We start from the raw sequence: 56424 nt of genomic DNA, 5'->3' as shown, positions 1-56424 counted from the left end.
CCGAGGGCGACGAGCGCGTCATCAAGCTCGCGGTGCTGGCGGTTGGCGGCCAGGGCGGCGGCGTGCTGGCCGACTGGATCACCGACGTCGCCGAGCGCAACGGCTACGTCGCGCAATCGACCTCGGTCGCCGGCGTCGCCCAGCGCACCGGCGCCACCATCTACTATGTCGAGATGGCCCGCGACACCGGCCGCTTGCCCGTCTTCGCGCTGTCGCCCTCGCAAGGGGACGTCGACATCCTGATCGCGGCGGAACTGATGGAGGCCGGCCGCGCCATCATCCGCGGTTTCGTCACGCCCGAACGCACCACGCTGATCGCCTCGTCGCACCGCATCGCCGCGGTGTCGGAAAAGATCGAACCGGGCGACGGCCGGGCCTCGTCTTCCAAGGTGCATGCGACGGCGGAGGCCGCATCGAAACGTTTCATCGCCTTCGACATGGAAAAGATCGCCGCCGACAACGGCTCGATGATCTCGGCCAGCCTGCTCGGCGCGCTGGCCGGGTCCGATGCGCTGCCGTTCACCCGCGAGAGCTACGAGCAGGCGATCGGTGCCGGCGGCCGTGGTGCGAAGGCCAGCCTCGCCGCTTTCGGCGCCGCGTTTGATCGCGCGCGCGGCACGGCTGCACCGACGCCAAAGACAACAGAGCCAGCGATTGTCGAATCTGCCCTGGGCGCAGGGCATGTGAGTGGTCCGCAAAACCTGCTGCAAGGCTGGCAGGCCCTGGCCGCCCGTATCGATGCGATGCCCGTGGCGGTGCGCGACATGGCGCTGCGCGGCTTGCGAAAAGTGGTCGACTATCAGGACATCGCCTACGGGCGCAACTATCTCGACCGACTCGACAAGGCCATCGCGCTGGACGGGCCGGATCGCGGATATGACTTGTCCATCGCTGCCGCAAAGCATCTGGCGAACGCCCTATGCTACGACGACATGATCCGCGTCGCCGATCTGAAGACGCGCTCGACGCGTGACAAGCGCGTGCGCCGCGAGGTCGGCGTCAAGGACGGCTCGATCCTGCAGGTGACTGAATATTTCCATCCACGCATCGAGGAATTCTGCGGCACTTTGCCGGCAAGCCTCGGCAGCTATATCGAGAACCGGCCGAAGCTTGCCGCCTTTCTCGATCGCCGCATCAACCATGGCCGCCGCATCCGCACCGACAGCTTTGCCGGCTTTGCAGCACTTTGGTTCATCGGCGGCCTGCGCCGGTGGCGCCGCAGCCTGCTGCGCCACAAGGTGGAAGCCGCACATATCGAGCGCTGGTACGCGTTGGCGCTTGGCTACGTGCCGGCCGACTACGCGCTGGCCGTCGAAATCCTCAATTGCCGGCGGCTGATCAAGGGCTACAGCGACACCCATGTTCGCGCCCAGTCGAAATTCGACCGGGTGCTGTCGGCGCTCGATCTGGTCAAGGGCCGCGCGGATGCCGCCGACTGGATCCGCCGTCTGCGCGAGATGGCGCTGAAGGACGAGAAAGGCGATATGCTCGATGGCGCGCTGAAGACGGTGGAGTCGCTGGGGCCGGATCCGGTCGACTGAGTTCTTCGAGCAGGTGGCGTTCGCAGATGGAGCAGCCCTGAATCGACACGCCGGCGCAGATGCGCATCCGCCTCGGCCGATTTCAGGCGATGAGGTCCCGCATAGGTCTCACCGCGGCGGAATCGGGAAAGACCTTGTCGCCAAGCACCGCGGCCGAAAGGCCGAACTGATCGGCGAGCAGCCCCTTCAGCACCGCCCTGACATCGCTGGTCGGCGCCAGATCGCGTTGTTCGTAAAGCTGAGCCGGCTTCAATCCCGGCCAGTCGGCGATGACGCGACCACCCTTGATCGCGCCGCCAGCCAGCAACACCACGGTGCCGGTGCCATGATCAGTGCCGACGGTGCCGTTGATTTGGGCGGTGCGTCCGAACTCGGTGATGGCGACGATCGCCGTGTCCTTCCAGCGCGCGCCCAGGCCCTTCTCGAATTCTTCGAAGGCGCCGTCGAGGCCGCCGAGCAAGGTGGCGAGCCGGCCGGTCGCACCGCCCTCGTTGACATGCGTGTCCCAGCCATCGAAGGCAAGGGCTGCAACGCGCGGCCCGTCATCGGCCGCGATCAGCTTGGCGGCGCCCTGTGCTGCCTGCCGCATCCCCGCCGCACTGTCGAGACCACCCTTCGGCTTCATTGTCTTGCCCATCTTGTCGTCCAGGGCCATCTTGTCAGCATCGAGCCCCTTTTGCAGGGCTACCGCGAGAACTGGGTCGCGGTGCTGGTAGAGATCGAGAACGCGCGCAGCGAGCCCCTCGCTGGGCGCCGGCAGCGATTGCGGCGCCCAGCCGAGCACCGGTGCCCCCCCACGGATCACCAGCGGCGTCGATGGCCCGACGGCCAGCCCGCCAAGCGTTGCCACACGGTCGCCCGGCGGCAGGTTCTCGATCGCCCGATTGAGCCAGCCGGTGGCGACGTGGCCAGGGCCGGCAAAACCGCTTTCCAGCACGTCCTGGCCGTCGAAATGCGAGCGCTCGCGATAGCCGGTCGCGGCCGCATGCACGACCGCCGCCTGGTTGTTCCTGAACAGCCGCGCAAACACCGGCATCGCCGGATTGAGAACGAAGAAGCCGTCCAGTGGCAGTGCCGCATGCGGACCAGCCAGCGACAGGGCGATATCGCCATGCAGGCCGGCATAGTCGGGATCGCCGACCGGACCGACCGCAGACAGGCCGTCAAGCGCGCCCCGCAGCACGATGACGATCAGACGCGGATCGCGATTGTCGGCGGCGCGGGCAAAGCGGGGCATGTGGGCCCAGGCAAACAGTGCACCGCCGGTCATCAACATGGCGCGGCGGGACGGATCGGGGACTTCGCACAGCAGGCTCATGACATCGTCTCCACGGGAGCTATCGTCGCTGGAATGATCTGCGCTGGAATTATCGTCGTTGGAATTCCGGAGCCATCAGCAGCAGCGCCAGCCCTTGCTGCTTGGATTCGGCCCGGGCGATCGCTTGTCTCGTCTCCGGCGAGGCGGCAGGGCCGATCAGCGCATCGAGCATGTCGCCGGGATTGCCGATCTCCTTGACCTGCCGTGCTGCCTGCCAGGCGATGTCGAGGCGGATCTTCATGCCCTCCGCCGACGCCCAGCCGTCGGCGCCGTCGGAAAAGCCGTTCGGTCCCGGCGGCTGCCAGAGCGGCTCGCCCAGCGCGCTGAGCCAACCGAGCGACTGGCTGGGATCGTTCGCCGGGCCGGGGCCGGCCGCCCTTCGGATGGCGGCAAAATAGTCGAAGGGCGAGCGCATCTTCGCCAACGGCATCGACCACGCCTCCGGCATGTCGACGAGGGCGCCCGCCAGCGCCCGCAGATTGCCGTCCGTCTTGGTGAAGACCTTGGCGAGGCGGGCGATTGTGCCCGGCGGGGGCGTATCGGCGATGAAATGGCGCGCCAGTTTGGTGGCGATGTGCTGCGCCGTTGCAGGATGACGGGCGATATCGTTGAGCGCCGCCTCGGCCTGTCCCATGCCGCCGGCAGGATAGGTCTTGCCGAGCAGCACCGCATCACCCGGCTCATGTGCGTTTGCGTTGAAGACGGAACTGCCGGGTTCGCCCAACCGACCTTCGCGACCGGCCATCGTCCAGCCGGTGAGGATGCGGGCGAAGCTGGTGACGTCGGCTTGGGCATAGCCGCTGCCGACGCCGAGCGTGTGCAATTCCAGGATTTCACGAGCGAGGTTTTCATTGAGCCCGCGCTTGCGGTTCTTGCCCGCACGCGAGTCCGGGCCGACCGACTGCTGGTTATCGAGAAAGAACAGCATCGCCGGATGATGTTCCACCGCCAGCAGCATGTCGGCGAAGCGGCCGAGCACGAAAGGGCGGATGGCTTCCCGCTCGAAGGCGCCGGCGCTGGCCCGAACGATATTGTCCTTTGCCACCGAGACACAGAAATGGTTCGACCAGAAACAGACAAGCCGTTCGACGAAGCCGGCCTTGGCCCGAATGGCCTTGTCGAAACGCGCCTGTGCTTCCGCCCGGAACAACGTCGCCTCGACCGGCGGCACGGGGGATTTGTCGGGTCGCGCGGGCTCCGGCATAGCTTGGGCGGCCATGGGTTGGACCGGCGTGATCTGGGCGGGCACCGCTTGGGTGCTCGCCGTCGCTGGCTGCGCTGCCGCGGCGGCCATGCGGTCGAGTTTGCGCTGGAAATTTGCCGCCATGCTGGCCTGGATGGCGGGCGTGCTGCCCAGCAAGCCGGCATAGGCGGGATCGTCAAGCGAGATCATGGCGATGTCGGCTTGCCGCAGCTCCGTCTTGAGATAGCCGCGCGGGTCGCCGGCAAGCATCACGCGGTCGCCGGGTCTTGCGCCGAGCCCGAAGCGGTTGAACACGACGAGTGCCGGATCTGGCGGCAAGGAGTTGGAGCCCGGGACAGCCAAGTCAGCCCTCCATTGCTGGAGCCTCATGCGTCTGGCGCATGAGGCCCGTTCGAGCCGTTTTCGTGCCTATTCAACCAGGGTCGGGGAGGTCGGCATGGAGTGGCCGGCCCCGCGCAATCCTACCAGTGATGCCGGCGGTGCCAGACATGGTGCCGATGCCAGGCGTAGAACGCCGGGCCATGCCGATAGTAGCGAGGGTAGACCACCACGCGGTTGGGCACGCAGCGTCCCCAGGGATTGGGATGCCAGCCCGGTCCACAGCCCCCGGCCACATGCTCGACCAGCGCCGGCGCGGCCGCTCGATCAAGCGGCGCCATTGGCATCGCCGAGGATGCCGCGACCGTCGCAACCGTTCCGGTCACGGCAAGAGCGGCGGTGAGCGCGTATTTTGTCAGATGATTCATGGTCATACTCCGAAAGTTTCCAAGGTTGAAAACCTGTTCGCACCACACGGTCCGGCAGGTCCTGCCCTTCTCCTGTTAAACGGCGCCTTCGGCGTTTTCCGTCGGTCGTCACGGCGATTTTTTTGGCACCGCCGACGATTGCTGTCCGGCACGTCTTGTGAGCCCTTCCGCCAGCACGCTGCGACCCTCGGCGGAACTTACCGCCGCGAACTCGACGATGCGCTGCTCCAGCCGCTTGCGCATGGTGACGTCGGCATTGCGGGCCCGCTCCAGCGCCGCCGACAGGGCCGTCGTGTCCAGAACCGGCTGTTGCAGCAGGTCTGCTGCTTCGCGCCTGGCTTGCTGGCCATCGAGAATGACCTGACGGGAGTCACGGCGAACGTCGCGCAACGCTTTGCGGAATACCGTGCGATCCTGCTCGGGAAGCCGGCCACCGGCCGCCTCCAGTGAGTAGCCCTGGCCTGACTTGCCGCTTCTTATCCAGACGGCGCCGCCGGCCAGTGCTCCGGCCAGGAAAACATTGAGCACCACCGACGCGATGACGAGGTTTCGGCTCATGTTCATAGGTCCTCCTCGATCGTGTCGCGGTCGGGACCGGCATCGCCGAACGCGGTCGCATTGGCATCCAGCACATAGTGATCCGGCTGGACCTCTGGCGTGACGATGCTCACCAGGGCCAATCCTGCCACGGCGCCGGCCAGACCAATGCCGGCAAGCCCAAGCCCCAGCCACCAGAACCGCTGACGCCGGCGTTGGACGAGGTGCCGGCCGGCGGCCTGCAGGATGGCGCCGTGCAGGATCTTGCCCGGGGCCTCGATGCGATAGCTGTCAAGCAGACCGTCGAGTGTCCCGGCATGACGCAGGATGGCCTGGCCAGCCTCGCTTGCGGCAAAGACCGAGCCAGCCATCCGTTCGGCCTCCGGCCATCGCCGCAAGTCACCGCCATAGGCAGCCGCCAGGGCGGCAAAGCGCTTGGCATCCATCGCCGGCTCGTTCCTGGACCCTTCAGCCATGGTCTTCCCCTTGCCCATCGGTGCTGCTTGCCCGGTTCTCATTCATCGGCGCCATCCCTGGCCAGGATGGTCTGCAGCGACCGCCGGCCGCGCGAAAGCAGGCTCTCCAGAGCGTCGACACTGATCTGCAGGGTCGCCGCCGCCTCGATGTTTGACATCTCCTGGTAGTAGACCAGGATGATCGCTTCCCGCTGGCGCGGCGCTATGCCTTGCAACGCCTGTTCGACCCGAAGCGCGTCCTCTTGCGGATGGGCATCGGGAAGTGTCGAGGGGTCGACCATTTCCGGCAGGTCGTCGGTCACCCATTCGCGCCTGCGGCGCAGCCGGTCGTAGCAGAGGTTCAACGTCACCCGATGGATCCAGCTGTCGAAGCGCGCATTGCCGCGCCGCCAGCTCGAGGCATGGCGCCAAATGCGTAGAAAGGTCTCCTGCGCGACATCCTCGGCCTCCGCCGCATCGCCGAGCATGCGCACGGCTAGCGCCAGGATGCGCGGCAGTTTTCGCGCGACCAGGGTCTGCACGGCTGCCGGATCGCCGGCGCCGACACGGCGAACCAGATCCTCGTCCGGATCGGCGCTCATCAGCCGGCGCACTCCCGATGTTCATCGCGCGTCATTGCCTCTTGGTCATTGCCTCTTGGTCATTGCCCCGGCTTGGGAGCGGTTTTATGGCCCGGCAGTTCGTCGGCCGTCAGCACGCCGTCGGCATTCTTGTCCAGCCTGGCAAAGCGCTTGGCGAAGAATGCATCGAGTTCGGCGCGGTCGATGAAGCCGTCATGGTTGGAATCGATCCGAGCGAAGGATTTGGCGGGATCGCCCTTGACGTTGCGTTTCGCCTGAAAGGCTTCCCATTCCAGCAGGCTGATCTTGCCGTCGCCGTCCGTGTCCGCCGCCATGATCGCCTTCTCCCGCCGCTTCTGGAACTTGGCCAGCGTGATGTCGGACCTGGCTGCCGGGGCAACCGGTGCGGCGGTCGGCGGTGTAGAGGCGGGCGGCTGCGTCGCTGTCTGGGCGAGAGCCGCAACTGTCTGCAAACTCAAGGCAACAACGATTATCGAACGGCTGATCATGCCTGGCGTCTCCGGGTTGGGCGTCGCCGACGGCCTGTGCCGCCGTCACGCTTCAACCGTTAAACGCCGCGACGAGAGAAATCCGTCGGTCGCGAATGCCGATCCGTTCGCGCGGTGGGACGAGCCCACTTGCGGGGGCCAGCGGCCGCAATGACGCCGTAGACAAACGCCGCGCCAGCCGCCCCTCTCGCCGCCGAGTCGCTAGTCTGATTGGTCAGCCGCGACCAACTGGTCTGGCTTGAAACCGGCATGTTGCGGGGTCCACACGTCGCCCTCACGGTTGAACCAATGGCACATAAATATGCCTGAGGCCGCGCCGTCGCTTATTGTCATCCTGGGGCCTCCAGATTTCAGCTTGACGACGTCTCCGGTCTTGAAATTGTTGGACATTTTTGACCTCCCATGCTGAGGTCATGAGTTTCACACCAAACCAGGGTCGCGACAATGGCGGATATGCTTCGCCGGCGCCGCGATCCCCTGCTCCAGCAGAGCGCCCCGTATCCCTCAGTGTATCGAATCGTTCTTCTGTGGATCGGCCTCCCAAGCTTAACCTTTTTACAAATATTTGGCCGCTACTTCGACAGCGATGGCCTCGTGGCGGAGCGGCTACGCTGGAGACGGCAAATCTCTGAAGCCTCGGTTCGATCCCGAGGCGAGGCCTCCAACCTCACCAAGATGGAACCGTTCGCCCAATTTCCCCTGGCGCCAATCGGTCGGCACTGAAAAAGGTTGCGAGCGGACGAAGTCCGTTGCTTCACGCTGGCGGGCCTGAAAGCTTCTTGATGGGGGTGGTACATTGGAGGGCAGCCGAATAATCTCTGGGCTATCCATTTGAACTTGTTGAAACTTTACTGGAAAATATGGTGCCGCTTAGGTGACTCGAACACCTGACCCCATCATTACGAATGATGTGCTCTACCAACTGAGCTAAAGCGGCCCGGGAGGCTGAGACCTCCAAGATGGGCTGGGTGATAGACTCAACCGGCCGCGAATTCAAGATGCGACTTGGCAATTCCTGCGAGGGTGTCGTGCCGACGTCGGAAGCCGGCCGCATCGGCCCTGCGCGTGAAAATCGATGAAACAGGCTGATTTCGTTGCCGGAACAGCGCCGCAATGGACTTTGCACACCCTGACGAGGCAGAATGCGCCGCTCGCCCGTTGATTGATTGGTCGCCTGCGGCTAACGATCATGGCAAGGTTGGGCAAACGTGCAGAGGGACCCGCTTGGACGCGATCGAAAAAGCGATCCGGAACGCCCTGGTGAAAGGCAATGCCGAGGACCGCGCGTTCCGCGAAAGGGTCTATCGATCGGCTTTTGCCGCGCTCGACCGCGCGCTCCAGGCCAATCCTGACGTGACCGTGGAAGTCGCCATCAAGCGCCGCAAGTCGATCCAGGCGAAAATCACCGAAATCGAATCCGAGTACCTGCCGGCAGTGCCGGATGTCGGCCCGCAGGGCGATGCACCGGCGGTCGAGCTTGGTGCCGACACCGCCCCTGCGGCCGAGACCGGCCAATCGGTGTCATCACCCGCCGTCGTCGTCGACGCCCCCGTGCCATCGGTGGTCGACGCGCCCATGCCATCCGCCTCTGATGCGCCGCTCTCGCGTGTGCTGCCGGTCGTTCCCGACATCATGCCGGACGCTACCCTTCCCGGCGCGCCGGCCATCGACATGTCGGCTCCGGCGTCGGCCGGCGCAGCGACGGAAGTCGCGCCCGACCGCGATGAACGGCGCATAAGGGGGCGTCGCCTGCCGCTGACCGCCATCTTCCTGACCGTGACGCTGCTTGCCGCTGTCGGCATCGGCCTGTTTTTCGCCGTGCAGACCGGCGTGTTCAAGACGCAGGCGCAGCTCGATACCGCCCCGCCCGAAGCGGCGCCGACCGTAGAAGGCGACGATTTCACGCCGGCCGAAGGCGGCCCGGCAAAGCCCGGCGCCGCGGACCAGTCGCGCGACTGGATCAACGTGTTTTCGCCGACCGACGCGTCGCATGTCAGCGCCCCGTCGGATGCCAAGGCCGAGGTGATGAAGGACGATACCGGATCGTTCCTGCGCATCCGGTCAGGCGCCTCCGGTTCGGCGATCAGCTTCGACGTCGGGCAAGGCGTGCTGGAGAAGCTCGCCGGCAAACATGCCGTGTTTGACATCATTGCCCGCTCCGAAGAGGGCAAGGAGACGCAGATTTCCGTCGACTGCAATTTCGGCGAACTGGGCGACTGCGGCCGCAAGCGCTACGCGGTCGGCCAACAGCAGAACGAATATCTGTTCGACGTGCAGTTTCCCGACAAGCACCCGGGCTCGGCCGGCACGATCGCCATCAATTCCGACTTCGACAAGCAGGGCAAGGCCGCGGACATCTACGAAATCCGGGTCTCGGTAGAGAAGTAAGCCTCATAGCTTGACTTACATCACCGGTTTGGGACTGCGTAGATCACCCCAGGCCGGCGCCGATTCCAACGCGGTGAAGTCGCCCGTCGCAATTTCCTGACATATGGTCATCAGCGCTCCACCGACTGCGCGGGCAAGCGAGCCACCGACGCTTATCCGCCGCACACCCGCCTGCGCTATCTGGTCAAAGGTCAATCCGGAGGCACCTTGGCCGAGCACATGATTTACCGGAGCGCCGACCGAGCGGCAAAGCTTCTTGAGAGAGGCCAGATCTGGCACGCCGGGTGCATAGAGAACCTCGGCGCCAAGAGACTCGAAGACCTTGAGACGGCGAATTGCCTCATCGAGATCATATGCTCCTTTGCCGAGGCCATCGGCGCGGGCCGTCAACACGATGTTGTATCTTCGCGCAGCGTCAGCCGCGGCAGCTATCCGCGCGACGGCGGTATCAAAATCGCGTATCGGCAAATCGGAATTCGGCTGCCTGTCCTCGATAGAAAACCCCGCCAGTCCAACCTCCGCCGCGAGTCGAACGGTCTCGGCCACACCTTCGGGGCTGTCTTCGTAGCCGTCCTCCAGATCCGCGGTAACCGGAACATCGGTCGAGGCCGCTATCTCGGCAGCGTATGCCAAGCTCTCATCGCGACTGACCTCCAATGCTCCGTCTTTCCTGCCTTTGGAGAACGCATAGCCCGACGATGTCGTGGCGAGCGCTTTGAAGCCCAAGCCGACCATCATCCTGGCACCGGCTATGTCCCATGGATTGGGGATCACGAAGCAACCGGATTTGTGCAGAGCACGAAATCGGTCAACCTTGTCGGATCGGGAAATCACATGCTCTCCTGCCTGGAATGGGCGATCAAGCTTGGAGCATATGATCACAAAAGCAACCATTTTCCCGCCTGGGTTCAAGTCCGTTTTCTAGCCAGGCGGTCTTACGACCGGGGTCTAGCGATCGAGCAGCGCCCGCAGCGTCTCGATGCGGTCGGCCTCGTTGGCCGGCTTGTCCCAGCGCAACCGTGAAATACGGGGAAAGCGCATGGCGACGCCGGATTTGTGCCGGCTCGAGCGGTTGAGTCCTTCGAAGGCGACTTCCAGCACCAGGCCATTGTCGCGGTCGGCCCGCACCGAGCGGACCGGTCCGAAGCGCTCGACCGTGTTGTCGCGGACATACTTGTCGATCTGCTTCAGCTCTTCGTCGGTGAAACCGAAATAGGCCTTGCCGACCGGCACCAGTTCCTCCTCGCCTTCCCCGCCGGACCAGACGCCAAACGTGTAGTCTGAGTAGAAGCTCGAACGCTTGCCATGGCCGCGTTGGGCATACATCAGCACGGCATCCACCGTGTGCGGATCGCGTTTCCATTTGAACCACGGGCCTTTCGGCCGCCCGGCGACATAGGGTGAATCCCAGCGCTTCAGCATCACGCCTTCGATGATCGGATGCGGCGGCGCCCGGCGCAGTTCCTCCAGCGCCTGCCAGTCGGCGAAGTCGACGAATGGCGAAAGATCGAAACGGCTCGGGTCGAGCGTTCCGACAAAGGTTTCCAGGCGGCCGCGCCGCTCGCGAAACGGCAACGCGCGCAAATCCTCGCCGCCGATCTGCAGCACATCGTAGCAGCGCATGAAGGCTGGATATTGCTGCTGCATCTTCGGCGTCACCGTCTTGCGGTTCAGCCTCTGCTGCAGATCCGAGAACGTGCCCGTCGCCTGCCGGGGATCACCGACCAGCAGTTCGCCGTCCAGCGCTGCGGAAAAATGCATGGCCTCGGCGAGATCCGGAAAGGCGCCGGAGACATCGTCGCCAGTGCGTGAATAGAGCCGGCGGATACCGCCTTCGGCCACCGCCTGGACACGGATGCCGTCCCATTTCCATTCGGCCGCATAATCTGCGGGTTCGAGCTTTTCGAGATCGCCGTCGCCGACCGGGTTCGACAGCATCACGGGACGAAACAACGCCATCGCTGTGTTCTTGGGCTTTTCGGCCTTGCCCTCCAGCCAGGCGAACAGTGCGGTGTAAGGCGGCGACAGACCATGCCAAAGCTCCTCGATCTCGGTGACATCGACCTTGCCGAAATCCGCCAGCGCCTGTTTGGCCAGGCGCGCCGACACGCCGATGCGCAGGCCACCGGTGACCAGCTTGATGATGGCAAAGCGCGCTGAGATGCCGGCGCTGTCGAGCAGCCCAGCCAGCACCTTCGGTCCGTCGGAGCGGCTTGCCGCCTGCAGCCTGGCGACGACCTCGCCAAGCGTCGGCTCACGGTTCGGGATGTTCCCGGGCGTCTGCGGCCAGACCAGTGACACCGTCTCGGCGAGATCGCCGACATAGTCGTAGGAATAGCCGAACAGCACCGGATCCATGCGCTCGGTGACCAGGGTGCGTAGCATCGCCGGCTTGACCGCGGCTATGGTGAGATCGCCGGTGATGGCAGCCAGCGCCAGGCCTCGATCGGGATCCTCGACGCCGCGGAAATAGTCGGTCAGCAGCGTCAGCTTGCCGTTGCGCGACGGCGTCAGCACCAGGCGATCGAGAAGTTCGGCGAAGCGGTTCATGCCATCAATCGCCCTCGTCCTCGTACCCCACCAGATGGAGCGGTCGCGCCGCGATGCCTTCGAGCTCGCACCAGCGCACCAGCGCTTCCTCGCGGCCATGCGTCACCCAGATCTCCTCGGCTCTGGTCTCCTTGATGGTGGCGGTTAGCTCGTCCCAGTCGGCATGGTCCGAGATGATCAGCGGCAGCTCGACGCCGCCTTGCTTGGCACGCTGGCGGATGCGCATCCAGCCCGAGGCAAAGCACGAGATCGGATCGGGAAAGCGCCGCGCCCAGCGGTCGGCGAAAGCCGAAGGCGGTCCGACCACGATGGCGCCCGCGAAATCTTGCCTGCCGTCCTCTACCGTTGCGGGTTCGAGCGTCCCGAGGTCGATGCCCTGGCTCTGGTAATAGTCGCTGAGCTTGGCAAGCGCGCCATGGATGTAGATCGGCCTGTCGTAGCCGGCGTCGCGCAACAGCCGCATCACCCGCTGCGCCTTGCCGAGCGCATAGGCACCGACCAGATGCGAGCGTTCGGGAAATTGCGCCGCCGATTTCAGCAGGCGGGCGATCTCCTCCATGTCGGGTGGATGGCGAAACACTGGCAGGCCGAAAGTCGCCTCGGTGATGAACACATCGCATTGGATGGGCTCGAATGGCGCACAGGTCGCGTCTTTCCGCCGCTTGTAGTCACCGGAAGCGACGATGCGCGTGCCCTGGTGCTCGACGGCTATCTGCGCCGAGCCAAGTACATGGCCGGCTGGATGGAAGCTGATGCTGACGCCGTTGATGACAATCGTCTCGCCGGGCAGTGCTGCCTGCGTCGTGTCGGCAAAATGCTCGCCATAGCGCAAGCCCATGATGTCGAGCGTCTGCTGTGTTGCCAGCACGGAACGGTGGCCGGAACGCGCGTGGTCGGAATGGCCATGCGTGATCAGCGCCCGGTTCACCGGCCGCACCGGGTCGATGAAGAAATCGCCCGGCGGGCAGTAGAGGCCCTCGGGCCGGGGATGAAGCAGGTCGCTGGCGCGCATGATCCCAAGATAGGATATAATTCCGCTGCGGGAAGCCTGTTGTAAGTGACTGCTGACTCCCGCATACAGCACCGTCGGCTCCATCCTCCGACAGGACCCCATCGCCATGAAACCGCTTCAGGCTTCGTCCGGCGACTTGAACGCCGATCGCCGCGCCGACTACGCCGAGATGCTTCACGCGGATGGCGATCATGCGGCAGCAGTGGAATTGCTGCTCGGCGCACTGGAACTGACGCCGCAATGGGCGATGGGCTGGTTTCGCCTCGGCGAAATGCAGCAGGCGGCGGGTGCTCCGGATCTGGCCGCCCAGGCATGGACGATGTCGCTGCAGCTCGATCCGACGGATCGTCAGGGTGCAGCCCTTAACCTGCAATTGATCGGCAAGGCGCCGCGAGCCGACGCGCTGCCCAGCGCCTTCGTCGAGACGCTGTTCGACCACTATGCCGTGAGCTTCGATGAATCGCTGGTCGACAGGCTGGGGTACCGGCTGCCCGAGTTGCTCGATCAGGCCATTCGAGCCGCCAGGCCGGGCCGCTTTCCGCTGGCGCTCGATCTCGGCTGCGGCACCGGGCTGATGGGGCAGAGGCTGCGGCCGATCGCGGATCGGCTGGAGGGATATGACATTTCGGCCAGGATGCTGCAGCAGGCGCGGGCCAAGGGCGTCTACGATGTCCTGGGCAAGGCCGATCTGCGGGATTTTTCCTATGCCGGCCCGAAAGCCGATCTGGTGACCGTCGCCGATGTCTTCATCTATGTCGGGGCGCTCGATAGCGTGGTGAAGACGATTGCCGGCTTGCTGGCCAGGGATGGCCTGTTCGCCTTTTCCGTCGAGAGCTTGACCGGCACTGGCGATTTTGTGTTGCAGCCGTCGCGCCGCTACGCACATTCGCAACGCTATGTGCGTGACGTCCTGGCTGCCAGCGAGTTTTCGATCCTGTCGCTGGAAACGACCGTGATCCGGCAGGATCGCTGGGAACCCGTCGACGGGTTGGTCGTTGTGGCAGGCAAGCCGCCGGCAGGTTGAGGAGGCTATCTTTCATCATCCCCGCAGGCATCCGTGCTGCGAAAAAGTCCGATTTGCATGCGCGACTGATATTTGCGATCTGGTCGCATCAAGGCGGGATATCAGGAGGAGCATAGTCGATGCGCTGGAACATGATTGTCTTGGCATCTTGCCTTGTGGCCGCCGGCTGCGCGGGCAGCTCAATGGCCGAGCGGCAGGACGCCGACATACAATCCTCCCTGCAGTATGACAGCGTGCCCTGCGACCAGCTGCTGTCGCAGCGCAACGGGCTGGCGCAGCAATATCATCTGTCGACGAAGGCCAAGCCGACCTTCTCCAATCCGGCAATGGGCTTCGGCCCGTTCACGCCGGACGTGCGCTCCAAGACCAAGCGCGACGCCGACAAGGCGACCGGCGAGATCGATGCCATGAACCGGTCGATTGATCGCCGCGACTGCGGCAAGCCAGACGAGCAGAAGAAGAAATTGGCGCTGCCTGGTTAGGTCTGGAGGCGATCAACGCGCATCGGCCTCAATCCAGAAGAACGCGGGCGCTCTATCCCTTTGTTTTGACGCAATTCCCAAGGGAAAGCGCTATGCACTTTTCCCGGGAAAACCGTTTCACACTTTTCCTGGAATTGCTCTAGTACCCGGCCTTGCGGTCCACCAAATTGTCGAGCTTTTCGCCGCGCTCGAAAGCGTCCATCTGGCGCAGCATGATCGGCACCAGGTGGACGGGGTCGGAGGTCGCCGCCGCGTGCGGCGTCACGAACACTTTCGGATGTCCCCACAGCGGACTGGTCTTGGGCAACGGTTCGACCTCGAACACATCGAGGCTCGCCTCCTTCAGAGTACCGTCATCCAGCGCCCGCATGATGTCGGCGTCCTTCTGCAGGCGGCCACGTCCGGCATTGATCAGCACCGAGCCGCCGAGGCCGTTGCGTTTCCTCAGCTCCTTCAGCACGCCGTAGTTGATGATGCCGTGAGTGTCTGGCGTCAGCGGCAAAAGCACGACCAGGATATCGGTCGCCTTGAGGAAGGGGATCAATCCGGCCTCGCCGGAATAGGTCGCAACACCTTTCATCGGCCGCTCGCTGCGTGACCAGCCATTGACGGCAAAGCCGAGCGACAAAAGCATCGAGGCCGCGGCGCGGCCGAGATTGCCGAGCCCCATGATGCCGACCGAAATATCACTGGCTGGCCGCTGCTGTGGTTCGTGCCAGATCTTCTTCGGCTGCTGCGACCGGTAGAGCAGGCCCTGGCGGTGATGGTCGAGGACCCGCCAGACGACATATTCGGTCATGTACTGGGTGAGGTTGTCGGCGACGACCTTGACGATTGGCACGTCGGGCAGGCCGGGATCGGCGAAGATGTGGTCAACGCCGGCGCCGATCGAGAAAATGGCGCGCAGATTGGGCAGCGACGCCAGAAGGTTCGGCTTCTGCTTCCACACCACCGCGTAGGTGATCGACGGGTCGCTGGCGCCGTCGGGCTCAAGCACCACCTCACGCTCGGCCGACAGCAGGTCGCGCCAGCGCTGCGGATGAAAGCCGGTGACGGCAAGCAGGATGCGGCCTTTTTCCATCGTGGTCTTCTAGTCCCTTTTTACGCAAATCACTCGCTGACGATGCCGACCGGCGCCGTTTCTATCTTGAAGGCGGCCGAGATCAGCGCCCGAGTATAGTCCGTTTGCGGATTTTCAAAAATCCGCTCGGAAGGCCCGGCTTCGACGATCCTGCCGTTGCGCATGACGATGACGTCATTGGCCAGCGCCCGGATGACCTTGAGGTCGTGGCTGATGAACAGATAGGCAAGGTCGTGCTTGGCCTGCAGGCTGCGCAAAAGGTCGACGACCTGCGCCTGCACGCTCATGTCGAGCGCCGATGTCGGCTCGTCGAGCATGACGAAACGCGGGTTGAGCACCATGGCGCGCGCAATAGCGACACGCTGGCGCTGGCCGCCGGAAAACTCGTGCGGGTAGCGGTTGCGTGTCGCAGGGTCTAACCCCACTTCCTTCAGCACATCGGCGACGCGCGCGTCGCGCTGGTCGGGCGACAGCTTCGGCTCGTGGATCTTCAGGCCCTCCTCGATGATCTCGGCGATCGACATGCGTGGGCTGAGCGAGCCGAACGGGTCCTGGAAGACGATCTGCAATTCGCGCCGCAACGGCCGCATGGCGTTGAAGGAGAGCTGGTTGATATCGCGCCCGTTGAACTGGATGCTTCCGGTCGACGAGATCATGCGCGCCAGCGCCAGGCCGAGCGTCGTCTTGCCCGAGCCGGATTCGCCGACCACGCCCAGCGTCTGGCCGGCGCGAACGGTGACATCGATGCCGTCGACCGCTTTCACATTGTCGACGGTGCGGCGGAAGAAGCCCTGCTTGATCGGAAACCAGACCTTGATGTCCTTGCCGGTCATGACAGGCTTGGCTGCGGCGTTGGCCGCCGGCGGCTTGCCTTTCGGTTCGGCGGCCAGGAGATGGCGCGTATAGGCGTGCTGCGGGTTGGCGAAGATCTCCTTGGTCGGCCCGGTCTCGACGATCTTGCCCTTGGTCATCACGCAGACCCGGTCGGCGATCTTGCGCACGATGCCGAGATCGTGGGTGATGAACAGCATCGACATGCCCTTGCGGCTCTTCAACTCCGCCAGCAGCTCGAGGATCTGCGCCTGCACGGTGACGTCGAGCGCCGTCGTAGGCTCGTCGGCGATCAGCAGTTCGGGTTCGTTGGCCAGCGCCATGGCGATCATCACGCGCTGGCGCTGGCCGCCGGACAGCTGGTGCGGATAGGCATCGAGGCGCTTTTGCGGGTCGCGGATGCCAACCTCGTTGAGCAAGGCCAGCGTGCGCGCCTTGGCCGGGCGATCAGCCATGCCCTGATGCAGCTTCAGGATCTCGACGATCTGCTGCTCGATCGTGTGCAGCGGATTGAGCGATGTCATCGGCTCCTGGAAGATCATGGTGATCTTGTTGCCGCGCACCTGCCGCAACTGCTTTTCGCTCACGGCAAGGAGGTCGGCGCCCTGGAACAGGATCTTTCCAGATGGGTGGCTGGCGCTGGGATAGGGCAACAGCTTCAGCACCGACAGCGCCGACACCGATTTCCCCGAGCCGGATTCGCCGACCAGTGCCACCGTCTCGCCCTTGGCGATGTCGAACGAGATGTGGTCGACCGCCATCGACGGCTGTCCGCCTTGCGCAAAGGCGACGCTGAGATCTCGCACGCTGAGCAGGGGAGTGTCGCTCATTTGAACGTCTTGCGCGGATCGAAGGCGTCGCGCGTCGCCTCACCGACGAAGACCAGCAGCGACAGCATCAGCGAGATAACAACGAAGCCCGAAATGCCGAGCCACGGCGCGTTGAGATTGCGTTGCGCCTGCTTCAACAGTTCGCCAAGCGAGGCCGAGCCAGGCGGCAGGCCGAAGCCGAGATAGTCGAGCGAGGTCAGCGTCGAGATCGAGCCGCTGAGCAGGAAGGGCATGAAGGTCAGTGTCGCCACCATGGCGTTGGGCAACAGGTGCCGGAACATGATGGTGCGGTTGGGCACGCCCAACGCGCGGGCCGCGTTGACATATTCGAAGTTGCGGGCGCGCAGGAATTCGGCCCGCACCACGCCGACCAGCGCCACCCAGGAGAACAACAGCATCAGGCCAAGCAGGATGAAGAAGCCCGGTGGCAGGATGGCGGCGACGATCAGCAGCAGATAGAGCACCGGGATCGCCGACCAGATTTCGATGAAGCGCTGGAACAGGAGATCGGTCCATCCGCCGAAATAGCCCTGCACCGCGCCGGCCGCGACGCCGATCAAGGCCGAGCCGGCGGTGAGGATCAGGCCGAACAGCACCGAAATGCGGAAGCCGTAGATGACGCGCGCCAGCACGTCCCGCGCCTGGTCGTCGGTGCCGAGCCAGTTCCAGTTGCCGACGATGCAGGCTGGGTCGGCTGCCCCTTGTGGATACTGGATGCAGCGCGCCTTGGCGTCATACTGCCAGGACGGCTTGGCAGGGGCTGCTTCCGGAATGGCGTTGTTGACGGTCTGGTAGGAGTAGCGCACCGGCGGCCAGATCATCCAGCCATTGGCGTTGATCTCGTCCTGGATGACCGGGTCGCGATAGTCGGTGACGGCATAGAAGCCGCCGAATTTCTCCTCGGGGTAGGCGACCAGCACCGGAAACAGGATCTCGCCCTTGTAGGAGGCGATGATCGGCTTGTCGTTGGCGATCAGTTCGGCAAACAGCGACAGCACGAACAGGACGAGGAAGATCCACAGCGACCAGTAGCCGCGCCGGTTGGCTTTGAAATTCTGCAGGCGGCGCTTGTTGAGCGGCGACAGCAAGGGCCGCGCGATCCGCTCCGGTGCCGCTTCCGTGGTCGCGGTCGTGTCCGACATCAGACGTCTCTCCGCTCGAAATCGATGCGCGGATCGACCCAGGTGTAGAGCAGGTCGGACAGCAATCCGACGAACAGCCCGAGCAGCGAGAAGATGTAGAGATTGGCGAACACCACCGGATAGTCGCGCTCGACCACCGACCTGAAGCCGAGCAGGCCGAGGCCATCAAGGGAAAAGATGTTCTCGATCAGCAGCGAGCCGGTGAAGAAGGCCGAGATGAAGGCGCCCGGAAAACCGGCGATGACGATCAGCATGGCGTTACGGAAGACGTGACCGTAGAGCACCTGCCATTCCGACAGGCCCTTGGCGCGCGCGGTCACCACATACTGCTTGCGGATCTCCTCCAGGAACGAGTTCTTGGTCAACAGCGTGGTGGTGGCGAAGGCCGACAGCACCAGCGCGGTCAGCGGCAAGGTCATGTGCCAGAAATAGTCGATGATCTTGCCCGACCAGGACAGCTGGTCCCAATTGTCGGACGTCAGGCCGCGCAGTGGAAACCAGTCCCAGAACGACCCGCCGGCAAACAGCACCATCAGCATGATGCCGAACAGGAAGCCCGGAATGGCATAGCCGACAATGACGACGCCGCTGGTCCAGACGTCGAAGGGGGTGCCGTCCTTCACCGCCTTGCGGATGCCGAGCGGGATCGAGATCAGATAGGACAAAAGCGTGATCCACAGCCCGATCGAGATCGACACCGGCATCTTTTCCAGGATCAGGTCGAGCACTGAAATGTCGCGGAAGTAGCTGTCGCCGAAATCGAAGCGGGCGTAGTTCCACAGCATCATGCCGAAGCGCTCGAGCGGCGGCTTGTCGAAGCCGAACTGCTTCTCCAGCTTCTTGATGAATTCCGGATCGAGACCCTGCGCGCCGCGATATTTCGAGCTGACGTCACCGGCGGCGTCGAAATTGGCGCCGCCGCCTGCGTCGCCACCGCCGCTACCGAGGCGATCGCTGCCGCCCTGGTTGGTGAGCCGGGCGATGACCTGTTCGACCGGGCCGCCGGGGGCGAACTGGATGACGGCGAAGGATATCGCCATGATGCCGAACAGGGTCGGGATCATCAACAGGATGCGGCGCAGGATATAGGCGCCCATCAGGCCTTTTGCCCTGCTTGAGCGAACATCTCAGCCTTTGCCAATTTTTGCCGCCTTGCCCTTATCGAACCACCACAGCGTCTCGACCGGAAAGCCGAAATCGGGCTTTTGCTCGAGAAAACCGAACATGTCCCAATAGGCGACGCGGTGATTCGCCAGATAGTATGTTGGAATCCAGTCTAGCCGCGCGCGCAAGACCCGGTCGAGCGCTCTGAGCGCGGTGACGAGTTCGCTTCGGCTCTGCGCCTTGCCGGCCGCCACGATCAGTGCGTCGATGGCTTTGCTCTCCGTCCCGGGATAGTTGCGCTGTCCCGGCGTTTTCGCCATCCGGGAATCATAGAGCATCTCCAGGCCGTCAACAGTCGGCGTCGCCCCGATCGACCAATGCAGTACGGTAAGATCGAAGTCGAAATCGCTGTGCCGCTGTTCATACTGTGCCGAATCGACTTGCCGGATCGAGGCGTCGATCCCGATCGCCTTCATATTCTCGGACCATGGGGTGAAGATGCGAACGATGCCGTCATCTTCTGCCAGCATTTCAACCTTCAGCCGCTCACCCTTGTCGTTGACGACGAAACTGCCGGCGCGGTTCCAGCCGGCTTGCGCAAGCAATCTCGAAGCTTCGCCCAGCAGCTTGCGGTCATGGCCCGAACCGTCGGACAGCGGCTGCGTCACGGCTTCGCCAAAGACCTCTGGCGGCAACTCGGCCCGGAACGGCTCCAGCAGGGCCAATTCCCCAGGCGATGGCATGCCTCCGGCCTTGTAGTCCGACCGCTCGAAGTTCGATTGCGAACGCTCGTAAGAGCCGTAAAACAGCGCCCGCTTCATCCATTCGAAATCGAAGCATCGGGCTATCGCCCGCCGCACCCGCTCGTCGCGGAATTGCGGACGACGCTGGTTCAGCGCGACACCCTGCATGTCTGGCGTCTTTTCGCCGGGAAATTCCCGTTTGACGACCTTGCCGTCCTTCAGCGCCGGAAAGTCGTATCCGGTCGCCCATACCCGCGCGGTAAATTCCTCGCGGAAATGCGTGTCACCTTTCTTGAAGGCCTCGAACGCGGCCTGCCGATCGAGATAGAAGTCGATACGGATGCGGTCGAAATTGTAAAGGCCGCGGTTCACGGCGAGATCGCGGCCCCAATAGTTGGCGACGCGTTCATATTCGACGGTCTGTCCGGCTGCCACGCGCCCGACTTTGTATGGTCCCGAGCCGAGCGGCGGCGTCATCGTCGAGGCGTCGAAATCATTGGCCGTATAAAAGGCCTTGGACACGATCGGCATGGACACGATCGCAAGGATGTTTTGTGCGGACTGTTCGCCGTTGAAGGTGAGATCGAGGGTGACGGGATCGGTCGCGACCGCTTCCGTCATGTAGCGCAGCGCCTTGGAAAGGCTCGGGTGGCCCTGGTCTTTGTAGAGTTTCAAGGCGAAGGCAACGTCTTCGGCGGTCAGCGGCGAGCCGTCGTGGAAACGCGTTTGCGGTCGCAGCACGAAGCGGAAGCCATTGCGGTCTTGCGACAAGGTAACGGACTCGGCAAGCAGGCCATAGACCGCATCCGGCTCATCGAGCGCGCTTGCCATCAAAGAATCGAAACAGAGTTCGGCGCGCGGCGGCGCATCGCCTTTCAACACCAGGAAATTCAGTGTGTTGAAAGTGAGAAAGCTCTGATTCAAGGTAGCGTTGGGCGGCGCGAAATTCATCTGGCCGCCCTTGGGCGCGTCCGGATTGACATAGTCGAAATGCGCGAAGTCCGCTTTGTATTTCAGGTCGCCGAAGGCCGACAGGCCGTGCAGTTTGATGCCGGTCGGGACCGTGGCAAAGGCCCGGCCGGGCAGCAAAGCGGCGGCCGCGGCAGCACTGCCCAGTGCCAGGAAGTCGCGGCGGGCAAGGACCGCCATCAATTGCTGCCCCTGTATTTGGTGGCCAGCGCTTTTTCCTTGTCGAGGTCGATCCACCAGGAATTCTGGTCGGTGCCGACATAGGCTGGCTGCTTGTCGGGAATGCCGAATTTGTTCCAGTAAGCCAGCCAGACCACGGCTCGATAATACTGTGGCACGACGTAGTAATTCCACAACAGTACCCGGTCGAGCGCATGGGTGGCGGCAACCAGATCATCGCGGTCGGTAGCGAAGATGATGCGGTCGACCAGATCGTCGACGACTGGATTCCTGATGCCAGCGTAATTGCGCGAGCCGGGCCGATCGGCGGCCTTCGAACTCCAGAAATCCCGTTGCTCGTTTCCTGGTGATTCAGACTGACCAAGCTGCGATATGATGACGTCGAAATCGAAATTGTTGACGCGATTCACGTACTGGGTCTGGTCGATCAGGCGCAGAGTCGCATCGACGCCGATCTTGCGCAGATTGGCGATATAGGGGCTGGAGATCACCTGGTCTGTGTCGTTCCAGCCAAGGATCTCGAACTTGAACGGCTCGCCGGTCTTGGCATTGACCATCTTGCCGCCCTTGATCACCCAGCCTGCCTTGGCGAAGAGATCGACGGCCTGCTTCAGGTACTTCCGTTCTGCTTGCGGCGAATCGTAGACCGGGAGCTTGAATTCCTGGGTGAACAGTTCGGGTGGCAGCTTGTCGCGATACTTTTCCAGAATCTCCAGTTCCTTGCCTTGCGGCAATCCGCTCGACGCCAGTTCGGTGCCCTGGAAATAGCTTGATGTGCGGGTGTTGAAACCGAAAAACAGGGTTCGGTTCATGGTCTCGAAGTCGAATGGGTAGGTCAGTGCCTCGCGAACGAGGCGATCCTGGAACAGCGGGCGCCTCTGGTTGAGCATGAAAGCCTGCATCGGCTCAGGCGAGGTGGTCTTGAATTCCTGCTTGATAACGTCGCCGGTTTTGACTGCCGGAAAATCATAGGCCGTTTTCCAGCGCCTCGAACTGTTTTCCGGCTTCACGTCATCCAATCCGCCCTTGGTGAAGGCGAGCCAGGCAGCATTGTCGTCCAGAATATAGGTGAAGCGTTGCGTGTCGAAATTCTCGCGGCCGATCTTCACCGGCAGCTTGGCCGCCCAGTAATCCGGCACGCGCTGCCAGACGATTTCCGAGCCCGGCTTGAAGCTGGCGATCTTGTAGGCAGCGGAGCCGAGCGGGATTTCCAGCGTCGGCTTGGTGACGTCGCGCTTCTTGCCGTTGGCATCGTCGCCCTCCCACCAGTGTTTGGGCAGAACGACGAGATCGCCGATGATCTTCGGCAGTTCCCGGTTGCCCTTCTGGCTGAAATGGAATTCGACTTGGCGGTCCGAAATCGCTACGGCATCGGTGACATTCTCGAAATAGCGGCTGTACATCGGGCTATTGGCCTTCAGCACCTGGAACGACCATATGACGTCATCGACAGTAATCGGCTGGCCGTCGTGCCATTTGGCACGCGGGTCGAGCCGGTAGGTCGCCGAGGAATAGTCGGCCGGATATTTGTAGGCGTCGGCGATGAGCGGATGGCTGGTGCTGCCTTCGTCGGTCGCCTGCTCCATCAACGTGTCGTACAGCAGGCCGCCGCCGAAGCCGACCAGGCCGGCGGCCGGCGATCCTTGGACGACATAGGGGTTGAAGCTGTCATAAGTGCCGAGCACAACCGAATTCAGCGTGCCACCCTTGGGCGCATTCGGATTGACGTAGTCATAGTGCTGAAAATTGTCGCCGTATTTGGACTCGCCGATCAGCGATGAGGTGGTGCGCCATTCGTCGGCCTGGGTCGCTTGCAATCCCGCCGCCAGCAGGGCCGCAGTCAGCAACGACTTGAGAAGCGTTCGGCCAACCGTCATGCACTATCCTCTTCGCGCTGCGTGTCCCTGATCAATCCAGACAGGCAATCTAGATGATTTGCCGCTCGTGAGAACCGCAATGCGCGGCTTTGTCGCTACATATGCGATCATCCTAACAAAAAAGCCGGGCTGAACCCGGCTTTTTCAAGATCGTCGAGGTGACAATTTGTTTATTGGGCAGGCGCCGGTGCCGGTGCGGCGGGAGCTGGCGCAGCCGGAGCCGCGGGTGCCGCCGGCTTGGCGGGAGCGGCAGCCTCAGCCGGCTTCGCCGGGGCGGCTGCATCGGCAGGCTTGGCCGGCGCGGTCGCATCGGCGGCGGCCCCCGGCGCCGGCAACGGCTTGGGATTTTCCGACAGCGTGCGCAGATAGGCGATGACGTTGGCGCGGTCCTCGTCCTTGGGCAGGCCGGCAAAGCCCATGGCCGTGCCCTTCACGAATTTCTTCGGCGAGGTGATGAAGTGGTTGATGTTGTCGTAGGTCCACTTCTCGGTGCCGCCCTTGGAGAATTCCTTCATGCCGGCCGAATAGGCGAAGCCCTCATGCTCTGCGACCGGACGGTCGATGAGATCCCACAGATCGGGGCCGACCTTGTTGGGGCCGCCCTTTTCACCGGAATGGCAGGCCTGGCATTTCTTGAACACGGCAGCGCCCGCCTCGACATTGGCGGTCGCCAGCAGGTCGGCGATCGGCTTGGCTGCGGCGGCAGGAGCGGCCGGGCCGCCTTCCGCGGGCTCGGCGGCTTCGATGGCAAAACCGGGTTTTTCCGGGGCCGGCGAGGCAAACAGCGCATCGGACACAAGGCCGACCGAGAAGACCACGAAAACGGTTCCGAGCAATCCGGCGAGCAGCTTGTTGACTTCGTTGGAATCCATACGCCCCTTGCTCCCTTTTCCGGCGGACCGAACCGTCCACTCCGTCCGTCGGTATCGTGACCCACCCTGCGAAGGCGGTCAAATCGGGCGGAAACTAGGTCTTTTGCTCGGGCGTTGCAACACCTATAAGGGCGCTTCCAGTGAGACCTTTTGCCACTTTTCCCTTCCTCTTTCGAGACGCCCTGCAACGCGCATGTCCACCCTGATCCTGATCCCGGCCCGCATGGCCTCGACCCGCCTGCCGGGCAAGCCGCTGGCCGATATCGCCGGCGCGCCGATGATCGTCCATGTCGCCCGCCGCGCCGCTGAAGCCGGCCTCGGCCGGGTGGTGGTGGCGACCGACACGCAAAGCGTGGCGGAAGCGGTGCGCGCGCACGGGTTCGAGGCCGTGATGACACGCGTGGACCACGAATCCGGCTCCGATCGCATCCACGAGGCGCTGGTCGCGCTCGATCCTGAGCGCAAGGTCGAAACGATCGTCAATGTGCAGGGCGACCTGCCGACGATCGATCCGCAGATCATCATCGCTTCGCTCAGGCCTTTCGAGAATGCCGCGGTGGATATCGCCACGCTCGGCGTCGAGATCATCCGCGACGAGGAAAAGACCAATCCGAACGTCGTCAAGATCGTCGGTTCGCCGCTCTCCGGCACCCGGCTGAGGGCGCTCTATTTCACCCGCGCCACCGCCCCATGGGGCGAGGGCGCGCTGTATCACCATGTCGGCCTCTATGCCTATCGCCGCGCGGCACTCGAGCGCTTCGTCGCGCTGAAGCCGTCGCCGCTCGAACGGCGCGAGCGGCTGGAGCAGCTGCGGGCGCTGGAAGCCGGCATGCGTATCGACGCCGAGATCGTGCGCTCGCTGCCGCTTGGCGTCGACACGCCCGAAGACCTCGAACGCGCCAGAACCATCCTTTCACACTGAAGAATCCCTTCAACCAGAGACACTTTGAACCGAGACTTGGGCATGCCTGAAAAGACGACCAACAGAATATCCTTCCAGGGCGAGCCGGGCGCCAATTCCGACACAGCCAGCCGCAACGTCTATCCCTCGATGGAGCCGTTGCCGTGCCCGACCTTCGAGGATGCGTTCAACGCGGTCGAGACGGGCAAGGCCGATCTCGCCATGATCCCGATCGAGAACACCATTGCCGGGCGCGTCGCCGACATCCATCATTTGCTGCCGGAATCGAAGCTGCATATCGTCGGCGAATATTTCCTGCCGATCCATTTTCAGCTGATGGTGCTGCCCGGCGTCAAGCGCGATGAGATCAAGACCGTGCACAGCCACATCCACGCGCTTGGCCAGTGCCGCAAATACATTCGCAAGAACGGCTGGAAGGCAGTAGTCGCCGGCGACACGGCGGGTGCCGCCAAGCTGGTCTCCGAGGTCAAGGACCGCACCATGGCGGCGCTGGCGCCCGCGCTGGCCGCGACGCTCTACGGGCTCGACATCATCGAGGAGAATGTCGAGGACACCGACTCCAACGTCACCCGCTTTGTTGTTCTGACCAAGAACAAGCAATGGGCCGAGCGTCCGTCAGCCGACACCAAGATGATGACGACCTTCATCTTCCGCGTCCGCAACGTGCCGGCCGCGCTCTACAAGGCGATGGGCGGTTTTGCCACCAACGGCATCAACATGACCAAACTGGAAAGCTACCAGTTGGGGGCATTCACGGCGACGCTGTTTTACGCCGACATCGAGGGCCATCCCGACGATCCCCTGGTCAAGCTGGCGCTGGACGAACTTCGCTTCTTCTCCCGCGAGGTGCGAATCCTGGGCGTCTATCCGGCCAGCGAATCGCGGGAGCAGTGGAAGGTGGCCGACTAGATCACCGCGCCCAGCGGCACATAGTCGATTTCGAGAAAGGTCTCGACTTCCGGGACCCAACGGTCGCGCACGAAGGCGACATGGTCGGGATGGTCGTTATACCTCGTGTAGGCGGCCTGGTCGGCGAACTCCATCGAGAAGCCGAAGCGATAGTCGTTCTTGGGGCTGACCTGCCGCAATTGCTCGAAATGCGTGACGCCTCTGATCGCCGAGAGGGCTTTCTTGGCGTCGACCAGGAATCTCTTTTCCTCCAGCGAATGCGGCGGATGCTTCAGCGTGAAGACGACGGTGTGACGGATCATTTTCTGCTCCTGCAAAGTCTTTGACTGCCATCATGCGCTTTCGACCCAGGCGCGAATGAGGTGATGGGCAATGGCGCCTTTCGGTGGTGTGACCAGATTGCCGGGATGCTCCCGGGACAGCATCAAACGCACCTCGTCGCGGGCAAACCAGCGGCAGTCCTCCAGTTCGTTGAGGTCGGCCTGGATGTCATCGTTGAGCGGCTCGCCGAAGCAGCCGATCATCAGCGAATAGGGAAACGGCCAGGGCTGGCTGGCATGGTAGACGACGCGGCCAAGCAGGATCCCGGCCTCCTCCAGGGTCTCGCGGCGCACCGCAGCTTCGATCGTCTCGCCCGGTTCGATAAAGCCGGCAAGGGCCGAGTACATGCCTGGCCCGAAATGCCGGCCGCGCCCGAGCAAGCACTTTTCCCGCGTTGCCGTCAGCATGATCGCCACCGGGTCGGTGCGCGGAAAATGCTCGGTGCCGCAATTTGGGCAATGGCGCTTGTAGCCGCCGGCCCGCATCTGTGATTCGGCGCCGCATTTGCTGCAGAAGCGATGGCTTGCATGCCAGGCGAGCAGGGCAGCACCTTGCGCCATCGCGCCGGCGGCGGCCTCATCGATCAGCCCCTGCATGTAGACCGAGCGGTAGTCGATCGCCTTGATGGTCTCCGGCAGATGATCGGCGTCGACGCCGGCTGGCACCGCCAGTACGGGTCCCTGTTCGGAAAAGCCGAGCAGGACTCCCTGGGCGAATGAAGCCTTGAACGGCTCGCTCTCGGCGGCGCCGAACCAGGGGTCGAGACCGCCACCCTCGCCGAGCTTCAGATAGAGCCGGCCGCCATTCATCAACAGCAGCCTTGTCGTGCGATCGGCAAGCGCCTTGTCGACGGAATCGTCGGCGCGGTTCTCGGATTGCCGGTCGATCATGTTGCCGGCAAAGCCGACAAACTGGCTCGGCTCGCGCAACGGCGCGTCAAACAGGCGGAAGCTCATGCGGACTCTGATGCTTTGGGATGGACACGGGGAAGGCTTATAGCGCCGCCTTGATCGTTTGGGCAAACCGGCGCAGGTCGGAACGCTGATAGGGCTCACGCAGGCCATGTCCCCAGACCGGGCCCGGCCAACCGGGATCGCCTTCCGAACGCGCGATGACATGGATGTGCAACTGGCGCACGATGTTGCCGAGCGCGCCGGTGTTGATCTTGGTGCAGCCGGTCACCTTTTTCAGCGCCTGCGCCACCATATTGGTCTCGAAGGTCAGCATCGCCTGGTCGAGTGGGGTCATGTCGTGGATTTCCTCCGCGCCCGGCCGCTGCGGCACCAGAAGCAGCCATGGCCAGCGACGGTCGTTCATCACCCGCAATTCGCACAGCCCAAGCCACATCAATTGCTCGCTGTCCGCCTCCAGCCGGGCATCCAGCGTGAATCCGGCCTCCAGGCCCGGCAGCATCGGCGTTTCCCTTGCTTTTCTTGGTTTCCTCAAACTCATGACGCTAGAGCGGCAGCAACAGGGCTGCAAGCGAATCATTGATCCGCAGCGGTTCGCGCCGCTGATTTGCCTGCGCACTTGCATTTCATCGCCGAATTGCCGATATGGAAAGCGGGAGGTTGGTGGTGGACGATCCACTCGCCAACCGGGTCAGGTCCGGAAGGAAGCAGCCCTAACGAGCCCGGAACGGGTCATTGTTCCAGCCTCCCACCTCATCGCCCCTCTCGCGACATTGACGACGCATTGCAGCGCGGGCGAGACTATGCGCAGGAATAGGCCGCCTTCGGGCGCGGTTATTTGGAGCTTTACGGGCGAATGAGCGAAGCCGGAAATTCGGGAACGGACAAGGCCGCCGCCTATCGTGTGCTGGCGCGCAAATACCGTCCTTCGAACTTCTCCGAGCTGGTCGGCCAGGAGCCGATGGTGCGCACCCTCACCAACGCCTTTGCCACCGGCCGCATTGCACAGGCCTGGATGCTGACCGGTGTGCGCGGCGTCGGCAAGACCACGACGGCGCGCATTCTGGCGCGTGCGCTCAACTACAAGACCGCCACATCAGACCAGCCGTCGGTCGAGCTTGCCGTGCTCGGCGAGCATTGCCAGGCGATCATGGAAGGCCGTCATGTCGACGTCATCGAGATGGATGCCGCCTCGCACACCGGCATCGACGATATCAGGGACATCATCGAGCGCGTGCGCTACGCTCCGGTGTCGGCCCGCTACAAGGTCTATATCATCGACGAAGTGCACATGCTTTCCACCCAGGCCTTCAACGGCCTGCTGAAGACGCTGGAAGAGCCGCCGCCGCACGTCAAGTTCATCTTCGCCACCACCGAAATTCGCAAGGTTCCGATCACCGTCTTGTCGCGCTGCCAGCGCTTTGACCTCAGGCGCATCGACGCCAGCGCACTGGTTGCGCACCTCTCCTCGATTTCGGCCAAGGAAGGCATTTCGGTCGACGACGACGCGCTGGCGATGATCGCCCGCGCCGCCGAGGGCTCGGCCCGTGATTCGCTCTCCATCCTCGATCAGGCGATCGCGCATGGCGCGGGCAGTGTCAGCGCCGACGCGGTGCGAGCGATGCTGGGGCTGGCCGATCGCGCCCGCATCGTCGACCTGTTCGAACATGTAATGCAGGGCGATGTGGCGGCAGCGCTTGGGGAATTCCGCGCGCAGTATGACACCGGCGCCGATCCGGCCGCCGTGCTGACCGACCTTGCCGAGTTCAACCACCTCGTCACCCGGCTGCGTTTCGTGCCGTCGGCCGTCGACGATGCGGCGCTGTCGCAGGACGAGCGCCAACGCGGCGCGGATTTCGCCAGGACGCTGTCGGTCAGGGTGCTGTCACGGACGTGGCAGATGCTGCTCAAGGGCATCCCCGAGGTGCAATCCTCCAACAGGCCCGTGAGTGCCGCCGAGATGGTGCTGATCCGGCTGGCGCACGCCGCCGACCTGCCGACGCTGGACGAGGCATTGAGATCGCTAGAGGGTGCGGCGCCAGTTCAAAATAGCGCGTCGCGCCCCAATGGCGCGCCCACGGGGTCCGGCAATGGTGGCGGCGCCAGCGCGGTTACACAAAGCCGTATGCCATCCGGGCCAGGCGGCGCGCAGACCATGCGGCTTGTCGAGGCCACACCCGCCCCTGTCGCCTTCGTCGCACCCCCTCAGCCGGTGCTGGAGACGCAGCAGGTTCCGCTGAAATCGCTGGCCGACATCGTTGCCCTTGCCGACTCGCAGCGTGACATCGCCTTCAAGGTGTTGGTTAAGAGCTGCATCCGTCTCGTGCGCATCGAGCCCGGCCGCATCGACGTCGGTCTGACCGCTGATGCGCCCAAGATGCTGCTCAACGACCTGACGACGAAGCTGCGCGCCTGGACCGGCCGCAGCTGGCTGGTCTCGCTGTCGAAGGAGGAGGGCGGCCAGACGCTCGCCGAAATGGAATCGACCAAGCGCGAGACCGCCTTCCTCGACGCCAAGAGCGATCCGACCGTTGCCGCCATTCTGGCGCGGTTCCCCGGCGCCAAGATCATCGACGTGCGCATTCCCGACGCGCCGGAAGCCGATACGGCCGAGGCCGAAGTGCCGGTCGAGCCGCCGGCGGACGACGACGAGACCTGACCACAGCACGAATCCGCAAAGGACCCGACCATGAAAGATCTTCTCGGCCTGATGGGCAAGGCGAAAGAAATGCAGGCCAAGTTCCAGGCCATGCAGGATGAGATCGCCACGTTGGAGGCGTCCGGCCAGGCCGGCGGCGGCCTGGTCAACGTGACGCTGACCGGAAAATTCGAGATGAAGTCGCTGAAGATCGACCCGTCCCTGTTCAAGGAAGACGATGTCGAGATCCTGGAAGACCTGGTGCTGGCCGCCCACAATGACGCCAAGACCAAGGTCGAGCAGATCATGCAGGAAAAGACCAAGGCGCTGACCGCCGGCCTGCCGATCCCGCCAGGAATGAAATTGCCCTTCTAGCGTTCAGCGGCAGCGTGCCATGACCGAAGAGCCCTCCGAAAGACTGATCGAGCAGCGTGTCCGCAACAGGATCTACGAGGTCCTGGAAATCCTGGCCGATTGCGACGCCGGTGTCGATCTTGTCGGCATCAAGGGCTACTTCGACCTGTTTGAGGATTACGTGCATCGCCCGTCGATCGAGGCCGGCACGTCGGCGCTGTCGAAGGACGAGCGCGTCATCGTGCTCGAGATCGCCGAATTCCTGGAGGCGGCCGGCGAGACAAATCCGGACTTCACCAAGGCCGAATTCATCGAAAGCGACTGGCCGGGAAAGATCGCTCCAACCGCCAGGGACGCACTGGTGTTGTTCCTCAGACGCGGCCTGTTTTCGGAGAAAGTCGAAGAGCTTGAACCTGGCCAGCCGGCCGCGATACCGGCTGGGCGGTAACCGGGAAAAGCCACGCAACTGTTCCAATTTGGCAACAGTGCCTCATTAATAACGTTTTAGCCATCATTTTGCCTGAAAGTGTCTCATTCTTGCCGCAGCCTGGGGGCGGGCATCGAAATGAGGGTTACCTGTTGATTGTCATGCGATGGAAGACGCCGCTGTTGCTCGGCGCCGTCATTTCACCCCTGTTTTTGGCTGCCTGTAGCCAGACCACCTCACACGGCATGTCCGTCGCCAGCCTGACCGACGCCATCACGCCGAATTTCCTGAGTTCGCGCTCTTACAGTCACACGCCGAAGGACAAGGAATGCCTGGAGCGGGCGATGTTCTTCGAGTCCAACCGGTCGAGCCGCGACGGCATGATCGCGGTCGGCACGGTGGTGATGAACCGGCTGCGCTCAGGCAACCACGGCAGCACCATCTGTGAGGTGGTGGGCGAGCGTGGGCAGTTCGCGCCCGGCGTCATGACCCGGCCGATGAATTCGCGGGCGATGCCCGACGTCGAGGAAGCCGCCGATGCCGTGCTCAAGGGCGAGCGCAAGGCCAAGCTGAAGAACACGATGTATTTCCACACCGCCGGGCTGCGCTTCCCCTACAGGAACATGCATTACACCATGGTCGCGGGCGGCAATGCCTTCTACGAAAAGCGCGGCCGCAACTGGCAGCCGCTGCCGGATGAACCGCAAGTCGCCGTCGCCTCGGCAGCACCCGAAATGGTGAAGCCAGCCGCGCCAGTGACGCTTGTCGCTTCCGCCGAGCCGGTGCGTCCGGCCAAGCCGGCGACAGGTCGGTCCTTACCTGCGCAACAGACCTACATGACCGCCTCGGTCGCGCCGACCGCGAAATCCGCGCGCGTCTCGCTGGAGCCGACGGTGGTGGCGATGCAGGAGCCGATGGAAGAACCGGATGCCGCCCGTTTTGGCGGAACTCTGGCCAAGCCGGTCATCTCCTCGGTTGCGAACGCGCCGCAAGAGGCGGCGATGGGGTTCCAGTCGACGCCTGAGAACACCGACGCCATCGGCGCGATGATCGTCAGCCAGGGCCGGCCGCTCGAAGCCAACTGATTTGCAGTCCATGGTCCGCCCCATGGGTCCGCAAGTGCAATATGGCGGCTCATGCGGTCGCGGGATGTTCCAAAGCGCTCTGAAAAATCCTAGATCAGAGCGATGTCCAAGCGAATCGCCGGTCCCGAGATCGAACGCCTGATCCAGCTCCTGGCCAAGGTGCCGGGCCTGGGTCCCCGTTCGGCCAGGCGCGCGGCACTGCATCTGATCAAGAAGAAGGAGCAACTGCTGTCGCCGCTCGCCGCCGCCATGGCCGAGGCGGCCGACAAGGTGCGCATCTGCTCGACCTGCGGCAATGTCGATACGGCGGACCCCTGCATGATCTGCACCGATCCGCGCCGTGACGCCGGCACCGTCATCGTCGTCGAGGACGTCTCCGACCTGTGGGCGCTGGAGCGGGCGGCAGCGATGAATGTGCGCTATCATGTGCTCGGCGGCACGCTGTCGCCACTCGACGGCATCGGCCCCGACCAGCTCAACATCCGCTCGCTGATCGACCGCGTCGCCGGCGGCGAGGTCAGGGAGATCATCCTCGCTGTCAACGCCACGGTCGAGGGTCAGACCACCGCGCATTACCTCACCGACCAGCTGTCCGGATTCGACCTCAAGGTGACACGCCTGGCGCATGGCGTGCCGGTCGGTGGTGAGCTCGATTATCTCGACGAAGGCACGCTGGCCGCGGCGCTGCGCTCCCGGACGGCGTTTTGACGCAATTGGCGGAGAAGGATGCTCCTGAGATGACTGCATTCCTTCGCGCCCCGCTCTACCAACTGGCCATTGCGATTTTCCTCGCAATCCTTATCGCCCTGGGCGTCGCAGCTCCCGCCTCCGCCGCAAAGATCGACGATCAATTCCGCGTCTGGCTGCAGAATGATCTGTGGCCGCTAGCCAAGGCGAAAGGCATCTCCAAGAAAACCTTCGATGCCGCTTTCGACGGCGTCAAACCCAATTTGAAGCTGCCCGATCTGGTGAAGCCGGGCGAGAAGGCGACCACGCCGCAGAAGCAGCACCAGGCCGAGTTCGGCTCGCCCGGCGCCTATTTCGCCGAGAAGACCATCGGTGCGGTGGCCGCTGGCGGCCGGGCGCGCGAGGCCGCCAATGCGAGGACTATTGCCGCGATAGAGAAGCGCTATGGCGTGCCGGGCGAGGTACTGCTGGCGATCTGGGGGCGTGAGACTGGCTTCGGCGGGGCAAAAATGCCCTATGACGCCTTCGAGGTGCTGGGCACCAAGGCGTTCATGTCGACCAAGAAGGACTTCTTCCGCACCGAGCTATTGGCCGCGCTGGAAATCGTCGAGCGCGGGCTGGCCCCGGTCGGTGCGATGAAATCATCCTGGGCTGGTGCGCTCGGCCAGCCGCAATTCATGCCGACCTCGTTCCTGAAACATGCCGTCGACTTCGATGGCGACGGCCGCGCCGACATCTGGAATTCGACGCCGGACGTGCTGGCCTCGATCGCCAACTATCTCGTCCACTATGGCTGGGTGAGGGGGCGTGGCTGGGGTTTTGAGGTGACCGTGCCGGAGACGGTCTCCTGTTCGCTCGAAGGTCCGGACCAGGGCAAGAAGATTTCTGAGTGGGCGGCGATGGGCATCAAGCGTGTCGGCGGAAAAGCGTTTCCGGCAAGCGAGCTGAAGGCCGAAGGCTTCCTGCTGATGCCGGCCGGACGCAGCGGGCCGGCCTTCATCGCCACGCCCAATTTCTACGTGCTGAAGGAATACAACACCAGCGACCTCTATGCGCTGTTCATCGGTCATGGCGCCGATCGCATCGCCCATGGCGACAGCAATTTTACCGGCAGCTGGGGCGCGGTCGGTGGGCTCTACCGGTCAGACATCGCCGCTTTGCAGCGGGCGCTGGAGGCCAAGGGCTATGATGTCGGCAGCGCCGACGGCCTGCCCGGCTTCAAGACCCGCCGCTCGATCGGCAAGTGGCAAGCCAAGAACGGTCGCGCCGCCACCTGCTTTCCCGATGCCGGGCTGGTCACTGCGCTCAAGTAGCTCTGAAATTAGCAGATTTTTCCCGATTAGCGGCCTCAATTAGCCGGCGCATGCATCGACTCGCCACAGCGCATTCTGGTCCAATAAGCTGTCTTGCAAATGCTCGTTGCCGACTGGAAGACCTCCGAATAGATGTTGACCAACTGGACAAAAACCGCAACGTTAAGGGGTCGGAGGGCCGTTGATCGGCGCCGAAAAGAATTCTGCAAACCTGAGCCGGGAACTCAGGTCAACAAACAACAAAACAGGGAACAATCACAATGATGATGGAAAAGTTCGCTCTACGCTCTCGCATCTTGCTCGCGGGCGCAGCCATGTCCGCGCTGCTTCTGGCCGGCGCCCCAGCTGGCGCGGTCACACCCGCCGACACGCTGGTCGAAGGTTTCGCCATCGACGACATCATCTCCATGGATCCGGGCGAGGCGTTCGAACTCTCGACCGCCGAGGTCACCGGCAACACCTACGATCTGCTCGTCCGTCTCGACCTCAGCGACACCTCCAAGGTCAAGGGCGACCTCGCCGAAAGCTGGACCGTTTCCGACGACGGCCTGACCTACACCTTCAAGCTCAAGCCCGGCCTGAAATTTGCCTCGGGCAATCCGATCACCGCGGCCGACGTCGCCTATTCGTTCGAGCGCGCCGTCAAGCTGGACAAGAGCCCGGCGTTCATCATCGGCCAGTTCGGCATCAGCGGCGACAACGTCACTGACAAGGCCAAGGCGGTCGACGACACCACCTTCCAGTTCACCGTCGACAAGGCCTACGCGCCGAGCTTCGTCTTGAACTGTCTGTCGGCAACGGTCGCGTCGGTCGTCGACGCCAAGCTGGTTAAGGAACATGTCGCCGCGGTGACGCCGAGCGCCGACTACAAATGGGACAATGACTTCGGCAATGCCTGGCTGAAGACCGGCTATGCCGGCTCGGGCGCTTTCAAGCTGCGCGAATGGCGCGCCAACGAAGCCGTCGTCATGGAGCGCAACGACAACTACTTCGGTGAAAAGGCCAAGCTCGCCCGCGTCATCTATCGCAACATGAAGGAAAGCTCGGCCCAGCGCCTGGCGCTGGAAGCCGGCGACATCGACGTTGCCCGCAACCTCGAGCCGAACGATCTCGACGCCATCGCCAAGAACGCCGATCTCACCACCACCAGCGCGCCGAAGGGCACGGTCTACTACATCAGCCTCAACCAGAAGAACCCGAACCTCGCCAAGCCCGAAGTGCGCCAGGCGTTCAAATATCTGGTCGACTATGATGCCTTGAGTTCGACCATCCTCAAGGGCATTGGCGAGATTCACCAGACCTTCCTGCCCAAAGGGGTTCTGGGTGAACTCGACGAGAATCCGTTCAAGCTCGATGTCGCCAAGGCCAAGGAACTGCTGGCCAAGGCCGGCCTGCCCGACGGCTTCAGCGTAACCATGGACGTACGCACCGGCCAGCCGACAACCGGCATGGCGGAATCGATCCAGCAGACGCTGGGCCAGGCCGGCATCAAGCTGGAGATCATTCCAGGCGACGGCAAGCAGACCCTGACCAAGTACCGCGCCCGCAACCACGACATCTATATCGGCCAATGGGGCCAGGATTATTTCGATCCGAATTCCAATGCCCAGACTTTTGCCTCGAACCCCGACAATTCGGATGCAGCCAAGACCAAGACGCTGGCCTGGCGCAACGCCTGGGACATCCCGGACCTGACCAAGCAGACGGAAGCAGCCCTGCTTGAGAAGGACGCGGGCAAGCGCGCCGATATGTACAAGGATCTGGAGAAGAAGATCCTCGACACCAGCCCCTTCGTCGTCATCCACCAGCAGCTGGAAGTGGCTGGCCTGCGCAAGAACCTCAAGGGCTTCGCCCTCGGCCCGAGCTTCGACAGCAACTTCGTCGGGCCGGTTTCCAAGGAATAGTGCCCGCGGACGCGCCGCATGAGCGCGGTTGAAAACGAGGGCGGGCGCGGCAGCGCCCGCGCCGTCGCCTTTGCATCATCGCTCGGCCGGTTTCTGGTCATCGCGGTCACGACCTATCTTGGTCTGCTCGCGGTGACGTTCTTCATCGGCCGTGTGATCCCGATTGATCCGGTGCTGGCGGTGCTCGGCGATCGGGCGCCGGCCAATGTCGTCGAGCGCACGCGCCGCGAGATGGGGCTGGATCTGCCGCTGGTCGAGCAGTTCTACATCTATGTGAAAAATGCCCTGAACGGCAATTTCGGCACCTCGGTGCTGACCACCAATCCGGTCATGACCGATATTCGCCGTGCACTTCCGGCAACGACGGAACTGGCGACGCTGGGAACGCTGATCGGTGCGCTGTTCGGCGTGCCGCTTGGCGTGCTGGCCGCGGTCAGGCGCGGTAGCCTCATCGACCAGATCGTGCGGATCATCGGGTTGATCGGCTATTCCGTGCCGATCTTCTGGCTGGGACTGCTGGCGCTGGTGCTGTTCTATGCCAAGCTGCAATGGGTGGCTTTCCCGGCCCGGCTTGACGTCGTCTATGAATACACCTTCACGCCGATCACTGGTTTTTATCTCCTCGACTCCGCTATGCAGGGGCAGTGGGACGTCTTTTATGATGCCTTCCGGCACATCATCCTGCCGGCCTCGCTGCTCGGCTATTTCTCGCTCGCCTATATCAGCCGCATGACGCGCTCGTTCATGCTCAACGAACTGTCGCAGGAATATATCGTCGCGGCGCGCGCCAAGGGCCTGTCGGAAACCCGGATCATCTGGGGCCACGCGCTGCGCAACGCCGCTGTGCCGATGGTGACGGTGATCGCGCTATCCTATGCCGGCCTGCTCGAAGGCTCGGTGCTGACCGAGACCGTATTCTCCTGGCCGGGCATCGGCCTCTACATCACCAATTCGCTGCAGAACGCCGACATGAACGCGGTACTCGGCGGCACCATCGTCATCGGCTCGGTGTTCATCGCCATCAATCTTCTCTCCGACCTGCTCTACCGTGTGCTTGATCCGAGGACCAAGACAGGATGAGCACCGAGACAATCCAGACCCGCCGCGACTGGCTGCTCAGCGAGCGGCCGGCGTCGCGCATGCAGGCAAGGCTCGGCCGCGCCTACGTGGCGTGGCGGCGCTTTTCCGCCAACCGGCTGGCGTTTCTCGGCCTGCTCATCATCATTGCCCTGCTGATTGTTGCCGCCCTTGCCGGCGTGTTGGCGCCCTACTCGCCGACATTTGGCGACCTCAAGGGCTCGCGCCTGCTGGCGCCGAGCGCTGAGCACTGGTTCGGCACCGACGACCTTGGCCGCGATATCCTTTCGCGCATCCTCTATGGCTCGCGCTGGACGCTCTACGTGGTCATCCTGGTTGCCATCATCGCCGCACCGATCGGCCTGCTTGTCGGCACCGTCGCCGGCTATGCCGGCGGCTGGACCGATGCCATCCTGATGCGCATCACCGACATCTTCCTCGCCTTCCCCAAGCTGATCCTGGCGCTGGCCTTTGTCGCGGCCTTAGGCCCCGGCATCGAGAATGCGGTGCTGGCCATAGCCATCACCTCATGGCCGCCTTATGCGCGCATCGCGCGCGCCGAAACGCTGACCGTGCGCAATTCCGATTACATCAAGGCGGTGCAATTGATGGGCGCCTCGCCCTTCCGCATCGTGCTGCGACACATCATGCCGCTCTGCATATCCTCGCTGATCGTCCGGGTGACGCTCGACATGGCCGGCATCATCCTGACCGCTGCCGGCCTCGGCTTCCTCGGCCTCGGCGCGCAGCCGCCGCTGCCGGAATGGGGCACCATGATCGCGTCGGGCCGCCGCTTCGTGCTCGATCAGTGGTGGGTGGCCGGTGCACCGGGCTTTGCCATCCTCATCGTCAGCCTCGGCTTCAACCTGCTCGGCGATGGCCTGCGCGACGCGCTCGATCCCCGCAGTGGTGACCAATGAGCGGTGACCCCAATCGGCAGCGATCAATGAGCACGCTTCTCGATGTCGAGAATCTCAGCGTCACCTTCCCGACCCGCACCGGTATTGTCGAGGCGGTTCGCGGGGTCTCCTTTTCGCTTGGCCGCGAACGGCTTGGCATCGTCGGCGAATCCGGCTCCGGCAAATCGCAGACTGGTCGCGCCATCATGGGGCTGACGCCGCCGCAGGCCCGGATATCCGCCAACAAGCTTGCCTTCGACGGCATCGACCTGCTCAGCGTCTCGCCACGCGAACGCCGGGCGTTGCGCGGAAAACGCATCGCCATGATCCTCCAGGATCCGAAATATTCGCTCGACCCGGTGATGAGCATCGGCCGCCAGATCGTCGAGACGCTGCGCACGCATGAAAAGGTCGGCAAGGCCGAGGCGCGCGACCGCGCGCTGGCGATGCTGGAGGCGGTGCAGATCCGCGATCCCTCCCGCGTCTTCGACCTGCATCCGCATGAAGTGTCCGGCGGCATGGGCCAGCGCGCCATGATCGCCATGATGCTGATCGCCGGGCCGGAAATGATGATCGCCGACGAGCCGACCTCGGCGCTCGACGTGACCGTGCAGCTCGACGTGCTCGGCATTCTCGACAGGCTGGTCAGCGAGCGCGGCATGGGGCTGATCTTCATCTCGCACGACCTGCGCCTGGTCTCCTCCTTCTGCGACCGCGTCATCGTCATGTATGCCGGCAAGGTGGTCGAGCAGCTCAAGGCGTCCGAACTCGGCCGCGCCCAGCATCCCTACACGCGCGGCCTGCTCAACTGCATGCCCAAGATCGGCGCCGACCGCCATCCGCTGCCGGTGCTTGACCGCAAGCCGGAGTGGGCGGCATGACAGCAGCGATTGCCGTCGACAGGCTGGAAGTGATCTTCGACCGCTTTCGCGCGCTGAAGGGCGTCAGCCTCGACGTGCAGCCGGGCGAATCCTTCGGCCTGGTCGGTGAATCCGGTTCCGGCAAATCGACGCTGCTGCGAGCCATCGCCGGTCTCGCGCCGGTCGCCTCGGGCAGCATCACAGTCAATGGCAAGAAGCTTGGCGTGCGCCGCGACAGGGCCTTTTACCGCGAAGTGCAGATGGTTTTCCAGGATCCGTACGGCTCGCTGCACCCGCGCCAGACCGTCGACCGCCTGCTGCAGGAGCCGCTTGCCATCCATGGTTTTGCCGACGGCGAAAAGCGTATCCAGCGGGCACTCGACGAGGTCGGTTTGGGCACCGGATTTCGCTTCCGCTACTCGCATCAATTGTCGGGTGGCCAGCGCCAGCGTGTGGCGATCGCGCGCGCGCTCATTCTCGAACCGTCGATCCTGCTGCTCGACGAGCCGACCTCTGCGCTCGACGCCTCGGTGCAGGCGGAAGTGCTCAACCTCTTGGAAGAGGTCCGCCGGCGCCGCAAGCTGACCTTCCTGATGGTCAGCCACGACCTCGCCATCATCACCCATATGTGCGAGCGGTTGATGGTGATGCAAAGCGGCGAGGCGGTGGAGAATCTCGCGGCAAGCGACCTTGTCGAGCGCCGCGTGACCAAGGATTATACGCGCAATCTGCTCAGGGCGAGCGACGGGTTTGTGAGGGCGTAGCAGAACTTTCTACATCGCGCGCTCTTTCGCGCCCCCCTCTGGCCTGCCGGCCATCTCACCCCACGAGTGGGGAGATCGGCGGCTCCGGCGCTCCGCTCACACGTTGATAACTAGCGAAAGCGGAGATGACAGCCAATCTCCCCCTTGTGGGAGAGACGTACGGCAGGACAGAGGAGAGCGCCACCGCTACCCTTCTCGCAACTGCCCTCAGGCTGTCCCGCCTTCCGGGATTGCGTCGCCAGTCGGTGCAGTGTTGTCCGACGCCGGCTTAGGCTCCTTGATCCTGAACCACGCCACATAGAGCGCCGGCAGGAACAGCAGCGTGATTGCGGTGCCGGCGATGATACCGCCCATCATGGCATAGGCCATCGGTCCCCAGAAGACCTCACGCGCGATCGGGATCAGCGCCAGGCTCGCGGCCGCTGCCGTCAGCGCAATCGGCCGCATGCGGTGCTCGGTCGCCTCGATCACGGCCGCCCAGCGGTCCTTGCCTTCGGCGACCAGGTCCTCGATCTGCACGATCAGGATGACCGAGTTGCGGATCAGGATGCCGATCAGCGCCAGCACGCCGAGGATGGCGACGAAGCCGAGCGGCGCGCCGCTAGGCACCAGTGCGGCCACCACGCCGATCAGGCCGAGCGGCGCCACAGCAACGACCAGGAACAGGCGCTGGAAGCTCTGCAACTGCACCATCAGGATGGTCGCCATGACGAACAGCATCAGCGGCACGACGGCGGCGATCGGTCCCTGGCTTTTAGCGCTTTCCTCGACCGAGCCTGCGGTCTCTACCGAATAGCCCGGCGGCAGCTTGGCGATGAAGGCATCGACGGCTGGCTTCAGTTCATTGACCACGGTCGCCGGCAGCGTGTTGCCGACCAGTCCGGCGCGCACGGTGATCGTCGGAATGCGGTCACGCCGCCACACCGTCGGCTGCTCCAGCTCGTAGCGGAAGTTGGCCACCGCCGCGAGCGGGATCGCCTCGCCGGTGCTGGTCGGCAGCTGCATGTTCTGCAGCGTCCCGATCGAGCCGCGTTCGGCATCGCGCGAGCGCGCCACGACGTTGATCAGATAGGTGGCGTCGCGCACCTGCGTGATGGTGACGCCGCCGACCGTGCTGTTCAGCGCGCTGGCGATATCGGAGGAGGTGATGCCGAGCTGGCGTGCCTTGTCTTGCAGCACGTCGACCCTCAGCACACGCTGCGGCTCGTTCCAGTCGAAGGTCGGCGCGGCAAGCTTCGGATTGGTCGAGATGAGGCCGGCGAATTGCTGCGCCAGGCCGCGCACCGTCTGGATGTCAGGACCGCCGACGCGGTACTGCACCGGGCGGCCAACCGGCGGACCGAGCTCGAGCGGCTTGACGAAGGCATCTGTGCCGACGAACTCCTCGCGCAGCAGCTTCTCCAGTAGCGGCTTCAGCCGGTTGCGCGCCTCGATGCTCTTGGTGACGATCACGGTTTGGCCGAAATAGGGATTGGCCGGTTGCACATCGAAGGCGAGCAGGAAGCGCACCGCGCCCTGTCCGATATAGGAGCTGAAATGGTCGATGTCGGGGTTGCCGGCCAGCGCGCGCCCTTCGAAACGCTCGATCTGGTCCCGCGTCTCGGTGACAGACGAGTTCTGCGGCAGGTTCCAGTCGACGATCAGCTCCGGCCGGTCAGAAGGCGGAAAGAACTGCTGCTGGACGAGGCCGAAGCCGGCTATCGAGCCGGCAAACAACAGCACGGTGGCGATGATGGTCAGCCAGTGATGCCGCACGGAGCCGAGCAGCACGCGCCGGAACAGTGACGTGAAGCGGCCCGGCTGGTCGTGGTGCTTCGTCTTCATTGTCGCTGGAAGAATTGTGACGCCGAGTAGCGGCGCAAACAGCACTGCCACGATCCATGATACCAGAAGCGATACCGCGATGACGACGAACAGTGTGAAGGTATACTCGCCGGCGGCGCTGTTGTTGAGGCCGATCGGGATAAAACCGGCGACCGTCACCAGCGTACCGGTCAGCATTGGGAAGGCAGTCGATGTGTAGACGTAAGTCGCCGCTTTGCGCAGATTGTCGCCGACCTCAAGCCGCGCCACCATCATTTCGACCGCGATCATTGCGTCGTCGACCAGGAGGCCGAGCGCAATGATCAGCGCCCCCAGGGAGATGCGCTGCAGCGAGATGCCGAGATAGGCCATGACCGTGAAGGTGATGGCCAGCACTAGCGGGATCGACAGCGCCACGACGAAGCCGGCGCGCATGCCGAGGCTGATGAAGGACACAGCGAGCACGATGGCGACGGCCTCGAACAGCGCGCGCGTGAAGCCCGAGACGGCCTCCTCGACGATGACGGGCTGGTCCGCGACCAGATGCACGCCGACGCCGACCGGCAGGTCGGCCAGCACCTTGTTCATCTCCGTGTGAAGCGCCTCGCCGAACTGCAGCAGATTGGCGTTGGGCTTCATGCCGATGGCCAGCGCGATGGCGTCCTGGCCATTGAAGCGGAACAGCGCCGTCGGCGGATCGACATAGCCGCGCGTGATCGTGGCAACATCGCTCAGCCGGAAGAAGCGGTCGTTGACGCGCAGATTGATGGCACGCAGGCTCTCTTCGGAAGTGAACTGGCCACCGACGCGCACGCTGATACGCTCCGGTCCGGACTCGATGACACCGGACGGCGTGATCGCGTTCTGCGCTTGCAGGCTAGCCACGATCGCTTGCTGGTTGAGACCAAGGGCAGCGATCTGGCGGGTCGAGAATTCGAGATAGATCGCCTCGTCCTGCGCGCCGACGAGATCGACCTTGCCGGCATTCGGTACGGTCAGGATTTTGGTGCGGACGTCCTCGACATAGTCGCGCAACTGGCGCGGCGTCAGCCCGTCCGACGTGAAGGCGTAGATGTTGCCGTAGACATCACCGAAGCGGTCGTTGAAGAATGGTCCCTGCACACCTTGCGGAAACTGGGCCCTGATGTCGTTGACCATATTGCGCACCTGAATCCAATTCGGCACGACATCGCGCGCCTTGGTGGTGTCCTTCAGGTTGACGAAGATGACGGTCTGGCCGGCGGAGGTGACGGATCTGGTGAAGTCGAGGCTGTCGAGCTCCTCGAGCTTCTTCTCGATGCGGTCGGTCACCTGCTGCACGGTCTCCTTGACCGACGCGCCCGGCCAGTTGGCCTGGATAATCATCGTCTTGATGGTGAAGTTGGGGTCTTCCTCACGACCGAGATTGAGGTAGGAGAAGATGCCGGCCACCACGAAGACCAGCATGAAGTACCAGACCAAGGAGCGGTGGCTGAGCGCCCAGTCGGAGAGATTGAAGCCCTTCATCAGACGCCGCCCTCCGGCACTTTGACCTTCTGGCCTTCGCTCAGGCTGTGGACGCCGGCGGTGACGACGCGCATACCGGCTTCCAGCCCTTCGGCGACGGTGAAGGTAGCGGCGCCCTTGGCGGTGACCTTGATTTCCTTGGCGTTGACGCTCGATGTCTGCGGATCGACGACCCACACCTTGTCGACGCCGTCCCTTTCAAGCAGTGCTGACATTGGCAATTCTATCGTCGGCGCAACCTTGGTCACGCGGGTCGCCGTCACTGTCGAGCCGAGTCGGAAGGCTTGCGGCGGGTCGGTGAGCGTCAGCCGCACGCGGCGCGTGCGGGTCGAGCCTTCGGCCTGCGGCGCGATCTCGCGCACCTTGGCCTCGGTCTGGATCGTCGGCAGCGATTGCAGGATGACCTGGAATGGCGTGCCAGCCGTGAGGTCACCGATCAGCTTGTCGGGAATATCGACCACCGCCTCGCGCAGGTCCGAGCGCGCCACCGTGACGACCGTCTGGCCAGGCGAGACCGTCTGGCCGACCTCGGCGCCGGTGGCGGTGACGACGCCGTCGAAATCCGAGAACAGCCGGGCGTAGCCAAGCTGCTCCTGCGATTTGGCAAGCGAGGCCTTGGCCCGTTCAACGCCGGCCTCCGCCGCTTTCCGCGCCTGCTGCGCGGAATCGAAGACCGCTTGCGAGGTGTTGGCGGCGGCAAGCAGCTGGCGCTGGCGCTCCTCGCTGGCTGCGGCGTTGGCGAATTGCGCCTCGGCATTGGAGAGTTCCGCCTTGGCGGCCTGGGCGGCCAGCTCCAGTGCGGTCGGGTCGAGCGCGGCGATCGTCGTGCCCTTGCTCACGATGTCGCCGACATTGACGTCGCGCGACACAACCCGGCCAAGCAGGCGGAAGGCGAGGTCGGCACTGACCTGCGGCTCGACCGAGCCGGCAAAGCCGAAGGTCTGGGTTGTGCGCGGCTCGATGACCACCGACAGCACTGGCCGGATGATCTCGGGCGGCTTTTCCTCGGACTTCGAGCAGGACACGAGCGTGCCAAGTGCAAATAGGCCAAGCATAAGGTGCGGCAGCCTTCTCACTGGCCCGCTCCCGATATCTCGACCGTTTGCCCGGGACTGAGCAACTGCCCGCCTGCGGTAACGACGCTTTGGCCTTCGTTCAGCCCGCTGGCGATGACGACCGTGCCTGAATCGAACGCCAGCACCTCGACCGGCGCCGTCGCAACCGCCCTGGTCGAGGGGTCGACGACCCAGACAGCCGGTTTGCCGGCACTGGCGGTCAGCGCCTGCCAGGGCAACAGGATAACCTTCACCGGCCTGGCGCTGACCGAGCCGATAACAGCTCCTCCCAGAGGCATGCCGGCGGGCGTGTCGGGAATGGCAACCTTAACCCGGATCGAGCCCGAAGCCGGATCCACCGCTGGCGAGACTTCGCGCACCTTGCCCACGGCCTTCACCTGCGGGTCGGACAACAGCGTGATCGTCACCGCCGGCGATGGCGCCGTTTTGGCGACCAATGTTTCCTGGACATTGAACACCGCGTCGCGATCGCCGTCCTCAGCGACGGTGAAGACGGTCTGCGCCGCCTGCACCACCTGACCGGTTTCGACCTGGCGGGCGGTGATGACGCCGGCGGCACCCGCCTTGAGCTCGGTGAAGGACAGGTTCTGCTGGGCGTTGGTGAGTGCGCTCTGTGCGGCATCGAGACTACCTTGCGCCACTTTCAGCGCCTGGTCGGCGGCGTCATAGTCGCGCCTGGTGGTAAAACCCTGGGCAAGTAGCGTCTTCTGCCGCTCGAAGGCGGCTGCGGACTGGGTCAGCTGTGCCTGCGCGGCGTTAAGATCGGCCTGTGCCGAGCGCAAATCGGACTCCTGCTCCTGCGGATCGATGCGGGCGAGCATGGCACCTTGATTGACATGCTGGCCGACATCGACCAGCCGCTCGGCCACGCGGCCGCCGACCCGGAATGACAGATTGTTCAGCGTGCGCGCCGCGATCACGCCGGTCAGCGAGGTCCTTGGCGAGAAGTCTGCGATCGCCACGGTCTCGGTGCGCACCAGGATCGGCAGTTTGTGTTCGGCCGCCTCCTGCCTTTGGCAACCGGCAAGCAGCAGGCTCGCTATCGCGCAGACAAGGATCGAGGTGTTTCGAAACGGCAAAAGGCTGGGGAGCGATGATTGCAAGGCGGACGATGTCGCGTTCCTGCTCATGGCTTCCCCTGCCTGCTTGGAACGCTCCCCACTGCGGAGCCCCGCGGGCCGTCCGAAGATAATCGATCCCGGGGAAAAGGGAACCTCTCCCGTACGCGTATCGGTCGACTGGTCGAGGCTGCGGCGTGCGACAGGCCCAATTGCCTGTTGACGGTGCCGACTTGAGGAAAACGTGAAATAAGGTCAGAAGACGTGTCAGCGACATCAAACAAGAACGGGCGCCGGCCCGATGAGGGACACCATGAAGAATTCAGCCATTTCGGAGCGCAAGAACCAGTCGATCTCACGCGGCGTCGGCATGACCACGCAAATCTATGCGGACCGGGCTGAAAACTCGGAGATCTGGGATGTCGAGGGCCGCCGCTACATCGACTTCTCGTCGGGCATCGCCGTCGTCAATACCGGTCACCGCCATCCGAAGGTCATCGAGGCGGTCAAAGCGCAGCTCGATCGCTTCACCCACACCTGCCACCAGGTGGTGCCCTATGAGAGCTATGTGCGGCTGGCCGAACGGCTGAACGCCATGCTGCCCGGCAAGTTCGAGAAGAAGACGATCTTCGTCACCACCGGCGCCGAGGCGGTCGAGAACGCCGTCAAGATCGCCCGCAACGCCACCGGCCGCCCAGCGGTCATCGCCTTCGCCGGCGGCTTCCATGGCCGCACCTTCATGGGCATGGCGCTGACCGGCAAGGTCGTACCCTACAAGGTCGGCTTCGGCGCCATGCCGGGTGACGTCTACCATGCGCCGTTCCCGGTGCCGCTGCACGGTGTATCGGTCGCCGATTCGCTGGCCGCACTCGACCGCCTGTTCAAGGCCGATGTCGACCCGGCCCGGGTTGCCGCCATCATTATCGAGCCGGTGCAGGGCGAGGGCGGCTTCTACGACGCGCCGCGCGAGTTCCTGATCGCGCTGCGCAAGCTCTGCGACCAGCACGGCATGCTCTTGATTGCCGACGAAGTGCAGACCGGCTTTGCCCGCACCGGCAAGATGTTTGCGATGGATCACCATGAGGTGGCGGCCGACATCACCACCATGGCGAAAAGCCTGGCTGGTGGTTTCCCCCTGGCCGCGGTCACCGGCCGCGCCGAAATCATGGATGCTCCCGGCCCCGGCGGGCTCGGCGGCACCTATGGCGGCAGCCCGATCGGCGTTGCCGCTGCCCATGCCGTACTCGACGTGATCGAAGAGGAGAAGCTTTGCGATCGCGCCAACACGCTGGGTGCAAGGCTCAAGCAGCGGCTGCAGTCGATCCGCGACGACGTACCCGAGATCGTCGATATCAGAGGCCTCGGCTTCATGAACGCCGTCGAGTTCAACGACGTCAAGAAAGGCCTGCCGTCGGCCGAGATCGCCAATGCAATCAGGCTGAAGGCGCTCGACAAGGGCCTGATCCTGCTGACTTGCGGCGTCTACGGCAACGTCATCCGCTTCCTTGCGCCGATCACCATCCAGGACGGCGTCATGAATGAGGCGCTCGACATTCTGGAAAGCTCGATCCGCGAAGTCTGCGCCGCCTGATCGGCGGCGTTACCCAGCCGCTGTGGCTGGCACGTTCTCGAGGAAAGCGGCCAGCGCCGCTTTCAGGCCTTCGGGGCCATCCGCGATCGTCTGCGGCGTCGGCGAAAAACCGGCGCCGAGCATCTTGCGGCCAAGCATATGGTCGCCGGGGCGATTGACGGATTCGATGCCGAGCAGCCGGTCGCCGGCATAGTGGTAGATGGAGAACTTGTTGTCGGGCAGGTCGCCCAGCACGACGTGATTGTCGCCGCCGGCGGTCAGGCCGACCATCTGCAGCTTCATGTCGCCGATGTCGGACCAGAACCATGGCACCGCCGAATAGGCGTCGGCGTGGCCGACAATGGTGCGTGCGGCAAGCCGGGCCTGGTCGGTGGCGTTCTGCACCGATTCCAGCCGCACATCGCCGCCGGTGAACCAGTGTCGGTAAGAGGCCGCGTCGCCAATGGCGAGAATTTCCGGCACCAAGCTGCGCATCTGGTGATCGACGCGGATGCCGTTGGCGACAGCGAGGCCGGCGTCCTGCGCCAGTTCGACATTCGGCACGGCGCCGATACCGACGATGACCATGCGCGCCGGCAGAATTTCACCTGACGAGGTGACCGCGGCCACGACATGGCCTTTTTCGCCCTCAAGCCGCACAATGCTGGTGCCGGTAAGGATGCGCACCCCGGTCGCTTCCAGCCTTTGGCGGACATGGCTCGCCACGACCGGCGCCACGGCGCGGCCGAGCAACCGGTCGAGTGCTTCGACAACCGTCACCGTACGCCCGGCCGCCCGCAGTGTGGCGGCGATCTCCAGGCCGATGAAGCCGCCGCCGAGGATGACGACCTCGTCGCTCTGCGCGCTCAACTCGCGGATCAGCCGCGCATCGGCCAGCGAGCGCAACGACACCACGCCGGACAGTTCAGAGCCGGGCAACGGCAGTGTGCGCGGGCGCGAACCGGTCGCCAGGACCAGGTGGTCAAAGGCAAGTGTCGCGTCGCCGGCGATGTCCAGTCTGCGACGACCGGCATCGATACGGTCGATCCTGATGCCTGGCCGGTAGTCGATGGCGCTGCCTGTGTAGAAGGCTTCGCCGCGCAACGGTTGCGGTTTGGCCGCGGCATCCTTGATGAACGTCTTCGACAGCGGCGGTTTGTGGTAGGGCAGCTCGCTCTCGTCGCCGACGAGGATCACCGGTCCGTCATAGCCTTCCTCGCGCAGACTTGCAGCCGCTTGCACGCCCGCATGACCCGCGCCGACAATGACCACACCGTTCTTCATGGCATTCCAATCCCGACTCGATTCTAGGACGTCTCGCCAAGTGGCAATTGTCTGGCGCCGCCGCAAGAGAGCTTTTGCGGGTCGCACCCGGAATGGTGGCTGTCAATCGCACAGTTCACCGGCGAGTCCCGGTGCAGGTCGATGCATAAAGTTGACAGTCGTAGTTTAGAATAATTCTAAACTGTTGTTTCAATTGATTTTTCTTGCCGATCTCCATTGACTTCCGGCGGTGTCGAAGCTTTATGGAGGCTCGCGCATTGGCGCATCCCTTTGATGTCTGGGCCTTGAACCCTTTCGATTGGAGGCATTTCGGTGTCTTTCTTCCGCAGACCACGCCTTGTCGTGGCCATTTTTTTTGCCGGATGGCGCTGCCCTGCCCGACTTGGTGCAGGCCGCCCGTTGCCGCCCCCTATTTCAGTGAATTCCTGAGGAGATGACAGTCATGAGAGCGATGATAACGGCACGGTATGGCGGCAGGCTCGCCGCGATCGGCGCCACGGCCCTGCTGACGGCGGCGGTGTTCGTGCTGCCGGCCAAGGCGGGAACCGATGCGAAGGCGGTCATCACGACCTATGCCGACATCGCGCTGGCCAAATACGAGGATTCGCTGACCACCGCGCAGGCGCTAGACAAGGCGGTCGACGCCCTGCTCGCCAAGCCGTCGGTGGAGACCCTCAACGCCGCCCGCGACGCCTGGAAGGCATCGCGCGTCCCCTACCAGCAGACCGAAGTCTATCGTTTCGGCAACAAGATCGTCGACGACTGGGAAGGCAAGGTGAACTCCTGGCCGCTCGACGAAGGGCTGATCGACTATGTCGCCAAGAGCTATGGCACCGAATCGGATGCGAATTCGCTCTATACGGCCAATGTGATCGCCAACAAGGAAATCGAGATCAATGGCAAGAAGGTCGATGCCACCAACCTGACGCCGGAATTCCTCTCCGGCACGCTGCAGGAAGCCGGCGGCGTCGAGGCCAATGTCGCCACCGGCTATCACGCCATCGAGTTCCTGCTCTGGGGCCAGGACCTGCACGGTACCGGTCCGGGCGCCGGCGAGCGCCCCTATACCGATTACGATCTCAAGAATTGCACCGGCGGCAATTGCGATCGCCGCGCCCAATATCTGAAATCGGCCAGCGACCTTCTGGTTTCCGACCTTCAGGAGATGGTCGGAAACTGGAAGGAAGACGGCGCGGCGCGCAAGAACCTCGTCGATGGCGAGCCGAACACCGCCATCTCGACGATCTTCACCGGCATGGGCTCGCTGTCCTACGGCGAACTCGCCGGCGAACGCATGAAGCTCGGCCTGCTGCTGCATGATCCGGAAGAGGAGCATGACTGCTTTTCCGACAACACCTATAATTCGCATCTCTATGACGCCATCGGCATCCGCGCCGCCTATCATGCCACCTATACCAGGCTCGACGGCACCGTCGTTTCGGGGCCGTCGGTCGCCGATATGGTGAAGGCGGCCGATCCGGCAATCGACAAGGAACTGTCGGACAAACTCGATGTCACGGTCGCCAAGATGGAAGCGATCAAGGCGCGGGCACTGGCCGGCGAGGCTTATGACCAGCAGATCGCCGAGGGCAACACCGAAGGCAACGCCACTGTGCAGGCGGCAATCGACGCTCTGATCGACCAGACCAAGTCGGTCGAACGCGCCGTTGGCGCCCTGAAGCTCAATGCCATCGCCTTCGAGGGGTCCGACAGCCTCGACGCACCCGACAAGGTGTTCAAGTAAGCGTCGACAGGCTGGGGCCTGACCGAAGCTGGACATCGGCTTCGGATTGGGCTCCGGCAAGAAATCAAGCCACACGGCGCGGGAGGCGCCGTCAGCCATCCGAGCCATGAAATGCTGATCTGCCATTGCAACATCATCACCGAGAGGGAAATCGAGCAGACGATCATCGGGCTGCTGGACCAGGACCCTTGGCAACTGGTCGTGCCGGCAAAGGTTTATCACGCCATGCAAAAGCGCGGTCGCTGTTGCGGCTGCTTCCCAAATGTGGTCGAAACGATCATTCGGGTCACCGAAAATTACCACGCCCGCTCGGAGGCGAGCGGCGTGGATATCGTTTCACACCTGGATCGCGTCAGAGGCCTGCGCGTCCAATACGGGAGCAGAACCCATGAAAGGCGAACAGCAGATCATCGAGCGGCTTAACGAGGCTCTTTTTCTGGAGCTCGGCGCCGTCAACCAGTATTGGGTGCATTTCCGTCTGCTTGAGGATTGGGGATACGCCAAGCTGGCAAAAAAGGAGCGGGCGGAATCGATCGAGGAGATGCACCATGCCGACCGGCTCGTGGCCCGCATCATCTTCCTGGAAGGCCATCCGAACCTGCAATCCGTGGCGCCGCTGCGCATTGGGCAGAATGTCAAGGAAGTGCTCGAATCCGATCTTGCCGGCGAATACGACGCGCGTACCGCCTACAAGCGTTCGCGCGAGATCTGCGAGGAAGCGGGCGACTACGTGACGATGAAGCTGTTCGAAGAGTTGCTGGCGGACGAGGAAGGGCACATCGACTTCCTCGAGACTCAGCTCGACCTGCTTGCTTCGATCGGCGAGGAAAAATACGGCCAACTCAACGCCGCATCGGCGGACGAGGCGGACTAAGGACATGCGGGAATGCGGCGCCTGCTAGAATTCGTGCGCCGCTTGCGGCGAGCCAGTGGCTCGCCGCCTCGTCACAAAACGCCAGCCGGATCGGCGGGCGGGCGCTACGTCATCCTCGTTGTGGCATTCACCTCCTCGGCGGTTGCCGGCGACCTTCAGCCCACCGGCCTTGCCACCACGCGTACCGACCTCAATCCGAAGGATCAGGCGCGCGTTACGGCCATCACCACGCCGACGTCGGATTTTTCCAAGCCCGAGCAGTTCGAACTGATGCAAGGCGGCGCCGGCACGTCCAGGAAGGACGTCAGCCGCGATTCCTTCTCGCAATCCTCGGCCAACATCACCTTCGAGGAAGAGGGCGACTTCAAGCTCGGCAACGCGCTGTTCCGCAAGAACTGGGTGTCGTCGCCATCCTCGACGCAGGCGTCGGACGGGCTCGGTCCGCTGTTCAACGAACGCGCCTGCCAGAACTGCCATCTGAAGGATGGCCGCGGCCGTCCGCCGCAAGGCGATGCCGGCACCACGTCGATGTTCCTGCGGCTGGCCCGCGACGCCAGCAGCGCGGAAGAGAAGGCAGCGCTCGCCGACCATCGGGTGCTCAACTTTCCCGACCTCGTCTACGGCACCCAATTGCAGGAGCTGGCCGTGCCCGGCCTGCGCGGCGAAGGCAGGATGCATGTCGACTACCAGGAACGGCAGGTGACGCTGGCGGACGGCACCGTGATTTCCCTGCGCAAACCCAGCTATTCGGTCGTCGATCTTGGCTATGGGCCGCTTGATCCGCGCACCACGCTGTCGCCGCGCCTGACGCCGCCGATGATCGGCCTTGGCCTGATCGAGCAGATTGCCCCGGCCGATATCCTTGCCCATGCCGATCCGGAAGACCGGGATGGCGACGGCATTTCCGGCAGGCCCAACATCGTGCGCGACGGCCAGAGCGGCGAGCTGACGCTTGGCCGCTTTGGCTGGAAGGCACAGACCGCGTCGATCCGCCAGCAGGCGGCGGATGCCTTTGCCGGCGACATCGGCATCTCGACGCCGGAAGAGCCGAAACATTGGGGCGACTGCACCGCCGCGCAGGCAAAATGCCTGGCCATGCCGAACGGCGTGCAGCAACGCCTCGGGCCGGTCGAGGCGCCACCGCCGGTGATGGATCTCGTCACCTTCTATTCGCAGAACCTGGCGGTGCCGGCACGCCGCGACCTCGAGCGGCCGGGTGTACTCGCCGGCAAGAAAGTCTTCTACGAGATCGGCTGCATGGCCTGTCACACGCCGAAATTCGTCACCCGTCGCGGCACGCCCAACAAGGCGCAGGCCTTCCAGTTGATCTGGCCGTATTCCGACTTCCTGCTGCACGACATGGGGCCTGATCTGGCTGATGGCCAGTCCGTGGGGGAAGCAACCGGCAACGAGTGGCGCACCCCACCACTGTGGGGCATAGGCCTCACCGAAACGGTCAGTGGCAATTCTTTCTTCCTGCATGATGGCCGCGCGCGCAGCCTGACCGAGGCGATCCTGTGGCATGGTGGCGAGGCGCAGAAGGCGCGCGACCGATTTGCCGCCGCCAGCGCGGCCGATCGTGATGCGCTGCTCAAATTCCTGGAGTCACTGTGATGCTCAAGCGCTCTGCACTGGTTCTCGTACTGCCGCTGGCTCTGCTGGGTGTCGTCCCGGCGTCGGCGGCTGTGAAAGCCTCTGAAATCATCCAGCGGGCGATCGATGGCTTCGTCCGCCCGGCCTATGCCAGCCTGCACGACCATGCCGACCATTTGACCGAGGCGATGCGCACGCTTTGCACCACGCCCTCGCAAGAAGACCTCGATGCGGCGCGGGCCCAGTTTTCGGCGACGGTCGATGCCTGGTCGTCAGCCGAGATCATCGGCTTCGGGCCGATCAAGGAGAACAACCGGCTGGAACGCATGCTTTTCTGGCCGGACCGCAAGAGCATCGGCCTGAAACAGGTGCAGGCGGCGCTGTCGGACAAGGACCCGACCGCCACCGACGCGGCACAACTGGCCGGCAAGAGCGTTGCCATGCAAGGGTTGGGCGCGCTGGAATTCGTGCTTTACGGCGATGGCGCCGAGGCGCTGACGGGCAAAGCCGATCCCTATCGCTGCGCCTATGGCGCGGCGATCGCCGGCAACATCGAAACCATGGCGGGCGAGGTCAGCACAGCCTGGAACAAGCCGGACGGTTTTGCGGCGCTTTGGGCCAATCCGGGGCCGCAGAACGCGCTTTACCGTGATGGCAACGAAGCGGTGACCGAACTGGTCGGCGTCTTCATCAATGAGCTGGAGATGGTGCGCGACGTGCGCCTGAAGGGCTTTTTCGGCGCCAGCCCGGCGGCCGACAAGCCAAGACAGGCAATCTACTGGCGGTCGCAAAACACCACCAGTTCGCTGGCCGCCAATTTGTCGGGAATAGATGATTTGTTCCAGGTCTCGAAACTCGGCGACGCACTGCCGCCTGACGCGCGCTGGATAGCGGAATCGATCCATATCCAGCTGGTCAACGGCGTTGCCACCGCCGAGCCAGTCAGCGGTCCGATCGACAAGGCGCTTGCCGATCCGGCGCTGCGTGAAAAACTCGAGCATTTCGCGCTGATCACCTCCAGCCTGTCGACCCTGATCGGCACCAGGCTGACCGCCGAATTCGGCCTGACCGCCGGCTTCTCGTCGCTGGATGGGGACTGATCCTTGAAGACGCCACTGATCGACCGCCGCGATTTCCTCCGGGCAGCAGGCATTGGATTTGCTGCCTCGATGGCGCCTTCGGCCTGGGCTAAGACGCTTGCGGCCGACGCCGTCTTCGCCACCGCTTTCGTCAAGCGCGATGGCACCTATGGCGCCGCCGTCCTGTCCGAGGCCGGCAAGCTCCTGCATGCGATCGACCTGCCCGACCGCGGGCATGACGTCACCTTCGATCCGGTGTCGAAGCGCTCTGTGGTCTTCGCTCGCCAGCCCGGCACCTTTGCCGTGGTTTTCGATCATTCGGGCCGCGACGCCCCGCTGACCATCGCCAGCATCACCGGCCGGCATTTCTTCGGCCACGGCGTGTTCTCGCCCGACGGCGCGCTGCTCTACGCCACCGAGAACGATTTCGACAATGCTGCCGGGGTGGTCGGTATCTACGATGCGCGGGCAAGATTCAGCCGCATCGGCGAATTCCCGACTTATGGCATGGGTCCGCACGAGCTTCTGCTTCTGGGCGACGGCAGCACGATTGCGGTTGCCAATGGCGGCATCGAGACCCATCCGGACTATGGCCGCGCCGAGCTCAACATCGCCACCATGAAGCCGTCCTACGTGCTGATCGACCGCGTCACCGGCAACCTTATCGAGAAGCACGAACTGCCGGCGGCACTGCACCAGCTTTCGATCCGCCACATGGACACCGATCGATCCGGCACGGTCTGGTTCGGCTGTCAGTACAGGGGGCCGGGCACCGATTGTCCTTTGCTGGTCGGCCGCGCGGCGCGTGACAAGGAACTGCAACTGCTCGACATGCCGCAGGACGTGCTGTCCGGCTTCCGCAACTATATCGGTTCGGTCGCCGCCAATCCGCTTGCCGGCACCGTCGCCGTCTCTTCACCGGAAGGCAATTCACTAGTGGTGATCGACGCGGCGAACGGCCGGATCGTCTCGAGCAGCGCGCTGGTCGAGGTTTGCGGCCTTGCGCCCGATGGCACAAGCTTCATGGCGACCACAGGCGCCGGCGACATCATCGAGGGCAGCGGTGCAACACGCTCCGAACCGGACTATGTCTGGGACAACCACATGCTGCGCATCGAACAGGCTGCATAGATACTTTTCCAGCCGGGCCGAAGCGAAGCCGCTTAACAAATTATGCACTGTCCCCTTGCGGCGGCGGGCTGTGGCGGGCACAGGGAATTGTTTTTCGAACCGGTCGTTTCATGAAATTGCTTGCTATCGACTGTGCCGCCAACCTCTGCGCCGCCTGCGTCTATGACGCGGCGGCGAGGCAGGAGCTTGGCCGCTCGGTGCTCGATCTCGGCAAGGGCCATGCCGAGCACCTGATGGCGGTCATCGCCGAAGCACTCAAAACAGCCGCAACCGACTATGCCGGTCTTGACGCCATCGCCGTCTCTGTCGGTCCCGGCTCCTTCACCGGTCTGCGCGTCGGCGTCTCGACCGCGCGCGGCCTGGCGCTGGCGCTCAAAGTCCCGGCGATCGGAGTGACGACGCTCGAGGCACTGGCCAGTGAGGCAGCAGCGGCATTTCTCGGCCGTCCCGTGCTTGCGGCGCTCGATGCAGGGCGCGAGGAAATCCATGCCGCATTTTATGATGAACTGTCGGTTTTGACTTACGGTCCGGCTGTGACCACACTGGCGAATGCAGTCACCATGGCGACGGAAAGCGCTTCGGTACTCGCTGGCACCGCGGCAGCGCAAATCGCCGCATCGGCCGGACGCGCCGTTGATATCGGCCCCCAGACGGCCACCGCCGACATTGCCACCTACGCTCGGTTGGCTGCCGCCAAGGGCGGCAGCGAGAGGCCGAAACCGCTATATCTGCGCGGCGCGGACGCCAAACCGCAGGCTGGTTTCATACTATCAAGGCAACAAAACTAATGCGGATACCTTTTCTTCAACCACGCCGCCGGGACTATGCGCTTGAGCCGCTGAAGATCGCCGACAGCCCGGCGGTCTCGCTGTTGCATCGCGAGGATTTTGTCCGCCCGTGGACCGATGGCGAATTCGCCGCTTTGCTCGAACAGGAAACCGTGTTCGGCTATGCCGCTCGCGAAACCGGGCAGGGCTCCAAGCCCCCGGTCGGCTTTGTGCTGGCCAGGCTGGCGGCCGGCGAGGGCGAGATCCTGACCGTCGCGGTGGCGCGCTCCCACCGCCGGCAGGGATTGGGCTGGCAGTTGATGGACGCGGTGTTGCGCGAACTGCATGCGCAGCGCGCCGAGGCGCTGTTCCTCGAGGTCGATGAGACCAATGTTGCGGCGATCGCCCTCTACCGGCGGCTGGGCTTCCGCGAGGTCGGCAAACGCCCGAATTACTACAGGTCGTCCGAGCACGGACCGACCGGGGCGCTTGTCATGCGTCGCGATCTTCGCTAGCCAGAGGCCGGGGTAAGGCGATGATCAAGAAAATCAGGATTTTCCTGGCGCTGGGCCTCGTCGTCGCCGGCTCACTGATCCTTGTGCCGTTGCAGATCCTGTCGATGAAGACCGGCTGGTGGCCGGAAACCTTTATCCTCAAGATCTGGCACAGGATGATCATCAGGGCGTTGGGCTTGCGCATCCATGTCAAAGGTGCGCTGTCGACCAAGCGCCCCTTGCTGGTAGCGTCCAACCACATCTCCTGGACCGACATCATGGTGCTCGGCTCGATGGTCGATGTGAAGTTCATCGCCAGAGCCGATATGGAAGGTTGGCCGCTGATCGGCATGCTGTCGAAGCTGCAGCGCACCGTATTCATCGAGCGCGAGCGCAAGCGTTCCTCGGGCGATCAGGCCAGCGAGATCGCCAGCCGCATGGCCAAGGGCGATGCCATGGTGCTGTTCGCCGAAGGGTCGACCGGCGACGGCAACGTCATCCTGCCGTTCAAGAGCACGCTGTTCGGCGCGGCCTCGATGGCGATTTCGGAAGGCGCGGCGGAGCAGGTCTTCATTCAGCCCGTGGCGATCGCCTATACCCGCCTGCACGGCGTGCCGCTCGGCCGCCGGCACCGGCCGCTTGCCGCCTGGATCGGCGATGAGGACCTGATGCCGCATCTCAAGGTGCTGCTGGCGGAAGGGGCCCTCGACGTCGAGGTGCATTTCGGCGAGCCGATCGCCTTTTCCAAGGGCTCGAACCGCAAGGAAACGTCGAAGCTGATGGAAGGCCAGGTGCGCGCGATGATGCAGGCGGCGCTCGCCGATCCGCGCCCGAGCCGTTAGCCGCACTGCGCGTCCGCCCGCTCGCATGACGGCGGCAGCGGAGAATCGGCTGTTTTTTGTCACGGAAAGGCGTTAGAAGCCGCCCGATGGACTTGAATACGACAGAGCGTGACGACATCGCTGCCACGGCCGAAGCAATGGCCGCGCCGGTTCCTGCAACCAGGAAGGTCTTCATCAAGACCTATGGTTGCCAGATGAACGTCTATGATTCACAGCGCATGGCCGATGCGCTGGCCGCCGACGGCTACACCGCGACCGATGCCATCGGCGAGGCCGATCTGGTGCTGCTCAACACCTGCCATATCCGCGAAAAGGCAGCCGAAAAGGTCTATTCCGAGCTCGGCCGTATCCGCGATATGAAAGCCGATCGTGCTTTGGCCGGCCGCGAAATGCTGGTCGGCGTCGCCGGTTGCGTGGCGCAAGCCGAAGGGGCCGAGATCATCCGTCGTTCGCCGGCCGTCGATCTGGTCATCGGCCCGCAGACCTATCACCGCCTGCCCGACGTGCTGGCGCGGGTGCGCGGCGGTGAAAAGATCGTCGAGACCGACTACGCCAT

General features: G+C 63.7%; 53 protein-coding genes, 1 tRNA gene and 1 other RNA gene (2 of these 55 only partly in view). 29 read left to right on the top strand and 26 right to left on the bottom strand.

Translation table 11 applies throughout. The annotated features are described in order from the left end of the window. Positions 1–1541: the 3' portion of an indolepyruvate oxidoreductase subunit beta family protein gene (locus AC1RZR_RS01685; RefSeq protein WP_477272588.1), read on the top strand. It extends 40 nt beyond the left edge of the window; only the last 1541 of its 1581 coding nucleotides appear in the window; its start codon lies off the left edge, out of view; the stop codon is at positions 1539–1541. A gap of 82 nt (positions 1542–1623) precedes the next feature. Here the strand turns inward: AC1RZR_RS01685 and AC1RZR_RS01680 are convergent, their stop codons facing one another. The 9 genes from AC1RZR_RS01680 to AC1RZR_RS01640 all read right to left on the bottom strand — a co-directional run bounded on the left by AC1RZR_RS01680 (position 1624) and on the right by AC1RZR_RS01640 (position 7828). Further along, entirely contained in the window at positions 1624–2859 is a 1236-nt protein-coding gene (locus AC1RZR_RS01680) for a DUF1501 domain-containing protein (RefSeq protein WP_481827454.1), read from the bottom strand. A gap of 49 nt (positions 2860–2908) precedes the next feature. Continuing rightward, positions 2909–4432, bottom strand: coding sequence for a DUF1800 domain-containing protein (locus AC1RZR_RS01675; RefSeq protein ID WP_481827453.1), 1524 nt, complete (start codon positions 4430–4432; stop codon positions 2909–2911). Between the two features lie 92 nt (positions 4433–4524). Further along, positions 4525–4809, bottom strand: a complete 285-nt coding sequence (locus AC1RZR_RS01670; RefSeq protein ID WP_477272594.1) for a GCG_CRPN prefix-to-repeats domain-containing protein — start codon at positions 4807–4809, stop codon at positions 4525–4527. A 108-nt stretch (positions 4810–4917) separates the two neighbouring features. After that, entirely contained in the window at positions 4918–5373 is a 456-nt protein-coding gene (locus AC1RZR_RS01665) for a periplasmic heavy metal sensor (protein ID WP_477272596.1), read from the bottom strand. Then, positions 5370–5822, bottom strand: coding sequence for a hypothetical protein (locus AC1RZR_RS01660; protein WP_481827452.1), 453 nt, complete (start codon positions 5820–5822; stop codon positions 5370–5372). The genes AC1RZR_RS01665 and AC1RZR_RS01660 overlap by 4 nt, the downstream gene beginning before the upstream one ends. Positions 5823–5860: 38 nt before the next feature. Continuing rightward, positions 5861–6403 carry an RNA polymerase sigma factor gene (locus AC1RZR_RS01655; RefSeq protein ID WP_481827451.1) on the bottom strand — a complete coding sequence of 181 codons (543 nt, stop codon included), beginning with the start codon at positions 6401–6403 and terminating at the stop codon, positions 5861–5863. A gap of 59 nt (positions 6404–6462) precedes the next feature. Beyond that, a complete protein-coding gene (locus AC1RZR_RS01650; RefSeq protein ID WP_481827450.1) occupies positions 6463–6891 on the bottom strand; it encodes an EF-hand domain-containing protein in 429 nt (142 codons plus the stop codon). A gap of 201 nt (positions 6892–7092) precedes the next feature. Next, entirely contained in the window at positions 7093–7281 is a 189-nt protein-coding gene (locus AC1RZR_RS01645) for a YodC family protein (protein WP_481827449.1), read from the bottom strand. A gap of 471 nt (positions 7282–7752) precedes the next feature. Continuing rightward, positions 7753–7828, bottom strand: a tRNA-Thr gene (locus AC1RZR_RS01640). A 287-nt stretch (positions 7829–8115) separates the two neighbouring features. On the opposite strand from AC1RZR_RS01640, the gene AC1RZR_RS01635 reads away from it, so the two are divergent. Then, positions 8116–9279 carry a hypothetical protein gene (locus AC1RZR_RS01635; RefSeq protein WP_481827448.1) on the top strand — a complete coding sequence of 388 codons (1164 nt, stop codon included), beginning with the start codon at positions 8116–8118 and terminating at the stop codon, positions 9277–9279. Between the two features lie 15 nt (positions 9280–9294). Here the strand turns inward: AC1RZR_RS01635 and AC1RZR_RS01630 are convergent, their stop codons facing one another. From AC1RZR_RS01630 to AC1RZR_RS01620, 3 genes are read right to left on the bottom strand one after another with little or no spacing between them, the layout of a single operon-like run. After that, positions 9295–10173: an isocitrate lyase/PEP mutase family protein gene (locus AC1RZR_RS01630; protein WP_481827447.1), complete on the bottom strand. Its 879-nt coding sequence runs from the start codon at positions 10171–10173 to the stop codon at positions 9295–9297. Positions 10174–10227: 54 nt separating this feature from the next. Beyond that, positions 10228–11829 carry a cisplatin damage response ATP-dependent DNA ligase gene (locus AC1RZR_RS01625; protein ID WP_481827446.1) on the bottom strand — a complete coding sequence of 534 codons (1602 nt, stop codon included), beginning with the start codon at positions 11827–11829 and terminating at the stop codon, positions 10228–10230. A gap of 4 nt (positions 11830–11833) precedes the next feature. Beyond that, the gene (locus tag AC1RZR_RS01620) at positions 11834–12841 is read right to left on the bottom strand and encodes a ligase-associated DNA damage response exonuclease (RefSeq protein ID WP_481827445.1); all 1008 of its coding nucleotides are present in this window, start codon (positions 12839–12841) and stop codon (positions 11834–11836) included. 106 nt (positions 12842–12947) lie between these two features. Here AC1RZR_RS01620 and AC1RZR_RS01615 point away from each other — a divergent pair, with 106 nt between their 5' ends. Together AC1RZR_RS01615 and AC1RZR_RS01610 are read left to right on the top strand one after the other, a co-directional pair. Then, positions 12948–13865: a class I SAM-dependent methyltransferase gene (locus AC1RZR_RS01615; RefSeq protein WP_481827444.1), complete on the top strand. Its 918-nt coding sequence runs from the start codon at positions 12948–12950 to the stop codon at positions 13863–13865. A gap of 119 nt (positions 13866–13984) precedes the next feature. Then, entirely contained in the window at positions 13985–14347 is a 363-nt protein-coding gene (locus AC1RZR_RS01610) for a hypothetical protein (RefSeq protein WP_477272616.1), read from the top strand. A gap of 139 nt (positions 14348–14486) precedes the next feature. Here AC1RZR_RS01610 and AC1RZR_RS01605 read toward each other — a convergent pair whose 3' ends face one another. From AC1RZR_RS01605 to AC1RZR_RS01575, 7 genes are all read right to left on the bottom strand, one after another. Further along, positions 14487–15428 (bottom strand): 2-hydroxyacid dehydrogenase, encoded by a 942-nt coding sequence (locus AC1RZR_RS01605; RefSeq protein ID WP_481827443.1) that lies wholly within the window; start codon positions 15426–15428, stop codon positions 14487–14489. A gap of 29 nt (positions 15429–15457) precedes the next feature. Next, positions 15458–17089: an ABC transporter ATP-binding protein gene (locus AC1RZR_RS01600; RefSeq protein ID WP_481827442.1), complete on the bottom strand. Its 1632-nt coding sequence runs from the start codon at positions 17087–17089 to the stop codon at positions 15458–15460. Then, on the bottom strand, positions 17086–18231 hold the full coding sequence (locus AC1RZR_RS01595; RefSeq protein WP_481827441.1) for an ABC transporter permease: 1146 nt from the start codon (positions 18229–18231) through the stop codon (positions 17086–17088). The genes AC1RZR_RS01600 and AC1RZR_RS01595 overlap by 4 nt, the downstream gene beginning before the upstream one ends. Beyond that, positions 18231–19328 carry a microcin C ABC transporter permease YejB gene (locus AC1RZR_RS01590; RefSeq protein WP_481827440.1) on the bottom strand — a complete coding sequence of 366 codons (1098 nt, stop codon included), beginning with the start codon at positions 19326–19328 and terminating at the stop codon, positions 18231–18233. Before AC1RZR_RS01590 ends, AC1RZR_RS01595 begins: the two co-directional genes overlap by 1 nt. A gap of 30 nt (positions 19329–19358) precedes the next feature. After that, the gene (locus AC1RZR_RS01585; RefSeq protein WP_481827439.1) at positions 19359–21227 is read right to left on the bottom strand and encodes an extracellular solute-binding protein; all 1869 of its coding nucleotides are present in this window, start codon (positions 21225–21227) and stop codon (positions 19359–19361) included. Beyond that, the gene (locus AC1RZR_RS01580) at positions 21227–23104 is read right to left on the bottom strand and encodes an extracellular solute-binding protein (protein WP_481827438.1); all 1878 of its coding nucleotides are present in this window, start codon (positions 23102–23104) and stop codon (positions 21227–21229) included. Before AC1RZR_RS01580 ends, AC1RZR_RS01585 begins: the two co-directional genes overlap by 1 nt. A 170-nt stretch (positions 23105–23274) precedes the next feature. Then, complete coding sequence (locus AC1RZR_RS01575) at positions 23275–23976, bottom strand: c-type cytochrome (protein ID WP_379104858.1); 702 nt, start codon at positions 23974–23976, stop codon at positions 23275–23277. A gap of 193 nt (positions 23977–24169) precedes the next feature. Here AC1RZR_RS01575 and AC1RZR_RS01570 point away from each other — a divergent pair, with 193 nt between their 5' ends. Both AC1RZR_RS01570 and AC1RZR_RS01565 read left to right on the top strand, forming a co-directional pair. Further along, positions 24170–24898, top strand: a complete 729-nt coding sequence (locus AC1RZR_RS01570; RefSeq protein ID WP_477272629.1) for a 3-deoxy-manno-octulosonate cytidylyltransferase — start codon at positions 24170–24172, stop codon at positions 24896–24898. Positions 24899–24940: 42 nt separating this feature from the next. Continuing rightward, positions 24941–25807, top strand: a complete 867-nt coding sequence (locus AC1RZR_RS01565) for a prephenate dehydratase (RefSeq protein ID WP_481827437.1) — start codon at positions 24941–24943, stop codon at positions 25805–25807. Here the strand turns inward: AC1RZR_RS01565 and AC1RZR_RS01560 are convergent. The 3 genes from AC1RZR_RS01560 to AC1RZR_RS01550 are packed head-to-tail and all read right to left on the bottom strand — an operon-like array spanning position 25804 to position 27541. Then, complete coding sequence (locus AC1RZR_RS01560; protein WP_379104863.1) at positions 25804–26109, bottom strand: Dabb family protein; 306 nt, start codon at positions 26107–26109, stop codon at positions 25804–25806. The genes AC1RZR_RS01565 and AC1RZR_RS01560 overlap by 4 nt on opposite strands. Before the next feature lie 30 nt (positions 26110–26139). Continuing rightward, positions 26140–27084: an NAD(+) diphosphatase gene (nudC, locus tag AC1RZR_RS01555; protein WP_481827436.1), complete on the bottom strand. Its 945-nt coding sequence runs from the start codon at positions 27082–27084 to the stop codon at positions 26140–26142. A gap of 37 nt (positions 27085–27121) precedes the next feature. After that, positions 27122–27541: an HIT domain-containing protein gene (locus AC1RZR_RS01550; RefSeq protein WP_379104867.1), complete on the bottom strand. Its 420-nt coding sequence runs from the start codon at positions 27539–27541 to the stop codon at positions 27122–27124. A gap of 153 nt (positions 27542–27694) precedes the next feature. On the opposite strand from AC1RZR_RS01550, the gene ffs reads away from it, so the two are divergent. The 12 genes from ffs (at position 27695) to AC1RZR_RS01490 (ending at position 39047) form a co-directional block, all read left to right on the top strand. Beyond that, positions 27695–27791, top strand: an RNA gene (ffs, locus tag AC1RZR_RS01545) — signal recognition particle sRNA small type. 104 nt (positions 27792–27895) lie between these two features. Continuing rightward, positions 27896–29698, top strand: a complete 1803-nt coding sequence (locus tag AC1RZR_RS01540; protein WP_481827435.1) for a DNA polymerase III subunit gamma/tau — start codon at positions 27896–27898, stop codon at positions 29696–29698. Positions 29699–29728: 30 nt separating this feature from the next. Next, positions 29729–30052 (top strand): YbaB/EbfC family nucleoid-associated protein, encoded by a 324-nt coding sequence (locus AC1RZR_RS01535; RefSeq protein ID WP_013527931.1) that lies wholly within the window; start codon positions 29729–29731, stop codon positions 30050–30052. Positions 30053–30071: 19 nt separating this feature from the next. Further along, entirely contained in the window at positions 30072–30479 is a 408-nt protein-coding gene (locus tag AC1RZR_RS01530) for a hypothetical protein (RefSeq protein ID WP_477272638.1), read from the top strand. A 131-nt stretch (positions 30480–30610) separates the two neighbouring features. Next, positions 30611–31543 (top strand): cell wall hydrolase, encoded by a 933-nt coding sequence (locus AC1RZR_RS01525; protein ID WP_481827434.1) that lies wholly within the window; start codon positions 30611–30613, stop codon positions 31541–31543. A gap of 102 nt (positions 31544–31645) precedes the next feature. Then, the gene (gene recR / locus AC1RZR_RS01520; RefSeq protein WP_481827433.1) at positions 31646–32251 is read left to right on the top strand and encodes a recombination mediator RecR; all 606 of its coding nucleotides are present in this window, start codon (positions 31646–31648) and stop codon (positions 32249–32251) included. A gap of 29 nt (positions 32252–32280) precedes the next feature. After that, positions 32281–33543, top strand: coding sequence for a lytic murein transglycosylase (locus tag AC1RZR_RS01515; RefSeq protein ID WP_481827432.1), 1263 nt, complete (start codon positions 32281–32283; stop codon positions 33541–33543). A 260-nt stretch (positions 33544–33803) separates the two neighbouring features. Continuing rightward, positions 33804–35447 (top strand): ABC transporter substrate-binding protein, encoded by a 1644-nt coding sequence (locus tag AC1RZR_RS01510; protein ID WP_477272646.1) that lies wholly within the window; start codon positions 33804–33806, stop codon positions 35445–35447. 18 nt (positions 35448–35465) lie between these two features. Continuing rightward, a complete protein-coding gene (locus AC1RZR_RS01505) occupies positions 35466–36527 on the top strand; it encodes an ABC transporter permease (RefSeq protein ID WP_477272648.1) in 1062 nt (353 codons plus the stop codon). Next, positions 36524–37444 (top strand): nickel transporter permease, encoded by a 921-nt coding sequence (gene nikC / locus AC1RZR_RS01500; RefSeq protein ID WP_477272650.1) that lies wholly within the window; start codon positions 36524–36526, stop codon positions 37442–37444. Before AC1RZR_RS01505 ends, nikC begins: the two co-directional genes overlap by 4 nt. A gap of 26 nt (positions 37445–37470) precedes the next feature. Beyond that, positions 37471–38304 (top strand): ABC transporter ATP-binding protein, encoded by an 834-nt coding sequence (locus tag AC1RZR_RS01495; protein ID WP_481827431.1) that lies wholly within the window; start codon positions 37471–37473, stop codon positions 38302–38304. Then, on the top strand, positions 38301–39047 hold the full coding sequence (locus tag AC1RZR_RS01490; RefSeq protein ID WP_481827430.1) for an ABC transporter ATP-binding protein: 747 nt from the start codon (positions 38301–38303) through the stop codon (positions 39045–39047). Before AC1RZR_RS01495 ends, AC1RZR_RS01490 begins: the two co-directional genes overlap by 4 nt. A 207-nt stretch (positions 39048–39254) precedes the next feature. Here the strand turns inward: AC1RZR_RS01490 and AC1RZR_RS01485 are convergent, their stop codons facing one another. Genes AC1RZR_RS01485 through AC1RZR_RS01475 form a run of 3 tightly spaced genes read right to left on the bottom strand, consistent with a single transcriptional unit; the run spans position 39255 to position 44562 of the window. Beyond that, complete coding sequence (locus AC1RZR_RS01485; protein WP_481827429.1) at positions 39255–42356, bottom strand: efflux RND transporter permease subunit; 3102 nt, start codon at positions 42354–42356, stop codon at positions 39255–39257. Continuing rightward, positions 42356–43411, bottom strand: coding sequence for an efflux RND transporter periplasmic adaptor subunit (locus tag AC1RZR_RS01480; protein ID WP_481829184.1), 1056 nt, complete (start codon positions 43409–43411; stop codon positions 42356–42358). Before AC1RZR_RS01480 ends, AC1RZR_RS01485 begins: the two co-directional genes overlap by 1 nt. A gap of 17 nt (positions 43412–43428) precedes the next feature. Further along, positions 43429–44562, bottom strand: a complete 1134-nt coding sequence (locus tag AC1RZR_RS01475; protein WP_481827428.1) for an efflux RND transporter periplasmic adaptor subunit — start codon at positions 44560–44562, stop codon at positions 43429–43431. A 241-nt stretch (positions 44563–44803) separates the two neighbouring features. On the opposite strand from AC1RZR_RS01475, the gene AC1RZR_RS01470 reads away from it, so the two are divergent. Beyond that, entirely contained in the window at positions 44804–46081 is a 1278-nt protein-coding gene (locus tag AC1RZR_RS01470) for a 4-aminobutyrate--2-oxoglutarate transaminase (protein WP_477272662.1), read from the top strand. Positions 46082–46090: 9 nt separating this feature from the next. On the opposite strand, the gene AC1RZR_RS01465 is transcribed toward AC1RZR_RS01470, so the two are convergent. Further along, positions 46091–47344 carry an NAD(P)/FAD-dependent oxidoreductase gene (locus AC1RZR_RS01465; protein ID WP_481827427.1) on the bottom strand — a complete coding sequence of 418 codons (1254 nt, stop codon included), beginning with the start codon at positions 47342–47344 and terminating at the stop codon, positions 46091–46093. 451 nt (positions 47345–47795) lie between these two features. Here AC1RZR_RS01465 and AC1RZR_RS01455 point away from each other — a divergent pair, with 451 nt between their 5' ends. The 10 genes from AC1RZR_RS01455 to miaB all read left to right on the top strand — a co-directional run. Continuing rightward, entirely contained in the window at positions 47796–49088 is a 1293-nt protein-coding gene (locus AC1RZR_RS01455; RefSeq protein WP_481829182.1) for an imelysin family protein, read from the top strand. A gap of 111 nt (positions 49089–49199) precedes the next feature. Beyond that, positions 49200–49511, top strand: a complete 312-nt coding sequence (locus AC1RZR_RS01450) for a (2Fe-2S)-binding protein (protein WP_477272666.1) — start codon at positions 49200–49202, stop codon at positions 49509–49511. Next, entirely contained in the window at positions 49477–49962 is a 486-nt protein-coding gene (bfr, locus tag AC1RZR_RS01445) for a bacterioferritin (RefSeq protein ID WP_256748961.1), read from the top strand. Before AC1RZR_RS01450 ends, bfr begins: the two co-directional genes overlap by 35 nt. 12 nt (positions 49963–49974) lie before the next feature. Beyond that, positions 49975–51576, top strand: a complete 1602-nt coding sequence (locus tag AC1RZR_RS01440) for a di-heme oxidoreductase family protein (RefSeq protein ID WP_481827426.1) — start codon at positions 49975–49977, stop codon at positions 51574–51576. Further along, positions 51576–52655: an imelysin family protein gene (locus tag AC1RZR_RS01435; RefSeq protein ID WP_481827425.1), complete on the top strand. Its 1080-nt coding sequence runs from the start codon at positions 51576–51578 to the stop codon at positions 52653–52655. Before AC1RZR_RS01440 ends, AC1RZR_RS01435 begins: the two co-directional genes overlap by 1 nt. Before the next feature lie 3 nt (positions 52656–52658). After that, entirely contained in the window at positions 52659–53765 is a 1107-nt protein-coding gene (locus tag AC1RZR_RS01430; protein ID WP_481827424.1) for a DUF1513 domain-containing protein, read from the top strand. Positions 53766–53875: 110 nt separating this feature from the next. Further along, positions 53876–54553, top strand: a complete 678-nt coding sequence (tsaB, locus tag AC1RZR_RS01425; RefSeq protein ID WP_481827423.1) for a tRNA (adenosine(37)-N6)-threonylcarbamoyltransferase complex dimerization subunit type 1 TsaB — start codon at positions 53876–53878, stop codon at positions 54551–54553. Further along, positions 54553–55047: a ribosomal protein S18-alanine N-acetyltransferase gene (gene rimI, locus AC1RZR_RS01420; protein WP_477272677.1), complete on the top strand. Its 495-nt coding sequence runs from the start codon at positions 54553–54555 to the stop codon at positions 55045–55047. Before tsaB ends, rimI begins: the two co-directional genes overlap by 1 nt. Positions 55048–55067: 20 nt before the next feature. Continuing rightward, positions 55068–55868 carry a lyso-ornithine lipid O-acyltransferase gene (gene olsA, locus AC1RZR_RS01415; RefSeq protein ID WP_481827422.1) on the top strand — a complete coding sequence of 267 codons (801 nt, stop codon included), beginning with the start codon at positions 55068–55070 and terminating at the stop codon, positions 55866–55868. A gap of 86 nt (positions 55869–55954) precedes the next feature. Then, positions 55955–56424, top strand: partial view of a tRNA (N6-isopentenyl adenosine(37)-C2)-methylthiotransferase MiaB gene (gene miaB, locus AC1RZR_RS01410; RefSeq protein WP_481827421.1) — the 5' end (the start) only. The gene runs 940 nt beyond the window's last position; only the first 470 of its 1410 coding nucleotides appear in the window; the start codon lies at positions 55955–55957; its stop codon lies beyond the right edge, outside the window.

Source organism: Mesorhizobium bavaricum (assembly GCF_056781655.1).
This window is presented reverse-complemented; position numbering and strand designations above follow the sequence as displayed.

Bases quoted from the DNA above. Each gene is read 5' to 3' on its own strand.
- AC1RZR_RS01680 (WP_481827454.1), bottom strand. From the start codon at position 2,859: ATGAGCCTGCTGTGCGAAGTCCCCGATCCGTCCCGCCGCGCCATGTTG.
- AC1RZR_RS01675 (WP_481827453.1), bottom strand. From the start codon at position 4,432: ATGAGGCTCCAGCAATGGAGGGCTGACTTGGCTGTCCCGGGCTCCAAC.
- AC1RZR_RS01670 (WP_477272594.1), bottom strand. From the start codon at position 4,809: ATGAATCATCTGACAAAATACGCGCTCACCGCCGCTCTTGCCGTGACC.
- AC1RZR_RS01665 (WP_477272596.1), bottom strand. From the start codon at position 5,373: ATGAACATGAGCCGAAACCTCGTCATCGCGTCGGTGGTGCTCAATGTT.
- AC1RZR_RS01660 (WP_481827452.1), bottom strand. From the start codon at position 5,822: ATGGCTGAAGGGTCCAGGAACGAGCCGGCGATGGATGCCAAGCGCTTT.
- AC1RZR_RS01655 (WP_481827451.1), bottom strand. From the start codon at position 6,403: ATGAGCGCCGATCCGGACGAGGATCTGGTTCGCCGTGTCGGCGCCGGC.
- AC1RZR_RS01650 (WP_481827450.1), bottom strand. From the start codon at position 6,891: ATGATCAGCCGTTCGATAATCGTTGTTGCCTTGAGTTTGCAGACAGTT.
- AC1RZR_RS01645 (WP_481827449.1), bottom strand. From the start codon at position 7,281: ATGTCCAACAATTTCAAGACCGGAGACGTCGTCAAGCTGAAATCTGGA.
- AC1RZR_RS01630 (WP_481827447.1), bottom strand. From the start codon at position 10,173: ATGGTTGCTTTTGTGATCATATGCTCCAAGCTTGATCGCCCATTCCAG.
- AC1RZR_RS01625 (WP_481827446.1), bottom strand. From the start codon at position 11,829: ATGAACCGCTTCGCCGAACTTCTCGATCGCCTGGTGCTGACGCCGTCG.
- AC1RZR_RS01620 (WP_481827445.1), bottom strand. From the start codon at position 12,841: ATGCGCGCCAGCGACCTGCTTCATCCCCGGCCCGAGGGCCTCTACTGC.
- AC1RZR_RS01615 (WP_481827444.1), top strand. From the start codon at position 12,948: ATGAAACCGCTTCAGGCTTCGTCCGGCGACTTGAACGCCGATCGCCGC.
- AC1RZR_RS01610 (WP_477272616.1), top strand. From the start codon at position 13,985: ATGCGCTGGAACATGATTGTCTTGGCATCTTGCCTTGTGGCCGCCGGC.
- AC1RZR_RS01605 (WP_481827443.1), bottom strand. From the start codon at position 15,428: ATGGAAAAAGGCCGCATCCTGCTTGCCGTCACCGGCTTTCATCCGCAG.
- AC1RZR_RS01600 (WP_481827442.1), bottom strand. From the start codon at position 17,089: ATGAGCGACACTCCCCTGCTCAGCGTGCGAGATCTCAGCGTCGCCTTT.
- AC1RZR_RS01595 (WP_481827441.1), bottom strand. From the start codon at position 18,231: ATGTCGGACACGACCGCGACCACGGAAGCGGCACCGGAGCGGATCGCG.
- AC1RZR_RS01590 (WP_481827440.1), bottom strand. From the start codon at position 19,328: ATGGGCGCCTATATCCTGCGCCGCATCCTGTTGATGATCCCGACCCTG.
- AC1RZR_RS01585 (WP_481827439.1), bottom strand. From the start codon at position 21,227: ATGGCGGTCCTTGCCCGCCGCGACTTCCTGGCACTGGGCAGTGCTGCC.
- AC1RZR_RS01580 (WP_481827438.1), bottom strand. From the start codon at position 23,104: ATGACGGTTGGCCGAACGCTTCTCAAGTCGTTGCTGACTGCGGCCCTG.
- AC1RZR_RS01575 (WP_379104858.1), bottom strand. From the start codon at position 23,976: ATGGATTCCAACGAAGTCAACAAGCTGCTCGCCGGATTGCTCGGAACC.
- AC1RZR_RS01570 (WP_477272629.1), top strand. From the start codon at position 24,170: ATGTCCACCCTGATCCTGATCCCGGCCCGCATGGCCTCGACCCGCCTG.
- AC1RZR_RS01565 (WP_481827437.1), top strand. From the start codon at position 24,941: ATGCCTGAAAAGACGACCAACAGAATATCCTTCCAGGGCGAGCCGGGC.
- AC1RZR_RS01560 (WP_379104863.1), bottom strand. From the start codon at position 26,109: ATGATCCGTCACACCGTCGTCTTCACGCTGAAGCATCCGCCGCATTCG.
- nudC (WP_481827436.1), bottom strand. From the start codon at position 27,084: ATGAGCTTCCGCCTGTTTGACGCGCCGTTGCGCGAGCCGAGCCAGTTT.
- AC1RZR_RS01550 (WP_379104867.1), bottom strand. From the start codon at position 27,541: ATGCTGCCGGGCCTGGAGGCCGGATTCACGCTGGATGCCCGGCTGGAG.
- AC1RZR_RS01540 (WP_481827435.1), top strand. From the start codon at position 27,896: ATGAGCGAAGCCGGAAATTCGGGAACGGACAAGGCCGCCGCCTATCGT.
- AC1RZR_RS01535 (WP_013527931.1), top strand. From the start codon at position 29,729: ATGAAAGATCTTCTCGGCCTGATGGGCAAGGCGAAAGAAATGCAGGCC.
- AC1RZR_RS01530 (WP_477272638.1), top strand. From the start codon at position 30,072: ATGACCGAAGAGCCCTCCGAAAGACTGATCGAGCAGCGTGTCCGCAAC.
- recR (WP_481827433.1), top strand. From the start codon at position 31,646: ATGTCCAAGCGAATCGCCGGTCCCGAGATCGAACGCCTGATCCAGCTC.
- AC1RZR_RS01515 (WP_481827432.1), top strand. From the start codon at position 32,281: ATGACTGCATTCCTTCGCGCCCCGCTCTACCAACTGGCCATTGCGATT.
- AC1RZR_RS01510 (WP_477272646.1), top strand. From the start codon at position 33,804: ATGATGATGGAAAAGTTCGCTCTACGCTCTCGCATCTTGCTCGCGGGC.
- AC1RZR_RS01505 (WP_477272648.1), top strand. From the start codon at position 35,466: ATGAGCGCGGTTGAAAACGAGGGCGGGCGCGGCAGCGCCCGCGCCGTC.
- nikC (WP_477272650.1), top strand. From the start codon at position 36,524: ATGAGCACCGAGACAATCCAGACCCGCCGCGACTGGCTGCTCAGCGAG.
- AC1RZR_RS01495 (WP_481827431.1), top strand. From the start codon at position 37,471: ATGAGCACGCTTCTCGATGTCGAGAATCTCAGCGTCACCTTCCCGACC.
- AC1RZR_RS01490 (WP_481827430.1), top strand. From the start codon at position 38,301: ATGACAGCAGCGATTGCCGTCGACAGGCTGGAAGTGATCTTCGACCGC.
- AC1RZR_RS01485 (WP_481827429.1), bottom strand. From the start codon at position 42,356: ATGAAGGGCTTCAATCTCTCCGACTGGGCGCTCAGCCACCGCTCCTTG.
- AC1RZR_RS01480 (WP_481829184.1), bottom strand. From the start codon at position 43,411: ATGCTTGGCCTATTTGCACTTGGCACGCTCGTGTCCTGCTCGAAGTCC.
- AC1RZR_RS01475 (WP_481827428.1), bottom strand. From the start codon at position 44,562: ATGAGCAGGAACGCGACATCGTCCGCCTTGCAATCATCGCTCCCCAGC.
- AC1RZR_RS01470 (WP_477272662.1), top strand. From the start codon at position 44,804: ATGAAGAATTCAGCCATTTCGGAGCGCAAGAACCAGTCGATCTCACGC.
- AC1RZR_RS01465 (WP_481827427.1), bottom strand. From the start codon at position 47,344: ATGAAGAACGGTGTGGTCATTGTCGGCGCGGGTCATGCGGGCGTGCAA.
- AC1RZR_RS01455 (WP_481829182.1), top strand. From the start codon at position 47,796: ATGATAACGGCACGGTATGGCGGCAGGCTCGCCGCGATCGGCGCCACG.
- AC1RZR_RS01450 (WP_477272666.1), top strand. From the start codon at position 49,200: ATGCTGATCTGCCATTGCAACATCATCACCGAGAGGGAAATCGAGCAG.
- bfr (WP_256748961.1), top strand. From the start codon at position 49,477: ATGAAAGGCGAACAGCAGATCATCGAGCGGCTTAACGAGGCTCTTTTT.
- AC1RZR_RS01440 (WP_481827426.1), top strand. From the start codon at position 49,975: ATGCGGCGCCTGCTAGAATTCGTGCGCCGCTTGCGGCGAGCCAGTGGC.
- AC1RZR_RS01435 (WP_481827425.1), top strand. From the start codon at position 51,576: ATGCTCAAGCGCTCTGCACTGGTTCTCGTACTGCCGCTGGCTCTGCTG.
- tsaB (WP_481827423.1), top strand. From the start codon at position 53,876: ATGAAATTGCTTGCTATCGACTGTGCCGCCAACCTCTGCGCCGCCTGC.
- rimI (WP_477272677.1), top strand. From the start codon at position 54,553: ATGCGGATACCTTTTCTTCAACCACGCCGCCGGGACTATGCGCTTGAG.
- olsA (WP_481827422.1), top strand. From the start codon at position 55,068: ATGATCAAGAAAATCAGGATTTTCCTGGCGCTGGGCCTCGTCGTCGCC.